Source organism: Streptomyces sp. NPDC014861, from assembly GCF_043081625.1.
GTDB lineage: Bacteria > Actinomycetota > Actinomycetes > Streptomycetales > Streptomycetaceae > Streptomyces.
The window spans coordinates 1-55,594 of the sequence record NZ_JBIBWV010000006.1 but is presented as its reverse complement, the minus strand read 5'-3'; the positions used below and the strand labels follow the sequence as shown (position 1 = coordinate 55,594).

At 72.5% G+C, this 55,594-nt stretch carries 52 protein-coding genes (1 of these 52 cut by a window edge); 21 read left to right on the top strand and 31 right to left on the bottom strand.

The annotated features are described in order from the left end of the window. The 5 genes from ACF1BN_RS14615 to ACF1BN_RS14595 all read left to right on the top strand — a co-directional run. Positions 1–457 carry the 3' portion of an isopenicillin N synthase family dioxygenase gene (locus tag ACF1BN_RS14615; protein ID WP_392331972.1) on the top strand. The gene continues 452 nt to the left of window position 1, outside the view, so 457 of the gene's 909 nt are visible here — the last part of the coding sequence; the start codon falls outside the window, past its left edge; its stop codon occupies positions 455–457. Between the two features lie 125 nt (positions 458–582). Then, the gene (locus ACF1BN_RS14610) at positions 583–2,634 is read left to right on the top strand and encodes a hypothetical protein (RefSeq protein WP_392331971.1); all 2,052 of its coding nucleotides are present in this window, start codon (positions 583–585) and stop codon (positions 2,632–2,634) included. A 4-nt stretch (positions 2,635–2,638) separates the two neighbouring features. Beyond that, positions 2,639–4,171: an ABC transporter substrate-binding protein gene (locus ACF1BN_RS14605; protein WP_392331970.1), complete on the top strand. Its 1,533-nt coding sequence runs from the start codon at positions 2,639–2,641 to the stop codon at positions 4,169–4,171. Positions 4,172–4,423: 252 nt separating this feature from the next. Beyond that, the gene (locus tag ACF1BN_RS14600; RefSeq protein WP_392331969.1) at positions 4,424–5,578 is read left to right on the top strand and encodes an aromatic acid exporter family protein; all 1,155 of its coding nucleotides are present in this window, start codon (positions 4,424–4,426) and stop codon (positions 5,576–5,578) included. An 85-nt stretch (positions 5,579–5,663) separates the two neighbouring features. Further along, positions 5,664–7,142 (top strand): MFS transporter, encoded by a 1,479-nt coding sequence (locus tag ACF1BN_RS14595; RefSeq protein WP_392331968.1) that lies wholly within the window; start codon positions 5,664–5,666, stop codon positions 7,140–7,142. A gap of 4 nt (positions 7,143–7,146) precedes the next feature. Here ACF1BN_RS14595 and ACF1BN_RS14590 read toward each other — a convergent pair whose 3' ends face one another. The 8 genes from ACF1BN_RS14590 to hemL form a co-directional block, all read right to left on the bottom strand. After that, complete coding sequence (locus ACF1BN_RS14590; protein ID WP_392331967.1) at positions 7,147–7,674, bottom strand: SRPBCC domain-containing protein; 528 nt, start codon at positions 7,672–7,674, stop codon at positions 7,147–7,149. A 37-nt stretch (positions 7,675–7,711) separates the two neighbouring features. After that, positions 7,712–8,791 (bottom strand): c-type cytochrome biogenesis protein CcsB, encoded by a 1,080-nt coding sequence (gene ccsB / locus ACF1BN_RS14585; RefSeq protein WP_392331966.1) that lies wholly within the window; start codon positions 8,789–8,791, stop codon positions 7,712–7,714. Further along, positions 8,788–10,482, bottom strand: coding sequence for a cytochrome c biogenesis protein ResB (locus ACF1BN_RS14580; RefSeq protein ID WP_392331965.1), 1,695 nt, complete (start codon positions 10,480–10,482; stop codon positions 8,788–8,790). The genes ccsB and ACF1BN_RS14580 overlap by 4 nt, the downstream gene beginning before the upstream one ends. Before the next feature lie 3 nt (positions 10,483–10,485). Then, a complete protein-coding gene (locus ACF1BN_RS14575; RefSeq protein ID WP_392331964.1) occupies positions 10,486–11,223 on the bottom strand; it encodes a cytochrome c biogenesis CcdA family protein in 738 nt (245 codons plus the stop codon). Positions 11,224–11,229: 6 nt separating this feature from the next. Then, a complete protein-coding gene (locus ACF1BN_RS14570; protein ID WP_392331963.1) occupies positions 11,230–11,844 on the bottom strand; it encodes a TlpA family protein disulfide reductase in 615 nt (204 codons plus the stop codon). Between the two features lie 77 nt (positions 11,845–11,921). Beyond that, on the bottom strand, positions 11,922–13,178 hold the full coding sequence (locus tag ACF1BN_RS14565; RefSeq protein WP_392331962.1) for a hypothetical protein: 1,257 nt from the start codon (positions 13,176–13,178) through the stop codon (positions 11,922–11,924). Between the two features lie 544 nt (positions 13,179–13,722). Then, positions 13,723–14,433: a histidine phosphatase family protein gene (locus ACF1BN_RS14560; protein ID WP_392331961.1), complete on the bottom strand. Its 711-nt coding sequence runs from the start codon at positions 14,431–14,433 to the stop codon at positions 13,723–13,725. Continuing rightward, positions 14,430–15,737, bottom strand: a complete 1,308-nt coding sequence (gene hemL, locus ACF1BN_RS14555; protein WP_392331960.1) for a glutamate-1-semialdehyde 2,1-aminomutase — start codon at positions 15,735–15,737, stop codon at positions 14,430–14,432. The genes ACF1BN_RS14560 and hemL overlap by 4 nt, the downstream gene beginning before the upstream one ends. 267 nt (positions 15,738–16,004) lie before the next feature. Between hemL and ACF1BN_RS14550 the strand changes: the two genes are divergently transcribed. Beyond that, a complete protein-coding gene (locus tag ACF1BN_RS14550) occupies positions 16,005–16,604 on the top strand; it encodes a hypothetical protein (protein ID WP_392331959.1) in 600 nt (199 codons plus the stop codon). 187 nt (positions 16,605–16,791) lie between these two features. Further along, complete coding sequence (locus ACF1BN_RS14545) at positions 16,792–17,217, top strand: MerR family transcriptional regulator (protein ID WP_392332294.1); 426 nt, start codon at positions 16,792–16,794, stop codon at positions 17,215–17,217. Between the two features lie 198 nt (positions 17,218–17,415). On the opposite strand, the gene ACF1BN_RS14540 is transcribed toward ACF1BN_RS14545, so the two are convergent. Beyond that, positions 17,416–18,270 carry an ABC transporter substrate-binding protein gene (locus ACF1BN_RS14540; RefSeq protein ID WP_392331958.1) on the bottom strand — a complete coding sequence of 285 codons (855 nt, stop codon included), beginning with the start codon at positions 18,268–18,270 and terminating at the stop codon, positions 17,416–17,418. 268 nt (positions 18,271–18,538) lie between these two features. Here ACF1BN_RS14540 and ACF1BN_RS14535 point away from each other — a divergent pair, with 268 nt between their 5' ends. Further along, on the top strand, positions 18,539–18,781 hold the full coding sequence (locus ACF1BN_RS14535; protein WP_392331957.1) for a hypothetical protein: 243 nt from the start codon (positions 18,539–18,541) through the stop codon (positions 18,779–18,781). A gap of 88 nt (positions 18,782–18,869) precedes the next feature. On the opposite strand, the gene ACF1BN_RS14530 is transcribed toward ACF1BN_RS14535, so the two are convergent. After that, on the bottom strand, positions 18,870–19,523 hold the full coding sequence (locus tag ACF1BN_RS14530; protein ID WP_392331956.1) for a TIGR03086 family metal-binding protein: 654 nt from the start codon (positions 19,521–19,523) through the stop codon (positions 18,870–18,872). Between the two features lie 159 nt (positions 19,524–19,682). Here ACF1BN_RS14530 and ACF1BN_RS14525 point away from each other — a divergent pair, with 159 nt between their 5' ends. Beyond that, positions 19,683–20,567 carry a DUF6597 domain-containing transcriptional factor gene (locus tag ACF1BN_RS14525; RefSeq protein ID WP_392331955.1) on the top strand — a complete coding sequence of 295 codons (885 nt, stop codon included), beginning with the start codon at positions 19,683–19,685 and terminating at the stop codon, positions 20,565–20,567. 14 nt (positions 20,568–20,581) lie between these two features. Continuing rightward, the gene (locus ACF1BN_RS14520; protein ID WP_392331954.1) at positions 20,582–21,133 is read left to right on the top strand and encodes a GNAT family N-acetyltransferase; all 552 of its coding nucleotides are present in this window, start codon (positions 20,582–20,584) and stop codon (positions 21,131–21,133) included. Here the strand turns inward: ACF1BN_RS14520 and ACF1BN_RS14515 are convergent. Continuing rightward, entirely contained in the window at positions 21,117–21,557 is a 441-nt protein-coding gene (locus tag ACF1BN_RS14515) for a GNAT family N-acetyltransferase (protein WP_392331953.1), read from the bottom strand. The genes ACF1BN_RS14520 and ACF1BN_RS14515 overlap by 17 nt on opposite strands. A gap of 144 nt (positions 21,558–21,701) precedes the next feature. Between ACF1BN_RS14515 and ACF1BN_RS14510 the strand changes: the two genes are divergently transcribed. Continuing rightward, positions 21,702–22,436 carry a Mut7-C RNAse domain-containing protein gene (locus ACF1BN_RS14510; RefSeq protein WP_392331952.1) on the top strand — a complete coding sequence of 245 codons (735 nt, stop codon included), beginning with the start codon at positions 21,702–21,704 and terminating at the stop codon, positions 22,434–22,436. 15 nt (positions 22,437–22,451) lie between these two features. Here ACF1BN_RS14510 and ACF1BN_RS14505 read toward each other — a convergent pair whose 3' ends face one another. Beyond that, positions 22,452–23,012, bottom strand: coding sequence for a TetR family transcriptional regulator (locus tag ACF1BN_RS14505; protein ID WP_392331951.1), 561 nt, complete (start codon positions 23,010–23,012; stop codon positions 22,452–22,454). 102 nt (positions 23,013–23,114) lie between these two features. Between ACF1BN_RS14505 and ACF1BN_RS14500 the strand changes: the two genes are divergently transcribed. Continuing rightward, on the top strand, positions 23,115–24,563 hold the full coding sequence (locus ACF1BN_RS14500; RefSeq protein WP_392331950.1) for an FAD-dependent oxidoreductase: 1,449 nt from the start codon (positions 23,115–23,117) through the stop codon (positions 24,561–24,563). Positions 24,564–24,583: 20 nt separating this feature from the next. On the opposite strand, the gene ACF1BN_RS14495 is transcribed toward ACF1BN_RS14500, so the two are convergent. After that, a complete protein-coding gene (locus ACF1BN_RS14495; protein ID WP_392331949.1) occupies positions 24,584–25,153 on the bottom strand; it encodes a hypothetical protein in 570 nt (189 codons plus the stop codon). 121 nt (positions 25,154–25,274) lie between these two features. On the opposite strand from ACF1BN_RS14495, the gene ACF1BN_RS14490 reads away from it, so the two are divergent. After that, positions 25,275–26,030, top strand: a complete 756-nt coding sequence (locus ACF1BN_RS14490; RefSeq protein WP_392331948.1) for an SDR family NAD(P)-dependent oxidoreductase — start codon at positions 25,275–25,277, stop codon at positions 26,028–26,030. A 368-nt stretch (positions 26,031–26,398) separates the two neighbouring features. On the opposite strand, the gene ACF1BN_RS14485 is transcribed toward ACF1BN_RS14490, so the two are convergent. Further along, on the bottom strand, positions 26,399–27,592 hold the full coding sequence (locus tag ACF1BN_RS14485) for an RtcB family protein (protein WP_392331947.1): 1,194 nt from the start codon (positions 27,590–27,592) through the stop codon (positions 26,399–26,401). 174 nt (positions 27,593–27,766) lie between these two features. Here ACF1BN_RS14485 and ACF1BN_RS14480 point away from each other — a divergent pair, with 174 nt between their 5' ends. The 3 genes from ACF1BN_RS14480 to ACF1BN_RS14470 all read left to right on the top strand — a co-directional run bounded on the left by ACF1BN_RS14480 (position 27,767) and on the right by ACF1BN_RS14470 (position 31,256). Further along, positions 27,767–28,711, top strand: coding sequence for a DUF3558 domain-containing protein (locus tag ACF1BN_RS14480; protein ID WP_392331946.1), 945 nt, complete (start codon positions 27,767–27,769; stop codon positions 28,709–28,711). A 143-nt stretch (positions 28,712–28,854) separates the two neighbouring features. Beyond that, complete coding sequence (locus tag ACF1BN_RS14475; protein ID WP_392331945.1) at positions 28,855–29,595, top strand: DUF3558 domain-containing protein; 741 nt, start codon at positions 28,855–28,857, stop codon at positions 29,593–29,595. Positions 29,596–29,765: 170 nt separating this feature from the next. Then, positions 29,766–31,256 (top strand): DUF2637 domain-containing protein, encoded by a 1,491-nt coding sequence (locus ACF1BN_RS14470; protein WP_392331944.1) that lies wholly within the window; start codon positions 29,766–29,768, stop codon positions 31,254–31,256. 109 nt (positions 31,257–31,365) lie between these two features. On the opposite strand, the gene lysS is transcribed toward ACF1BN_RS14470, so the two are convergent. Beyond that, positions 31,366–33,087 carry a lysine--tRNA ligase gene (gene lysS, locus ACF1BN_RS14465; RefSeq protein ID WP_392331943.1) on the bottom strand — a complete coding sequence of 574 codons (1,722 nt, stop codon included), beginning with the start codon at positions 33,085–33,087 and terminating at the stop codon, positions 31,366–31,368. Between the two features lie 264 nt (positions 33,088–33,351). Here lysS and argS point away from each other — a divergent pair, with 264 nt between their 5' ends. Further along, complete coding sequence (argS, locus tag ACF1BN_RS14460) at positions 33,352–35,115, top strand: arginine--tRNA ligase (RefSeq protein ID WP_392331942.1); 1,764 nt, start codon at positions 33,352–33,354, stop codon at positions 35,113–35,115. Between the two features lie 19 nt (positions 35,116–35,134). On the opposite strand, the gene ACF1BN_RS14455 is transcribed toward argS, so the two are convergent. Next, positions 35,135–36,361: a helix-turn-helix domain-containing protein gene (locus ACF1BN_RS14455; RefSeq protein ID WP_392331941.1), complete on the bottom strand. Its 1,227-nt coding sequence runs from the start codon at positions 36,359–36,361 to the stop codon at positions 35,135–35,137. Between the two features lie 366 nt (positions 36,362–36,727). Between ACF1BN_RS14455 and ACF1BN_RS14450 the strand changes: the two genes are divergently transcribed. Continuing rightward, on the top strand, positions 36,728–37,468 hold the full coding sequence (locus ACF1BN_RS14450; protein ID WP_392331940.1) for a DUF4232 domain-containing protein: 741 nt from the start codon (positions 36,728–36,730) through the stop codon (positions 37,466–37,468). 56 nt (positions 37,469–37,524) lie between these two features. On the opposite strand, the gene ACF1BN_RS14445 is transcribed toward ACF1BN_RS14450, so the two are convergent. From ACF1BN_RS14445 to ACF1BN_RS14415, 7 genes are all read right to left on the bottom strand, one after another. Continuing rightward, on the bottom strand, positions 37,525–37,797 hold the full coding sequence (locus ACF1BN_RS14445; RefSeq protein ID WP_392332293.1) for a DUF1876 domain-containing protein: 273 nt from the start codon (positions 37,795–37,797) through the stop codon (positions 37,525–37,527). Between the two features lie 61 nt (positions 37,798–37,858). Then, positions 37,859–38,863, bottom strand: a complete 1,005-nt coding sequence (hemB, locus tag ACF1BN_RS14440; RefSeq protein WP_392331939.1) for a porphobilinogen synthase — start codon at positions 38,861–38,863, stop codon at positions 37,859–37,861. 322 nt (positions 38,864–39,185) lie between these two features. Further along, positions 39,186–40,856, bottom strand: coding sequence for a uroporphyrinogen-III synthase (locus ACF1BN_RS14435; protein WP_392331938.1), 1,671 nt, complete (start codon positions 40,854–40,856; stop codon positions 39,186–39,188). Beyond that, complete coding sequence (hemC, locus tag ACF1BN_RS14430; RefSeq protein ID WP_392331937.1) at positions 40,853–41,839, bottom strand: hydroxymethylbilane synthase; 987 nt, start codon at positions 41,837–41,839, stop codon at positions 40,853–40,855. The genes ACF1BN_RS14435 and hemC overlap by 4 nt, the downstream gene beginning before the upstream one ends. Beyond that, complete coding sequence (locus ACF1BN_RS14425; protein WP_392331936.1) at positions 41,836–43,191, bottom strand: glutamyl-tRNA reductase; 1,356 nt, start codon at positions 43,189–43,191, stop codon at positions 41,836–41,838. Before ACF1BN_RS14425 ends, hemC begins: the two co-directional genes overlap by 4 nt. Continuing rightward, the gene (locus tag ACF1BN_RS14420; protein ID WP_392331935.1) at positions 43,188–43,979 is read right to left on the bottom strand and encodes a redox-sensing transcriptional repressor Rex; all 792 of its coding nucleotides are present in this window, start codon (positions 43,977–43,979) and stop codon (positions 43,188–43,190) included. The genes ACF1BN_RS14425 and ACF1BN_RS14420 overlap by 4 nt, the downstream gene beginning before the upstream one ends. 271 nt (positions 43,980–44,250) lie before the next feature. Then, a complete protein-coding gene (locus ACF1BN_RS14415) occupies positions 44,251–44,541 on the bottom strand; it encodes a glutaredoxin family protein (protein ID WP_392331934.1) in 291 nt (96 codons plus the stop codon). Positions 44,542–44,634: 93 nt separating this feature from the next. Here ACF1BN_RS14415 and ACF1BN_RS14410 point away from each other — a divergent pair, with 93 nt between their 5' ends. The 3 genes from ACF1BN_RS14410 to ACF1BN_RS14400 all read left to right on the top strand — a co-directional run bounded on the left by ACF1BN_RS14410 (position 44,635) and on the right by ACF1BN_RS14400 (position 48,491). Then, a complete protein-coding gene (locus ACF1BN_RS14410) occupies positions 44,635–45,597 on the top strand; it encodes an HAD family hydrolase (RefSeq protein ID WP_392331933.1) in 963 nt (320 codons plus the stop codon). Between the two features lie 490 nt (positions 45,598–46,087). After that, complete coding sequence (locus ACF1BN_RS14405) at positions 46,088–46,873, top strand: ECF subfamily RNA polymerase sigma factor, BldN family (RefSeq protein ID WP_392331932.1); 786 nt, start codon at positions 46,088–46,090, stop codon at positions 46,871–46,873. A 343-nt stretch (positions 46,874–47,216) separates the two neighbouring features. Next, positions 47,217–48,491: a DUF5667 domain-containing protein gene (locus ACF1BN_RS14400; protein ID WP_392331931.1), complete on the top strand. Its 1,275-nt coding sequence runs from the start codon at positions 47,217–47,219 to the stop codon at positions 48,489–48,491. Between the two features lie 142 nt (positions 48,492–48,633). Here the strand turns inward: ACF1BN_RS14400 and ACF1BN_RS14395 are convergent, their stop codons facing one another. From ACF1BN_RS14395 to ACF1BN_RS14360, 8 genes are all read right to left on the bottom strand, one after another. After that, positions 48,634–49,722 carry a lysophospholipid acyltransferase family protein gene (locus tag ACF1BN_RS14395; RefSeq protein ID WP_392331930.1) on the bottom strand — a complete coding sequence of 363 codons (1,089 nt, stop codon included), beginning with the start codon at positions 49,720–49,722 and terminating at the stop codon, positions 48,634–48,636. Positions 49,723–49,737: 15 nt separating this feature from the next. After that, a complete protein-coding gene (locus ACF1BN_RS14390) occupies positions 49,738–50,799 on the bottom strand; it encodes an NAD-dependent epimerase/dehydratase family protein (RefSeq protein ID WP_392331929.1) in 1,062 nt (353 codons plus the stop codon). Positions 50,800–50,954: 155 nt separating this feature from the next. Further along, entirely contained in the window at positions 50,955–51,053 is a 99-nt protein-coding gene (locus tag ACF1BN_RS14385) for a 30S ribosomal protein bS22 (protein WP_003948845.1), read from the bottom strand. A 153-nt stretch (positions 51,054–51,206) separates the two neighbouring features. After that, a complete protein-coding gene (locus tag ACF1BN_RS14380; RefSeq protein ID WP_030495139.1) occupies positions 51,207–51,416 on the bottom strand; it encodes a helix-turn-helix domain-containing protein in 210 nt (69 codons plus the stop codon). 127 nt (positions 51,417–51,543) lie between these two features. Beyond that, positions 51,544–52,359 (bottom strand): phosphatase, encoded by an 816-nt coding sequence (locus ACF1BN_RS14375; protein ID WP_392331928.1) that lies wholly within the window; start codon positions 52,357–52,359, stop codon positions 51,544–51,546. A gap of 78 nt (positions 52,360–52,437) precedes the next feature. Further along, on the bottom strand, positions 52,438–53,613 hold the full coding sequence (locus tag ACF1BN_RS14370) for an acetoin utilization protein AcuC (RefSeq protein WP_392331927.1): 1,176 nt from the start codon (positions 53,611–53,613) through the stop codon (positions 52,438–52,440). After that, positions 53,582–54,778, bottom strand: a complete 1,197-nt coding sequence (locus ACF1BN_RS14365) for an MFS transporter (protein ID WP_392331926.1) — start codon at positions 54,776–54,778, stop codon at positions 53,582–53,584. The genes ACF1BN_RS14370 and ACF1BN_RS14365 overlap by 32 nt, the downstream gene beginning before the upstream one ends. A 43-nt stretch (positions 54,779–54,821) precedes the next feature. Continuing rightward, positions 54,822–55,469, bottom strand: a complete 648-nt coding sequence (locus ACF1BN_RS14360) for an HAD family hydrolase (protein WP_392331925.1) — start codon at positions 55,467–55,469, stop codon at positions 54,822–54,824. Positions 55,470–55,594 lie beyond the last annotated feature (125 nt).

Genomic DNA, 55,594 nt, shown 5'->3' with positions numbered 1-55,594 from the left:
GACGGCGCTCGGCGAGGAGCGCGACTTCTTCACCCGGCACACCGGGCACCCCACGTACGGCTTCAACATCAACTGGTACCCGGGGCGGGAGCGGACGGGGGTCCCGGAGCCGGGCCAGTTCCGGATCGGGCCGCACACGGACTTCGGGACGGTGACCGTCCTGGACCGGCAGGCGGGCAAGGGCGGCCTCCAGGTCTTCTCGGAGGCCGGAGGCTGGCAGGACGCGCCGTACGACCCCGACGCCTTCACGGTCAACATCGGTGATCTGATGGCGGGTTGGACCGGCGGGCGGTGGCGCTCGGGGCGGCACCGGGTGCTGCCGCCGCCGGCCGACGCCCCGACCGAGGAGCTGATGTCGCTCGTGTACTTCTACGAGTGCGCGCCCGGGACGACGATCAACGGCATCGAGTCCCACGCCTACCTGCGGGAACGGCTCGACGCCATCGCCGCGGACTGACGACCCCTCACCCTGTCCCACCACTCTCCGCAACAGCTCGACAACAGACTCGAAATCCCTCTCCAGATCCCAACACACCGTCGATATCCTTGAGTTGACTGCGACGGGGGTGGCGGGTGCGGAGAATGCTGTACGGCCGCGAGGCGGTCCTCGATCCACGCGGACTCGCCGCGCGGCTCATCGGGCTCGGACCGAACGGCCAGGGGCGGGTGCCCTTCGAGCACGGCGAGGACCCGCCCGTCACCGTCTTCACCGGCGGCCGCGGCATGGGCAAGACCGTGCTGCTCAAGGAAGTGCGCAACCGCTACCTCGGCTTCACCCCGCTCGCCCTCCTCGACTGCGCGGCCGTCGAGGAGCCGGCCGACCACGGGGCCGGCTGGTCCCCGGTCACCGGCGCCCTCGCCGAACTGGCCGTCCAGCTCTCCAAGCGAGGCGACACCGTCAAGCCGGTGCCCTTCCCCCGGCTCTCGCTCGGACTCGTCGCCGTCACCTCCGTCGGCTGGACCCGCGAGGACGACGAACGGGCCCGCCGCGACCTCCTGCGGCTCGGCCCGCTGCTCGCCACCGTGGACGCCGGCCGGGCGGCCGCGGCCGCCTGGGTCGGCAGGGTCCTCGCCAAGCTCGCCGGCACCGCCGCCGAGACCGGCGCCCCCTTCGCCGGGCTGGTCGCCGAGGCGACCGTCGAGACCGTCGTCGAGGAGTTCTTCAACCGCTTCCGGCAGGCCCCCGACGACTGGTTCGGCGGCTACCGCAACGCCGGCGGGCGCGGGCGCGCCGGACTCCAGCAGCTCGCCGTCGACTTCGCCCAGGGCGGGCCGCGTCGCGAGGAGGCCGAGGCCTTCCTCGCCGTCACCCTCACCGAGGACCTGCACCACGCCTACACCGGGCTGCGCCGCGGCAGCCGCGTGGGCAGACCCCTGCTGCTCCTCGACAACGCGCACGAGCCGGTCGGCCGCGCCCTCGTCGAACCGATTCTGCGCGCCCGCGCCGACGGCCGCCGCGACCACACCGTCGTCCTCGCCGCCTCCCGGCTCCACGACCACCAGGCCCTCCGCCACGCGGGCCGCGTCCGGCTCCCCGAGACCGCCCACCAGGCGCCCTGCCCGCGCACCAGCCGGGTCGGCTCCGGGCTCCTCGCCGTGGAGCTCACCCCGCTCACCCCCACCCAGACCCGCGCCGCCTTCGACCACCACGACCCGGCCGGCCGCGCCCCCGCCGACCTCTCCCGCGGCGTCCACCGGCTCACCGGCGGCCGGCCCCTCGGCGTCGACCTGCTCGCCCGCGCCGCCGGCGAGGCCCCGCCCGCCGTCCGCGCCGCCCTCACCCCCGGCGGCCTGTTCGACCTCACCGTGGAACTCCGCGAGGACAGCGCCCCGGTGCCGGTCGCCCCCGCCCTGCTCGCCGCCCTCCTCCCGGTCCCCCGGCCCGGCCCGTACGCGGTCCTGTCCGCCGCCCACGACGAGGAGTCCGCCCGCCGCCTCGCCCAGGCCCGGCTGCCCGCCGAGTCCTTCGACGGCGACGTCGCCCTCCGGGTCCGCGACCGGCTCCGCGCCGAGCACTGGGCCGAGCACCCCGGCCGCTTCGTCGGCGACCCGCTGCTGCGCGCCCTGCTGCTGCACCGGCTCCGCTTCGAGGACGACGACCACCCCGCGTACTCCTCCTGGCGGGCCGTCCACGAGACGCTGCGGCGTCACTACGGGCCGCAGCCCGGGCCGTACCGGCTCCACCACGACCTCGCGCTCGGCGAGACCGCCGAGGCCGTCGCCCACCTCCGGCTCACCTTCCCCGGCCCCGACGTCCTCGGCTGGCTCGGCGTGCTGCGGTTCGTCGCCTCCGCCCCGTACCCGCGCGAGCGGAACCGCACCGGACCCGACCCGCGCCGGGCCGTCGCCCTCGGTCAGGACCCCGACCGGGCGTTCCCCGACGGACTCGACCCCGACTCCGCCGAACTGCACCTCTCCCTGCGGCGGCTGCTGCACGCCGTATGGCTGCTCAGCGATCCGCTCGCGCTGCCCGACGAGGAGGTCGCCGACCGGCTGGCGCACGAACTGCGCCGGCTCTCCGGCCGCCACCTCACCGGCAGCGGTCCACTGTGGGACGCCGCCGGCCACTGGCCGCGGGACATCCGCGCCTGGCGGGAGCTGTCGCTGCCGCCGGGACGCGAGGACGGAGTCTGACGACATGCTCGACCGCCTGCGCCGCCGCTTCTTCTGGACACCCCGGCAGAAGCTCCTCAGCGCCTTCGTCGCCGCCCTGCTCGTCCTCGGCCTCGGCGGCTGGGGCGCCTATCTGATCGTCAAGCCGGAGGACCGTTCCTGCGCGCCCGGGGTCGCCCGGCCCGCGGACAGCGCGGAGTGCGTCGGCGTCAACGGCACCGGGCACGACTTCCGCGTCCCCGCCCTCACCGCGATCACCACCGCCATCGGCCGCGAGAACGCCGGGCTCAAGACCGACGAGTACGCCACCGTCGCCCTCCTCCTCCCGATCACCGCCACCGACCCCGGCACCGCCGAGAAGATCCTCCGCGAGCTCCAGGGCGCGTACGCCCAGCAGTACCGGGCCAACCACGAGTCCAACAGCGAGACCCCCAAGATCCGGCTGGTCCTCGCCAACACCGGCAACAAGAACGCCCACTGGCGGACCGTCGTCGACCGGCTCACCGCCATGACCGGCGCCCCCGACCGGCTCCGCGCCGTCTCCGGCGTCGCCACCTCCTCCGCCGAGGTGCGGGAGGCGGTCACCGCCCTCACCGGCGCCGGGATCGCCGTCGTCGGCACCACCATCACCGCCGACGACCTCGCCAACGGCCCCGGCCGCGACCGCTTCCCCGGCCTCGCCCGGGTCTCCCCCACCAACAGCGACGAAGCGAAGGCCCTCGCCCACTTCGGGAAGGTCGACGCCGCCCGCGCGATCCTCGTGCAGGACTCCCGCACCGGCGACCACTACATCGACACCCTGCGGTCCGCCTTCGCCGCCTCCCTCAAGGGCGCTCCCTACGAGCCGCAGCTCTACACCTCGCCGGAGGACAACACCGAGGAGGGCAACACCGCCAACACCTTCCGCCAGATCACCCACCTGATCTGCGACACCCGCGCCGAGACCGTCTTCTTCGCCGGCCGCCACACCCAGCTGCGCCAGTTCATCAACGCGCTCGGCTCCCGCGGCTGCGCCGACCGCGCCTTCACCGTCCTGACCGGCGACGAGGGCTCGTACCTCGGCGCCGACGAGAAGCTGAACCGCGCGGCCCTCGGCAAGAAGCTGACCGTCCGCTACGCGGCGCTCGCCCACCCCGACGCCTGGCGGTCCGCGCAAGGCCGGCCGGTGCCGGCCACCGGCGGCTCGACCGCCGACTTCGAGACCTTCCTGCACGACATCACCCGCGCCGACCAGAAGCCGGTGCCGCTCCGCGACGGGCAGGCGATCGTCGCCTACGACGCGATGGCCACGGCCGTCCACGCGATCCGCCAGGCCACCCCGGCCGACGCCCCCTACCCGGAGCTCGCCGACGTCGGCACCCAGTGGCCGCAGGTCAAGGGCTCGCTGCGGGTGAAGGGCGCGAGCGGCTGGATCTGCCTGGACAACCACGGCAACCCGTACAACAAGGCGGTCCCCATCGTGGAACTCGCCGCCGACGGAACCCAGCGCTTCGTCCAGATGGCCTGGCCCGAGGGCAAGCCCCCGGCCGAGACCTGCCTCCCCCCGAAGCGGGGGTGATCCCGGGGCCGCCCGGACGTATCCGCGCATGAGTCCGCGGCCGTCCGGGCAGGCGGTCGTCCTGACAGCCCCTGCGGGGCGGGCGAGGCGACGGGACGAGGTGGGGGCGTGGCGCGCGGCGGGACAGAGCGGGACGGACGCCCGGTACGAGGCGGGGCGCGGGGTGGACCGGGGCCGGACGGGGCCCGTGGCCGGGCCGGACGGGACCGGAGGGACGGGCGCCTCGCGCGCCTGCGCCGCGACCCCTTCGCCGTGCAGACCGTGCGGTCCACGGCGGCGGCCACCCTCAGCTACGTCGTCGCCCTCCGCCTCAGCAGCGAACCGGTCCCCCTCACCGCGCCCCTCACCGCCCTCCTGGTCGTCCAGGTCACCCTCTACTCCACCCTCACCACCAGCCTCCGGCGGGTGAACGCCGTCGTCGTCGGCGTCCTCATCGCCATCGCGTTCAGCGCCGTCGTCGGCCTGTCCTGGTGGAGCCTCGCCCTGGTGATCCTGGCCTCGCTGCTCGTCGGGCGGGTCGTCCGGGTCGAGGAGTTCGTCCCCGAGGTCGCGATCAGCGCCATGCTCGTCCTCGGCGTCACCCAGGTCTCCGACACCGCCTGGGACCGCGTCCTGGAAACCCTCATCGGCGCGGTCGTCGGCATGCTCTTCAACCTGTTCCTCGCCCCGCCCGTCTGGGTCGACACCGCCGGCGACTCCATCGAGGACCTCGCCCGGCGGATGCGGCTGCTCCTCCTGGACGTGGCGGACGAGTTCACCGGCGCGCCGCCCGTCGAGCAGGCCGCCGCCCGGCTCCACGAGGCCCGCCGCCTCGACAACGACGTCGCCGACGTCGACGGGGCCCTGCGCACCGCCGAGGACAGCCTGCGGCTCAACCCTCGCGTCAAGGAGGGCCTCCTCCACCGGGTGGTGCTCCGCACCGGCCTGGACACCCTGGAGATCTGCGCCGTGGTCCTCCGGGTCCTCGCCCGCACCCTCACCGACCTGGCGAAGCACCGGGACGGGGACGCGCTCCTGCCGGACCGGGCCGCCCTCGCCGTCCGGGAGACCGCCCAGTACACCGCCGACGCCCTCGTCAGCTTCGCCGTCCTCGTCACCTCCCGGGGCAGCGAGGACGCGGAGGCGGCGGAGACCCGCCTCGCGGGCGAGCTGCGGGCGGCCCGCGCCTGCCGGGACGACGCCGCCGACCGGCTCCTCGCCCTCGCCCTCGCCGACCCCGGCCGCTGGCAGCTGTACGGCGCGCTGCTCGCCGAGGTCGACCGGATCCTCGACGAACTCGACCCCGAGCACCGGGGCCGCCGGCTGATGGAGGAGCTGGACCGGCAGGTCCGCGAGCGCCGCGACCGCCGCGACCGGCTCACCCTCCGCGACCGCTGGAGGCCCCGCCGGACCCGCGCCGCGGGATGAACGGCACACCACGGCCCGGGGGAACCACCCCGGACGGATGACCGGGAGCGCAGGGGGTACCCGCGCCACCGACGAGAGGAGAACCATGAGCGCGGCGTCGTCTTCCGCGAGCCGCGGGACGGGAACGGTGACCACCGCCGTACCGGCCCGGCTCGACCGCCTTCCCTGGTCCCGATGGCACTGGATGATCGTCATCGGCCTGGGCACCGTCTGGATCCTCGACGGGCTCGAAGTCACCATCGTCGGCAACGTCGCCGGCCGGCTGGCCGAGGAGGGCAGCGGCCTCGACATCACCGCCGCCCAGGTCACCGGCGTGGCCGCCGCGCTCTACGTGGCGGGCGCCTGTTCGGGCGCGCTGTTCTTCGGATGGCTGACCGACAGATACGGCCGCAAGAAGCTCTTCATGATCACCCTGGCCGTCTACCTCGGCGCCACGGCGATGACGGCGCTGTCCTTCGAGTCCTGGTGGTTCTTCCTCTTCCGCTTCCTGACCGGCTTCGGCATCGGCGGTGAGTACGCGGCCATCAACTCCGCGATCGACGAGCTGATCCCGTCCCTCTACCGGGGACGGGTCGACCTCATCATCAACGGCAGCTACTGGCTGGGCGCCATCGGCGGCGCGCTGCTGTCCGTCGTCATGCTGGACACCGACATCTTCCCGCAGAACCTCGGCTGGCGGCTCAGCTTCGCCCTCGGCGTCGTCCTGGGCCTGGTCATCCTGCTGGTGCGCCGGCACGTCCCGGAGAGCCCACGCTGGCAGTTCATCCACGGCCACGGCGAGGAGGCCGAGGAGCTGGTCTCCTCGGTCGAGCGGGAGATCGAGGCGGAGAAGGGTTCGGAGCTGCCGCCGCCGGCCGGCGAGATCACCATTCACCAGCGCCTGAGCATCGGCTTCGGCACGATCGCCAAGACCGTCTTCGGCCACTACCCGCGCCGCGCCGCCCTCGGCCTGTCGCTCTTCATCGGCCAGGCGTTCCTCTACAACGCGATCACCTTCGGCTTCGGCTCCATCCTGATCACCTTCTACGACGTGCCGACCGGCAGCACCGGCTACTACTTCGCGGTGATCGCGGCGGGCAACTTCCTGGGGCCGCTGCTGCTCGGCAAGCTCTTCGACACCGTCGGCCGCCGGATCATGATCTCGGGCACGTACCTGCTCTCCGGTCTGCTGCTCTTCGGGACGGCGTGGCTCTTCGACCGGGGCTCGCTGTCGGCGACGACGCTGACCGCCTGCTGGTGCGTGGTGCTGTTCTTCGCCTCGGCCGGGGCGTCCAGCGCCTATCTGACCGTGTCCGAGATCTTCCCGATGGAGACCCGCGCCATGGCCATCGCCTTCTTCTACGCGCTGGGCACGGCGGCCGGCGGCATCAGCGGCCCGCTGATCTTCGCCGAGCTGACCGAGTCGGGCGTGGTCGGCGACACGGTGCTCGCCTTCCAGATCGGCGCCGGACTGATGTGCGCCGCGGGCCTGGTGGCGGCCTTCCTCGCGGTGAACGCGGAGCGCCGCTCCCTGGAGGACATCGCCGAACCTCTGTCGGTGGTCCGGGCGGACAAGAAGCCCTGAGCCCTCAGGGGACCCATCTCGGCCAGGGCGCCGCGTCCCGCTCGTACAGCTCCCGCAGCTCGTTCCAGCGCCCGGTCGTCCACTGCCGCCAGTCCGTCGGGCGGCCGTCCAGCGCGTCCCGCAGCCGTTCGAAGTGGTCGTGCCAGCCGGCCAGGCAGTCGAGCAGCAGCTCCCGGTCGCCGCGCATCTCGTTGGTGAAACGCAGCACGGTCGACGCCCCGTCCCCGGCCGGGTCCAGATGGAAGCGGATCCGTCCGTGCGGGGCGCCGACCGTGTACTCGGCCACGTGGTCCGGGTCCCAGGCGGTGACCCGTCCGGAGAGCTCGGTCTCGCCGTTCAGCCAGCGGAGCGTGACCTCTCCGCCGAGCCGCGGCTCCAGCGGGTCCGCCGCGCACAGCCAGGACGGCAGCCCCTCGGGGGAGGCGACCATCGCCCACACCACGGCCTGCGGGTGCGGCAGCTCGACCTCGTACCGCAGCAGGTGCGTGTCGCCGTCGTGGGTCTCGCTCCTGCCCCGGGGTATCTCGCTCATACCTCCAGCGTGGCCCCCCGAGGGGGGCCGTGCCAGCTCAGACGCCGGCGTAGGAGTGCTTGCTGGTGACGAAGATGTTCACGCCGTAGTAGTTGAAGAGGAAGCAGCCGAAGGCGACGAGCGCGATGTACGCGGCCTTGCGGCCCTTCCAGCCGGCCGTGGCCCGGGCGTGCAGGTAGGCGGCGTAGCCGACCCACGTGATGAAGGACCAGACCTCCTTGGCGTCCCAGCCCCAGTAGCGGCCCCAGGCGTCGCCGGCCCAGATGGCGCCCGCGATGATCGTGAAGGTCCACAGCGGGAAGATCGCCGCGTTGACCCGGTAGGCGAACTTGTCGAGGGTCGCGGCGGCGGGCAGCCGCTCCAGCACGGAGCGGGCGAAGCCGCTCGGCGTGCCGCCGTTCGCGAGCTTGTTCTCGTACGAGTCGCGGAAGAGGTACAGCAGGGTGGCCACGGCGCCCAGGTAGAGCACGGCGCCGCAGAAGATCGCGGTGGAGACGTGGATCCACAGCCAGTACGAGTCGAGCGCCGGCACCAGCTGGTCGCTCTCGGTGTACAGCAGGGTGGTGGCGACGCCGAGGTCGAGCAGGACCGTCGTCACCAGCGGCAGGCCGATCCAGCGGACGTTCTTCTTGGCGAGCAGGAACGCCAGGTACACGCCGACCGCCACCGTGGAGAAGGTGGTGGAGAACTCGTACATGTTGCCCCAGGGGGCGCGCTGCACGGAGATCGCGCGGGTGACCACGCCGGCCGCCTCCAGGGCGAAGGCGAGGACGGTCAGCGAGACGGCGATCCGGCCGTACAGGTCGCCCTTGACCGTGCCGCCGGCGGCGCCGGGGCCGTCGGGGACGTCGCGGGCGCCGGAGGCGGAACGGGTGACGACCTTGGGCCGGTCCAGGACGGTGGTGCCACCGGCCCGCTGGACCTGGACGGTCACCTTCGCGGGCTCGGCGGCGGTCCCGGTCAGCGCGGCGGCCGTGCGGCCGACCTTGCTGCGGCTGCCGAAGACCCACTCGGCGATGTGGGCCAGGAAGGCCAGGGTGTACACGGCCATCGAGGCGTAGACGAGCTCGTTGCTGAGCGTCGCCAGGCCTTCGTTGGTCTCGGCGGCGAGGATCACTTCTCGACCCCTTCTGATGCTTCTGCTTCGGCAGGTTCGGGCGCCGGGGGCGCCGTGGCGGTGAGCGCGACCGCGAGATCGGCGAGCTCCTCGGGCAGCTTGGCGGACTCGCTGCGGCCGAGGCCCGCCATCTCGACGACGGTCACGCCGTCCTCACCGCGGACGGCGCGGACCCAGATCCGGCGCCGCTGGATGAAGAGCGAGCCGGTGAGTCCGGCGATGGCGGCGAGCGCTCCGGCGAGGGCGAGGCCGTTGCCCGGCTGCTGCGAGACCTGGAAGCTCGCCCATTCCTTGATCTCCTTCTCGAAGGTGATCGAGCCGGCGCCGTCGGGCAGCGTCATGGTCATGCCGGGCGCCAGCCGCTTGGCGACTCCGGTGCCCTCGTCGAGCTTGAACTGCTTCATCTTGGTGGTGTCGAGCTGGTACACGTTCTGCGGCAGGCCGGCGTCGACGCCCAGGCTCCCGTAGTAGCCGGTGAGGGCCATCACGGGGTCGGCGAGGGCGGGGAACTGGGAGAACATGGTGCCTTCGCCGGCACCGGCGAAGGTGGGCACGAAGAACGCCTTGAAACCGAGCTGCTCCTTCTTCCCCTCCTTGTTCCGGTAGCCGTCCATCACCTTGATCGCGCCGGTCGAGGTGATGTTGTTGTCGATGGGCAGCAGCGGGACGGCGCCGTTGAAGACGACCTTGCCGCCGCGGTCCCTGACGGTGACGACGGGCGCGTAGCCGTGGGCGATCAGGTAGACCTTGGAGTCGCCGATCTTGAGCGGCTCGTTGACCCGGACGATCGCCTTCCTGTCCTCGCCGTCGGACCGGACGTAGGTGACGGCGGCCTCGAAGGTGCGGGGGGTGCCCAGCTGCGGGCCGCTCGTCTCGTACGTGCCGGTGAAGCTGTCCAGGGTGAAGTTGAACGGTTCCAGCTCGTCGATGCCGAACTGGGAGCCGGACCTGAAGTCGTCGTACTGGGTCAGCGTGTTGGAGAAGCCGTCGCCCTCGACGATCAGCTTGCCGCCCTCGGACTTGAAGAGCTGGCCCCAGGCGAAGGCGATCAGCATCACGATGAGCGCGATGTGGAAGAGCAGGTTGCCGGCCTCGCGGAGGTAGCCCTTCTCGGCGGCGACGGCGTCGTCCGCGGCGCGGACGCGGAAGCGGCGGCCCTTGAGGACGGTGAGGGCGGCCTCGCGGACCTCCTCGGGTCCGGCCTCGGTGCGCCAGGTCGTGTACGCGGGGAGGCGGGTGAGCCGCTTGGGGGCGCCGGGCGGCAGGCCGCGGAGCTGGCCGACGAACTGCCAGGTGCGCGGGACGATGCAGCCGATGAGGGAGACGAAGAGCAGGATGTAGATCGCGGAGAACCACACCGAGCTGTAGACGTCGAAGAGCTGGAGCTTCTCGTAGATCGGGGTGAGGGTCTCGTGCGCCGCCTTGAAGTCGGCGACCTTCATCTCGTCCACGCCGGACTGCGGGATGAGGGAGCCGGGGACCGCGCCGACGGAGAGCAGGAAGAGCAGGATCAGCGCCACCCTCATGGAGGTGAGCTGGCGCCAGAACCAGCGGATCCAGCCGATGATCCCGAGGGTGGGGCCGCCGGTGATCCCGGTGCCGGACTCCTCCTTGGGCGCGGTGGACAGGTCCGCGCCGGCGGCCTCGTCGGCGGTCGCGCGCTCGGTGTCGGTCGTTTCCGTCTTGCTCATCGATCAGATTCCCACCGTGAAGTCGCCGGACCAGCTCTGCATCGTGGAGACCATGCTGTCCCAGACGCCTGTGAGGAGGAGGACACCGGTGACGATCATCATGGCGCCACCGATCCGCATGACCCACACGTAGTGCTTCTTGACCCAGCCGAACGCGCCGAGGGCCTTGCGGAAGGCGATGGCGGCGAGGACGAAGGGGACGCCGAGGCCGAGGCAGTACGCGAGGGCGAGGAGGGCTCCGCGTCCGGCGCTGGCCTGGTCGAGGGCGAGCGCGTTGACCGAGCCGAGCGTCGGGCCGATGCACGGGGTCCAGCCGATGCCGAAGAGCGCGCCGAGGACGGGCGCGCCGAGGAGGCCGGTGACGGGCTTCCGGTGGAAGCGGAACTCGCGCTGGGTGAACCAGGGCATCAGACCGGCGAAGAAGAGCCCCATGAGGATCATGAAGACGCCGAGGACGGTGCTCAGCGTGGAGCTGTACTCCTGGAGCGTGGAGCCGAAGTAGCCGAAGAGGGCGCCGCCGGAGACGAAGACGGCGGTGAAGCCGGCGACGAAGAGGAGCGATCCCGCGGCCATCCGGCCGCGGCGCTGGTCGGCGAGGTCGGTGCCGGAGACGCCGGTGACGTAGCTGAGGTAGCCGGGGACGAGCGGCAGCACGCAGGGCGAGAAGAAGGAGACCAGGCCGGCCAGGAGGGCGATGGGGACGGCGAGCAGGAGGGCTCCGCTGGTGACGGTCTCGTTCACCGGCCCTCACTTCTCCTTGAGCAGCGGGTCGATCATGGACCGCAGCTTGGTGTCGTCGATGGCCATGACCGCGCGGGCGGCGATCTTGCCCTGCTTGTCGAGGATGACGGTGGAGGGGATGCCCTGGGGGCTGAGGGTGCCCTTGGGGAAGCCGAAGAGGATCAGCTTGCCGTCCCGGTCGTAGATGCTCGGGTAGGGCACCTTGTAGTCGGCCTCGAAGGTGAGCGCCTGCTGCTTGTTGGCGTCGCGGGTGTTGAGGCCGACGAAGGCCACGTCCTCGCCCTTGAGCTCGTTCGCCACCTTGGTGAAGTGGGGGGCCTCGGCACGGCAGGGGCCGCACCAGGAGCCCCAGACGTTGAGGACGACGACCTTGCCCTTGAGGTCGGCGACGTCGAGCTTCTCGCCCTCCAGCGTCTCGCCGGCGATCTGCTTGATGTCGGCGCGTTCGCCCTTGGGGACGGTGGAGATGCCGCCCTTGCTGGTGACGAAGTTGGTGTCGTTGCCGCCGGTGGTGCCGTTGTCCTCGCCGCCGCAGGCGGAGAGCGCGAGGGCGGCGGACAGCACGCCGACGGCGGCGAGGGCGCGTCGGGGGGCACGGCGGAGGCCACGGCTAAGGCTCATGTGAAAAGTTTCGCATGGGCGTTTGGGGGATCTTGGGCACCCCCCTACGTGCCCAAAACGCCCCTTGTCAAGATCGCCTAAGCGGCCGTGAGATAGGTGCGCCAGCCGCCGGCCGGCTTCTGGCCGACGTCGAGGCCGCGCAGACGGTCGAGGATACGGGGGTCCTGGACGTCCATCCAGTCGGTGAACTGGCGGAACGACACGAGCCGGACGTCCTTCTTCCCGGCCATCGCCTTGAGCGCCTCCTCGACGGCGTCCATGTAGATGCCGCCGTTCCACTGCTCGAAGTGGTTGCCGACGAAGAAGGGCGCGCGGTTCGACTCGTACGCGCGCGTGAAGCCGCCGACCAGCGCGTCGGTGGCCTGCTTGCGCCAGCCGGGATAGCGGGACGGCATGCCCTTGGTCGAGTTCTTCGACTGGTTGGCGAGCATGTTGTAGTCCATGGAGAGGACTTCGAAGGAGTGCCCGGGGAAGGGCACGGCCTGGAGCGGGAAGTCCCAGATCCCCTTGCGCTTGACGGGCCAGGTCTGGCGGCCGCCGGGCGAGCTGGCGTCGTAGCGCCAGCCGAGGCGCTTGGCGGTGGGCAGCAGGTTGTCCTGGCCGAGGAGGCAGGGGGTGCGGCCGCCGACGAGCTCCTTGGAGTAGTCGAAGGGCAGCGGGTCGAGGTCGGTCCAGCCGCTGTTCGTCTTCCACTCGGTGACGAACTTCACCGCCTGGTCGATCTCGCTCTGCCACTGCGCCGGAGTCCAGTTGCCGACGGATCCGGAGCCGCCGCAGAAGTGGCCGTTGAAGTGGGTGCCGATCTCGTGCCCGTCGAGCCAGGCCTGGCGGACGTACTTGAGGGTGTCCTTGATGTGGTCGTCGGTGAGGTAGCCGATGTCGGAGGCGCCGACGCGGTTGTTCGGCGGGCGGTAGAGGTTCTTCTTCGACTCGGGCAGCAGGTAGATGCCGGACAGGAAGAAGGTCATGGCCGCGTCGTGGTTGCGGGCCAGTTCGAGGAAGCGGGGGAAGAGGCCGTTGCCGACCTCGCCGGCGCCGTCCCAGGAGAAGACCACGAACTGCGGCGGGGTCTGGCCCGGTTCGAGCGGGACGGGGGCGTCGGGCTGGTGCGGCTGCTTGCCGGTGTCCGCGGTGGAGCCGTCCCCGATGAGGCGGACGTCGTCCTTGGTGGGGGCCGGAGTGCTGGACGGTCCGCCGGTGGACGGAGCGCCGCCCTTGTCCGGGCCGGAACTGCCCGTACCGCCCTGACCCTTGTCGCTGCACCCGGCGATCCCCAGGGCCGCCGCGGCCCCGACTCCCGCCCCGATCAGGCTCCTTCGACTGAACCCGCGCATGGCATCCCCATTCACGCTGTGACGCACGAAACATCATCCAAACCGACAATGAGTGAGATGCGGGGAGGAACACGGAGGTTCCGGCAAATCGCACAAAAATTTCAACGTGACTGAAGAGTGACCATTCTCCAGCCGTGTTGACGATGTCGCTCTGACAATGCCCCGTCAAGCCTGGCAGACCGTGGGAAGGGGGTCCGGGCGGGGGTCCGGGCGGGGAACTCGGGACCCTGGGGGGGGGGACAGCCCGTGAGGGGTCCGGGGGTGAGGAGGAACTCGCCCGCGCGGGATCCGGGGGTGAGGAGGAACTCGCTCGCGCGGTATCCGGGATTGCGGAGGAACAGGCCCGCGCGGGTCCGGGAGCGAGGGGGAAGTCCCCCGCGCGGGATCCGGGGGAACGGCCGCGGAAGGGCGGAGGGGGCTCTCAGGGGTGACCTGGCGGGGCCCGGAGGGGCGGCCCTGGCGGGGGCCTGGAGGGGCGGCCCCTCGGGGGCCCGGAGGGCGGCCCGCGCGGGGCCGGGCGAACGGCCCCGCGCGGGATCCGGGGCTACGCCCCGAAGGCCTTCTGCTTGCCCTTCACCGGCTTGGCGCCGGCCCGCAGGTGCACCGGCACGAGGTCGATCGCCGGCTCGCTGTACCCGACCGAGACGATCTTGTCGCCCTTGTACGTGAACGAGGTGAGCGAGGCGAGCGTGCACTGCCGGCGCCGCGGGTCGTGCCACAGCCGGCGCCGCTCGACGAACGACCGCACGATCCAGATCGGCAGCTGGTGGCTGACCAGCACCGCCTCGTGCCCGCGCGCCGCGTCCTTGGCCGCGTCCAGCGCGCCCATCATCCGCACGACCTGCTCGATGTACGGCTCGCCCCAGGACGGCTGGAACGGGTTGGTGAGGTGCCTCCAGTTCGCCGGCCGGCGCAGCGCCCCGTCGCCGACCCCGAAGGTCTTGCCCTCGAAGACGTTCGCCGCCTCGATCAGCCGCGCGTCGGTGGCCAGGTCCAGGCCGTGCGACTTGGCGACCGGCGTGGCCGTCTCCTGCGCCCGCTCCAGCGGGGAGGCGACGACGTACGTGACGTCCCGCTCGGCCAGCGACTCCGCCACCCGGTCCGCCATCTTCCGGCCCAGCTCGGAGAGGTGGTAGCCGGCCCGGCGCCCGTACAGCACGCCGTCCGGGTTGTGCACCTCGCCGTGGCGCATCAGGTGGACGACGGTGATGTCCTGGTCGCTCTTCACCTGCTCGCTCTTCACCTGCTCGCTCATGCGCCGGCCTCCGCGGCGGCACGCGCGGCGGCCGGCAGGGCCGCGGCGACCCGCTCGATCGCGCGCTCGTCGTGCGCGGCCGAGACGAACCACGACTCGAAGGCCGACGGCGGCAGGTAGACGCCGTCCGCGAGCATCGAGTGGAAGAAGGCGTTGAAGCGGAAGGCCTCCTGCTTCTTCGCGTCGTCGTAGTTCCGCACCTCGTCGGCGGTGAAGAAGACCGAGAACATGTTGGACGCGGTCTGCAGCCGGTGCGCCACGCCCTCCTTGCCGAGCGCGTCGGCGACGAGGCCCTGGATCTCCTTCGAGACCGCGTTCACCTTCTCGTACGCGGCGTCGTCGAGCAGCCGCAGCTGCGCGAGCCCGGCGGCGGTGGCGATCGGGTTACCGGAGAGCGTGCCGGCCTGGTAGACCGGGCCGGCCGGGGCGAGGTGGCCCATGACGTCGGCCCGGCCGCCGAAGGCCGCGGCCGGGAAGCCGCCGCCCATGACCTTGCCGAAGGTCATCAGGTCGGGCTTCACGCCGTCCACGCCGTACCAGCCGGCGCGGCTCGTCCGGAAGCCGGTCATGACCTCGTCGGAGATGTACAGCGCGCCGTTCTCCCGGCACAGGTCCGCGAGCCCCTGGTTGAAGCCGGGCAGCGGCGGGACGACGCCCATGTTGCCGGGCGAGGCCTCGGTGATCACACAGGCGATCTCGCCGGGGTGCGCGGCGAACGCGGCCCGCACGGCCTCCAGGTCGTTGTACGGCAGCACGATCGTGTCGCCGGCCTGCGCGCCGGTCACGCCGGGCGTGTCGGGCAGGCCGAGGGTGGCGACACCGGAGCCGGCGGCGGCGAGCAGCGCGTCCACGTGCCCGTGGTAGCAGCCGGCGAACTTGACGACCTTCGCGCGCCCGGTGAATCCGCGGGCGAGCCGGATGGCCGACATCGTCGCCTCGGTGCCGGAGGAGACGAGCCGGACCTGCTCGACGGGCTCGATCCGGGCCACGATCTCCTCGGCGAGCGCCACCTCGCCCTCACCGGGCGTGCCGAAGGAGGTACCGCGGGCCACCGCGGCCTGCACGGCGGCGGTCACCTCGGGGTGGGCGTGGCCGAGAATCATCGGCCCCCAGGAGCAGACGAGGTCGACATACTCGCGACCGTCCGCATCCGTGAGGTACGGACCGGTGCCGGACACCATGAACCGGGGCGTACCGCCCACAGCCCGGAAGGCCCGCACCGGTGAGTTCACGCCGCCGGGCGTCACAAGGGACGCGCGGTCGAAAAGCGTCTGTGAGACTGGGGCTTCGTATGAATACGACACAGTGATCCTGACCTGCGAGTACGACGTCTGGTACGGAGGGACGGTGTGGGCACCCTGTGCATCACGCCGGGGCGGCCTGCCTCCGCGTCTGCGAAACTGTGGCGGCAGGGACCTCATGGGGTTGGCTCACGCGTTCCATGGTGTCAGAGGCCGCGGCGATTCTTGCGGACAGGTGTTTCACCGCAGGAACGCGGGGGAGGTCACTGACACGATGATCGGGTTGCGCGGCGGGGTCGTGTTGCCGAGAAACAGCAGTCGGGTGGAGATATGCATCGCGGTGGCGGGCCGGGCGAGGGGACGGACGACCTGGGTCCGGAGCCTGTCCGGCGGGGGAGGCACCGGCGGCGACGGGCCGAGGACCCGTCCGCGCCGGACAATCGCGCATCCCCCGAGCAGACGCCGGCGGATCCGCCCCTCGGAGGCCGCAGATTGGCCGTGACGTACAAGTACTTCGGCGCGCCCGACGGCGCCACGGCGGCCCGGGTCCCGATCTCGATGCGCCCGGAGGAGCTCGGCGGCGACGAGCTGGGCATGGGCGGCATGTTCTCCAAGATCAAGCCCGAGACGATAGCGGCGATGGTCCTCACCGGCATCCAGGGCCTGCCGCTGAACAAGGTCCCCCCGCTGGAACTGGTCGTCCTGCACCCCGACTACGCCGTGGTGAAGCTCCCCACGACCGTCGTCGACCCGCTGCGCGCGATCGGCGAGGAGTCGGTCGGCGCCGCCGCCTTCATCTGGTCCACCGTCCCCGACCGAGGCGGCCCGCGCGACGCCTTCGACGTCTACCAGCTGCTCCACGAGTGGCAGGACTTCTCCGTCCGCCTCCACGAGGCCGGCCACCATCCGTACTGCCTGGTCTGGCCCTGACGGCTGCCTCTCTCCGCGTTTCCGACCGTCATAGCGCCTGAAATTCTGATGAATCGGATCTAATGCATGGATGTTGGTTCACAGAGGCACCGTGCGAGGAGGACCTGTCGTGACCGGAGTGACCACAGCGGCCGGAGTGACCGGAGGCGTCGGCCCGACCGGAGGAGCGCGGGCGTCCGCGCCCCGCATGCCCGGCGTTCGCGCCGCGAGCGGCGGACCCATGCAGATCGCCGAGGTCGCCGCCCGCACCGAACTCCCCCTGCGCACCATCCGCCAGTACGAGGACTGCGGACTCGTCGTCCCCTCGGCGGCCTCGGAGGGCGGCTTCCCGCTCTACACGGAGGCCGACGTGGCCCGCCTGATGGTGATCCGCCGCATGCAGCCGCTCGGTTTCGGCCTCGACGAGACCCGCGAACTCCTCACGTCGGTCGACCGCCTCGCCGCCGACCTCCCCGGCACCGACGGCGAACTCGAACCGGCCGAACGCGACGCCCTCGTCACCCGCGTCCGCCGCTACGAGGACGCCGCCGCCGCCCATGTCGCCGACCTCCGCGCCCAACTGGCCCGTGCCGAGGAGTTCGCCGCCTCCCTCCGCTCCCGCCTCACCACCTGACCCGCGCCCCCGGCACCAGCGTCGGAACCGACGGCGGCAGCGGCAGCAGCGTCGGCATCGGGCGATCGATGGGCAGCCCCGGGGCGGAGGGCACCCGTGCGGTCGGCGGAGGACACCCGTGCGGCCGGGCCTACCCCAGGCCCCAGCCACAGGCCGCAGGCCCCAGCCGCGCGCCGCAGGCCCGGCCCCGCGGGGCCGTCAGGCGGCAAGGGCCTCTGCCAGGGCCCGGAAGAAGCGGGCGTACGCGGCGGGGCTGGGCGGGATCTCCGGGTTCCACGGCACCAGCCGCGCGCCCGTCGGCAGCCGCTCCGGACCCTCGGGCCTGTTCGCATGGGCCCGACTGTCGTAGAGGACCAGCGCGGGGGCGAGGTCGAGGGCCCGCTCCCACCCCGTGGTCAGCCAGTTCGCGCCGGGTCCCGGCCCCGGGTCGACCAGCCGGACTCCGAGCCCGGCGAGCCGCGCCAGCTCCGGCCAGGCCCCCGGGCGCGCCAGGTAGACCTGCTCCGGACCGCCCCCGGAGAGCGCCAGCACCCCGAACCCGGTCCCCGCCGCCCCGGCGGCCGCCCGCACCGCCGCCTCCGCCTCCACCAGCCCACCGCCGCCCGGCCGGGTGTCCGGGGCGCCGAGCGCCGCCCCGAGCTCCCCGAAGCGGCCGATGATCGCCGACAGGCTCAGATCGTTGCCGACGGAGAGCGCCGCCAGCGGCACCCCCACCCGATCGGCGAGCTCCTCGTCCAGGGCGTACGGGCTCTTCCCGTCGTACGTGACGTCCACCACCAGCTCCGGGCGAAGCTCCCGCAGCCGCTGCTCGTCCAGCGCCCGCCCCGGCCCGAGGTACGGCACCCCGGCCGCCGCCAGCCCGCCGTCCTTCGCCGGGTCCGCCTCGACCCCGTCGTGCCCGGAGCCGTACACCGCGACCGGTGTCACCCCCATGTCGAGCAGGGCGGCTCCGGCCCGCACGTAGGCCACCACCCGCGCGGGCCTCTCCGGCGCCCCCAGCTCCGCCCCCCTGTCGTCCGTGAAACCCCATCCGTGCGCACCCGTTCCGGACATGTGGCTGCTCCCTCCCCGGCCGGACATATGCCTCCGCCGCCACCTTCGAACGGTTCCCCGCCCGGCACAAGAGGGCCTGCCCGACCCGCTCGCCCGCTCCCCGCTGTCCGGGACTTTGGTCCCGTACCCCCCTGCCGAAAGTCCCCCAGGGTGGTGTTAACTGAGCAGGTCGGGAGGAAGCCGTAGGAATCGCCTGTTCCGCCGTGCCCGCACGCCGCCTGCCGGTGCGTGCGCCGCGCGCCGGCCCTTTCGCTCTGGAGTGAACGCCATGTCCGTGCCCGGCCAGTTCTCCGACCCCCGTGTCCTCACCCTTTTCGCCGTGCTCGCGGTCGCGACGGGCGTGTGGCTGGCGGCGGGCCTGCGCGCCCGCGCCCGCCGGAACCGCGCGCTGACGCCGATGGACCGCGTCTGGCACCCCCAGGAGTCGGTGCCGTTGACCCCGGCGGAGGAGCTCGCCTTCGGCCAGGTCGTCTCCCGCCTCTCCCTGACCTCCACGGGTCGCCTGCGCTGACGCCCGGCCGGTCCCACCGCTTCCCCGCCCGCCCTCCCGCGGAGGGGCTCGGGCAGGGAGGCGTCGGCCCGCCCCGCGGCCCGGGGCGTCAGCCCGTCGGGCCGACGCGAGGGTCACGGCCCGTCGTCGCGAGGAGCCGCTCGAAGGTGCTCGCGCCGGGCGGGAGCTCGACGGCGTCACCGAACACGTCCATCTTCCGGGCCATCGGCGCCATCCCCTCCACCTCGTCCACCAGCCCGGCCACCACCTCCGGATCGGGCTCGAACTCCCGCCCGGTCGCCCTCGCCAGGTCCCACGCGTGCACGGTGAGGTCGAGCAGCACCATCGCCCCGACCGTCCTGGCCGGCAGCCCCATCGCCCCCGAGGTCCCCTCCTCGGCCCCCGGCGCCGCCCACGCCTCCACCAGCTTCGCGGTCTCCGCCGCGAAGCGCTCGCGCCACTCGGGCTCCGCGAGCCGGTCGGGGGTCGCGGAGAAGTCGGCCGCCTCCTTGGCCGCGAGCGCCTGGAAGTTGACCACCACCGAGAACAGGTGGTTCAGCAGGGCGCGGACGTCGTACTCGGCGCAGGGCGTGGGCGCGCCGAGCGAGGCGTCGTCCGTGCCCGCGATCAGGGGGACGGCCCGGTCGGAGGCGGCGCGGAGCAGGACGCCGAGGGAGGCATCACTCTTCTCGAAGGCAAGGTGCGACTCGTCGGTGCGAGCGGTCGTGTCGTCGGATCCCGGGTGCTTGTCGTCGTACGTCATGGCCCCGACGCTATGAGAACTCCCCGACCCGGTCTTGAAGAAACGCGCCACGAACCCCGGCCCGCCCCCGATCTCCGCCCCCTAGGGACAGCAGGGGCCAAAGCTCGCCCGGCGACTCGGCCCGGCGTCCGACGGCCGCGCGCCTCTAGGATCGGAGGCATGCCCGACCCTGCACCGCGCCGGGACGCCCGGGGCATCGTCGCCCCCGCCGAGCTGTTCTCCCGGGTCCGCTTCCGCCGTCACCTCCCGGCGCCGGAGCTGCGTCCGTACCTGGAGCACTACTGGCTGATCGACTGGTCGCTGCCGGAGCCGTACACCACCCATGTCGTCCCGCACCCGTCGGTGAACGTCGTCTTCCAGCGGTACGGCCCGCCGGGCGCGGGGCCCCGGGCCGCCCGCCGGTCGGCGGAGGTCTCGGGAATCGGGCTGGGGCTGTTCACGCAGCGGCTCGAAGGGGAGGGGCGGGTCTGCGGGGTGCAGTTCCGGCCCGGCGGCTTCCGCCCCTTCGCCCCGGCACGGCCCGTCTCGTTCTGGACGAGCCGCCGGGTCGCCCTGCACGAGGCTTTCCCGGACACCCGCGGCCCCGCGGGCGACGGCACCGCGGACGGCGCCGCGCTCGACGCCGTGCTCTCTTCCGTCCTCTCCCCGGACGACGACCACGCGCGCGTGGCGGCGCTCGACGCCTTCCTCCTCGCCCGCGGGCCCGCCCCGGACCCCGCCGCCGACCAGGCGATGGAGCTGGTGGAGCTGGTCCGCACCGATCGCACGGTCCTGCGGGTGGGCCGGCTGGCCCGGCTCTCGGGCCTCTCGCCCCGCTCCCTCCAGCGGCTCTTCGCCTCCCACGTCGGCGTCGGTCCGAAGTGGGTGATCCTGCGCTACCGCCTCCACGAGGCCCTGGAGCGGGCCGAGGAGGGCGCGGCGCCGGACTGGGCGGACCTCGCGGCCGAACTCGGCTACAGCGACCAGGCCCATCTCGTCCGGGACTTCACCTCCACCGTGGGCCTCTCCCCGACCGCGTACGCCCGGGGGCTGTCGGTGCCGTGACGTACCGTGCGCGCATGAGCGAGCTGCCCGGGAAGACCGCCTCCACCGCGTCCGTACGTCTCGAGGCCTGGTCCGAGGCGGACGCCGGACTGCTGCGCGCACTGAACGCGCCCGAGCTGATGGAGCACCTGGGCGGTCCGGAGACCGAGGAGCAGCTGGAGCGGCGCCACCGGCGGTATGTGGACCTGAGCGCCGACACCTCGAGCAGGGGCCGGATGTTCCGGGTCGTGCTGCTGCCCGAGGAGCGCGTCGCGGGCAGCATCGGCTTCTGGGCGACCACCTGGAACGGCGAGCCGGTGTACGAGACGGGCTGGGCGGTCCTGCCGGGCTTCCAGGGGCGTGGCGTCGCGACCCTGGCCACGCGCGCGGTGGCGGAGCAGGCCCGGGCCGCGGGCCTCCACCGCCATCTGCACGCCTTCCCGTCGGTGGGGAACGCCGCGTCGAACGCGGTGTGCCGCAAGGCGGGCTTCGACCTGCTCGGGGAGCAGGACTTCGAGTACCCGCCGGGCCGCCCGATGCGCTGCAACGACTGGCGGCTCGACCTGGGTGCTACCGCGGATCGGTGAGCGGCCGCACGAAGTGGAAGGCCGCGATGTCGAAGCGCTCGCGCAGGTAGAAGCGGTGGGCGCCGGTGCGGTGGGTGCCGGAGTCGAGGTTCAGCGTGTGGCAGCCGGCCGCGCGGGCGTGGCCCTCCAGATGGGCGATGAGCGCGTGGCCGACGCCGGTGGAGCGGGCGTCGGAGGCGGTCACCAGATCGTCGACGTACAGATTGCTGAGCGAGCTGGTGTTGAAGACGAGCCGCCAGCCGGCCGCTCCGACGCACCGTCCGTCGTCGCCGTAGGCGGCGGAGAAGCGCAGGCCCTGCGCGTGGCCGCGCGCGTACACCTCCTGGAAGAGGGCGGGGGTGAGGTGCGGTCGCAGTTCGACGAGGACCGGCAGGAGGTCGCTCTCCAGCCGGGGGTCGCCGGGTTCGAGGTCGATGATCTTCATGCGGGGACGGTAGCCCAGCCGTGCCCGGGCGTCTCCCCCGATCGGCTCCGAGCGGCTCGGACCTTCGGCCGGTGCCGGGCGCACCGTCGCGCCGGGCCGGGAATTGCCTGGCCCGCCGCCGGGACCCGGTGCGATCCTGTCCCCGTGAACGGACCGGAGATCCAGATCAGCTTCGCCCCCGGCCTGGCCGTCTTCGTCGCCGCCGAGCGGCGCTCGGGGCGTACGGCCGTGGCCACCGACGGCGTCTCCTCGCTGGGCCATGTCGTCGAGTCGCTCGGCGTCCCGCTCACCGAGGCCGGCAGGCTCCTGGTCGACGGCCACCCCGTGGCGCACGCGCACGTGCCGTCGGCCGGCGAGCGCGTCGAGGTCGAGGACGTCGCCCGCCCGCAGCCGGTGCCCGGCGCGCCTCTCCGGTTCCTGCTCGACGTGCACCTGGGCACCCTGGCCCGGCGGCTGCGGCTGCTCGGTGTGGACGCCGCCTACGAGAACGAGGACATCGGCGACCCCGCACTCGCCGCGCTCTCCGCCCAGGAGCGGCGGGTCATGCTCACCCGCGACCGGGGCCTCCTGCGCCGCCGCGAGCTGTGGGCGGGGGCGTACGTGTACAGCGACCGGCCGGACGACCAGCTCCGTGACGTCCTGGAGCGCTTCGCTCCGCGGCTGGCGCCCTGGACCCGCTGCACCGCCTGCAACGGCCTCCTGACGGACACCGGCAAGGACGAGGTGCGCGAGCGCCTGGAGCAGGGCACCGAGAAGACGTACGACGTGTTCGCGCGGTGCGAGGAGTGCGAGCGGGTCTACTGGCGGGGCGCGCACCACGCCCGTCTGGAAGCGATCGTCGACGAGGCGGTACGCGAGTTCGGCGCCGCCGCCTCCTGAGGTCCGCCCCCGGGCTCAGGGGGTCTCGGCGGTGAGGTACCGCTGGACGGTCGGCGCGAGCCAGGCCACCAGCTCGTCCCGGCTCATCCCGGCGGCCGGAGGCAGGCGGAGCACGTAGCGGGCGAGCGCCATGCCGAGGATCTGCGAGGCGACGAGCGCGGCCCGCTCCGGGGCCTCCTCGGGCCTGGGGCAGACGCCGAGGGTGACGGGGCCGAGCTGCGCCTCGAAGATCGCCCGCATGCGGTCGGCGCCCGCGTCGTTGGTGACACCGACCCTGAGCAGCCCGGTGAGCACGTCGTCGCGCTCCCAGCGGTCGAGGAAGTGGTTCACGAGCACCGCGCCGATGTGCTTGGAGGGCAGCGCACCCAGGGCGGGCAGGTCGAGGTCGAACTCGGACGCGGCGGCGAACAGCCCCTCCTTGTTGCCGTAGTAGCGCATGACCATCGAGGGGTCGATCCCGGCGTCGCGGGCGATGGCCCGGATCGTGGCGCGCTCGTACCCGTCGGCGGCGAAGCGCTCGCGGGCGGCCTCCAGGATCGCGGCCCGGGTGGCGTCGGATCGGCGTGCGGTCGTCATGCCCACAATTGTAGGCCAACAAGTGTTGACACGTCGCGGCGAGGCGCTCTACCGTTGCCAACAAGCGTAGGCAAACAAGCGTTGACCGATCGGAGGCCAGCCATGAGCACCACCGACCACCGCACCGCCGAAGGCACCACCCCCACCGACACCGACGTCATCGTCGTCGGCGCCGGCCCCACCGGACTCCTCCTCGCCGGCGACCTCGCCGCGGCCGGCCTCCACGTCACCCTCGTCGAGCGCCGCCCCGCCGGCCGCTCCAACCTCACCCGCGCCTTCGGCGTCCACGCCCGCACCCTCGAACTCCTCGACACCCGCGGCCTCGCCGACGCCCTCGAGACCACCGGCACCCCCCTCACCCGGATGCGCCTCTTCGGCAGCCTCTCCCTCGACCTCCGCCGCCTCCCCTCCCGCTTCGACCACCTCCTCATCACGCCCCAGTACGAGGTCGAGCGCCTCCTGGAACAGCGCGCGATCGACTCCGGCGTCACCTTCCGCCACGACACCGCCCTGCACTCCCTCCACCAGGACGCCGACGGCGTCACCGCCGCACTCACCGGCCCCGACGACACCCCCCTCACCCTCCGCGCCCGCCACCTCGTCGGCACCGACGGCCACCGCAGCACCGTCCGCACCGCCCTCGGCCTCCCCTTCCCCGGCGACAGCGTCATCCGCTCGATCGTCCTCGCCGACGTCAGACTCACCGACGAACCCGCCGAATCCCTCACCGTCAACGGCTCAGGCGGCGCCTTCGCCTTCATCGCCCCCTTCGGCGACGGCTGGTACCGCGTGATGGGCTGGGACCGCACCCGCCAGGTCCCCGACAGCGAGCCCGTCGACCTCGACGAGGTCCGCGCCCTCGCCCGGCGCGCCCTCGGCACCGACCACGGCATGCACGACGCCCGCTGGATCTCCCGCTTCCACAGCGACGAGCGGCAGGTCCCCGCCTACCGCGTCGGCCGCGTCCTCCTCGCCGGCGACGCCGCCCACATCCACTCCCCCGCCGGCGGCCAGGGCATGAACACCGGCCTCCAGGACGCCGCCAACCTCTCCTGGAAGCTCATCGCCGTCCACCGCGGCGACGCCCCCGACCCCGAAGCCCTCCTCGACAGCTACCAGGCCGAGCGCCACCCCGTCGGCGCCATGGTCCTGCGCAGCAGCGGCGCCCTCATCCGCCTCGCCATGGCACACACCCCCGCCACCCGCGCCCTGCGGGCCCTGGCCACCACCGCCCTCAACACCTTCCGCCCCGCGTCCGCCAAGGCCCTCGGCATGATCAGCGGCCTCGGCATCGCCTACGCCCCCGTACCCGGTGGCGGTCGCACCTCCGGACGCCGCGCCCCCGACGTACCGCTCCGCGAGGGCCGCCTGCACGCGCTTCTGCGCACGGGCGAGTTCGTCCTCATCGCCCCCGAGGGCGTCACCCCGGCCCTCCCGCCGCTCGCGCCGACCACCGCCGACCGCGCCGTCCGGGCCACCTGGACGGACCCCGCGCGCCGCACCACGACCCTCGTCCGCCCCGACGGCTACGTCCTGTGGAGCAGCCGGTGACCACCCCACCGCCCCCAGGGTCAGAAGACGTACGGATCCCCGGTCGCGAGCACCAGCACCCGGTGCCGATCGTTGACGGGGTTCCCGTCCGGCCCGCCGGCCCGCCAGGCCGTGCTCACCTCCACCGTCAGCTCCTGCGGCAGCCCCGCCGCCCGGAGATCCAGCGCCAGCTCACCGGCGGCACCCCCGTCCGGGAGCGCACCCGTCCGGCAGGACACCACCCGGGCGCTGCTCCACAGACAGCCCGGGGGCAGCACCTGACCACCCGCCATCGGCGCGGAGAAGGCCAGCCGGACGGTGGCATCGGCGACATCGGACGGCCCGTGGTTCTCCGTCACCAGCCACACTCCGACCCGCCCGCCCCACAGGGACACATGGCCGTGATGGGCAAGATCCGCCTCACCCCCGACCGCCTCGACCCCGACCGCCCCACGCCCGACCGCCCCACGCCCGACCGCCTCGGCCACGACGGTCTCGACCCCGACCGCCTCGCCACCGCGGCCGTCGGCCGCTCCGGCGGCCGTCCCGGTCCCCAGCACCACCAGCGCCGCGAGCACGGCGCCGAGCACACCCTCAGAAATCGCACGCATAGGCAGAAAATACCCACAGACCATCCCATTTACTGACAATCTGTCAGCCCGCGTGTCCGCCCGCGCCGCCGCCTATCCTGGCCACCACACCGCCCGACCACCTGTGCGAGGAGCCTCCGCCATGTCCGCCCCCATCGCCGTCATCACCGGAGCGAGCAGCGGCATCGGCGCCGCCACGGCCCGGCAGCTGGCCGCCGCCGGCTACCGCGTGGTCCTCACCGCCCGACGCAAGGACCGCATCGAGGCCCTCGCCGCCGAGATCACCGAGGCCGGCCACCAGGCCACCGCCTATGCCCTCGACGTCACCGACCGCGCCGCCGTCGACGAGTTCGCCACCGCGTTCCGCACCCTCGCCGTCCTCGTGAACAACGCCGGAGGCGCCCTCGGCCTCGACCCCGTCGCCACCGGCGACCCCGAGGACTGGCGCCGCATGTACGACGTCAACGTCCTCGGCACCCTCCACATGACCCAGGCCCTCCTGCCCGCTCTCACCGCGAGCGGCGACGGCACCGTCGTCGTCCTCTCCTCCACCGCGGGCCACGCCACCTACGAGGGCGGCGCCGGCTACGTCGCCGCCAAGAACGGCGCCCGCGTCATCGCGGAGACCCTCCGCCTGGAGATCGTCGGCACCCCCGTGCGCGTCATCGAGATCGCCCCCGGTCTGGTCAAGACCGAGGAGTTCGCCACCACCCGCTTCCGCGGCGACACCGACCGCGCCGCCAAGGTCTACGACGGCGTCGCCGATCCCCTCACCGCCGACGACGTCGCCGACACCATCACCTGGGCCTGCACCCGCCCCCCGCACGTCAACATCGACCTCCTGGTCGTCCGCCCCCGAGCCCAGGCCTCCAACACCAAGCTCCACCGCGAGCCGTAGACAGGAACGGGTGACCCCACCCGATCGCCCACCCGATCACCCCGTGGATCGTCCGCACGGCACCCGCACAGCACCCGCACGGCGCACGCAGCCGGCCCGCCGTCGAGGACAACTCCACGACGGGCGACGCCCCTCGGTCGGGATTCCCGTCCCGTTCGAGGGGCGGGTCGCCATGCCCGCCGACTGCACACGAGGGTGCGGGGCGCCACCACGTCCGCGCCCCGCACCCTTCAGCCCTTCAGCCCTTCAGCCCTTCAAGCCCATCAGCCCCTCAAGCCATCAGCCCTCCAAGCCCATCAGCCCCTCAAGTCCATCAGCCCTCCAAGCCCATCAGCCCTCCAAGCCCATCAGCCTTCGGCCTTCGGCCTTCAGCCCTTCACGCAGATGACCTGCTTGAGCTTGGCGACGACCTCGACGAGGTCCGTCTGCCGCTCGATGACCTTCTCGATCGGCTTGTACGCGCCCGGAATCTCGTCCACGACGCCGGAGTCCTTGCGGCACTCCACGCCCTGCGTCTGCTCCTCCAGGTCACGCGTGGAGAAGCGCCGCTTCGCCGCGCTCCGGCTCATCTTCCGGCCGGCGCCGTGCGAGGCCGAGTTGAACGAGGCCGGGTTCCCGAGGCCCTTCACGATGTACGAGCCGGTGCCCATCGAACCGGGGATGATGCCGAACTCCCCGGATCCGGCCCGGATCGCGCCCTTACGGGTCACGAGCAGGTCCATCCCCTCGTACCGCTCCTCCGCCACGTAGTTGTGGTGGCAGGAGATCACCGGCTCGAAGGACACCCTCGCCTTCCGGAACTCCCTGCGGACGACTTCCTGGAAGAGCGCCATCATGATCGCGCGGTTGTACTTCGCGTACTCCTGCGCCCAGAAGAGGTCGTGCCGGTAGGCAGCCATCTGCGGCGTCTCGGACACGAAGACGGCCAGGTCGCGGTCGATGAGCCCCTGGTTGTGCGGCAGTTTCTGCGCCACACCGATGTGGTGCTCCGCGAGTTCCTTGCCGATGTTGCGGGAGCCCGAGTGCAGCATCAGCCACACCGAATCGGACGTGTCGACACAGAGCTCCACGAAGTGGTTGCCGGCTCCGAGGGTTCCCATCTGCAGTGCCGCCCGCTCGCGACGGAACTTCACCGCGTCCGCCACCCCGTCGAAGCGCGACCAGAAGTCGTCCCAGCCGGAGGTCGGGAACTGGTAGAGGCGCTTCGGTTCGACCTCTTCACGGTGCATGCCGCGACCGACCGGGATGGCCTGCTCGATCTTCGAGCGGAGGCGGGAGAGGTCGCCCGGGAGGTCGTTCGCCGTCAGTGAGGTCTTGACGGCCGACATCCCGCAGCCGATGTCCACACCCACCGCCGCGGGACAGACCGCGTCCTTCATGGCGATGACCGAGCCCACCGTCGCGCCCTTGCCGTAGTGCACGTCCGGCATGACGGCGAGGCCCTTGATCCACGGCAGCGTAGCCACGTTCCGCAGCTGCTGCATCGCGCCGCCCTCCACCGTGGAAGGATCGGCCCACATCCGGATGGGCACCTGCGCACCCGGTACCTCTACATACGACATACTTCCTCGATTCCCCCGAAAAGTCTGATAACGCAAAAACCGGAGCCAAAGCCCGTACAGGTGACGGCGGACCGGCATCAACGGCTGCGCGTGCGATAGACATTGTGTCCATCCGCCTCCAGGGGGCGGCAAAGGGTTTTCGGGAATGACTTCGGGAGAAGGGAGCCTGGGACGGTGCAGCGAAAGAGGTACTCACCCGGCAGCGCTCCCGGCACCCTCCTCGGTCTGGGCGCCGGTCTCGCCGTCACACTCGGCGCCCTGACCGGCTGCTCCGCCGCCGACCCCGCCGAGGACGTCGCCCTCGACGCGAAGGCGGGCGTCGCCGCCGCGCCCGTCGCGCCGCCCGGCCGCTACCGCACGCTCTTCGAGCCCTGCCGCGCCGTCCCGCACGCCACGCTGCGCGAGCTGCTGCCCGGCACCGCCGCGATGACCGACGCCGAGCGCGCCAAGGCCCTCCGCGGCACGCCCGCCGTCACGTACGACACTGACCGGCGCGTCGGCTGCACCTGGAACGCGGACGCCGAGAACGGCGCGCACCGACTGGTGCTCGACGTGGAGCGGGTGGTCTCGTACGACCCGACGGTCAGCGACGCGGCCCGGGCGCAGGAGGTCTACACCCGCAAGCAGCTCGCGGCCGGGATCGTCGTACCGGAGACCCCGACCGCCACTCCCACCTCGCCGTCCTCCTCGGCATCCACCTCCACGTCGGCTCCCGCATCGCCCTCCGCCTCCGCCGATCCCGCCACCCCTGCCACGCCCACGACCGGCGCGGCGGCGACCGGCGCGGGGACGGGGACCGCCCCGGCGTCTCCCACCGGGGCCCCCGCCACCGGCCCCACCAGCCCCACGGGCACCCCCTCCGCCCCGGCGACGACCGGTCTGGAACCGCGGACGCTCGGCGGGCTCGGCGAGATCGCGTTCGTCGACGACAAGCTCGGCAAGCCCGGCGGGAACGGTCAGCAGCGGGTCGTGAGCGTGGTGTTCCGCACATCGAACGTGGTCGTGACGGTCGAGTACCGGCAGCGCACGACCGGGGTGGCGCCCGCCCCGGACAGCAAGGAACTGCAGGACAGGGCGCAGAATCTGGCCCGGCTGCTGGCCGACCGGCTGGAGGAGTAGCCCGCTGCCCCGGCGTCCCGCGCCCGACCCCGGACGACGGGGACCACGTAACGTGTCGGCGTACCCAGGGCCGCCAGGGCCGCCGGCCGGCACCGGCCGTACGACAAGCGGCACCGGCCGTACGACAAGCGACTGAAGGAACCATGCAGCGATCAGCTCCGCGACTCACCCGCATTCTCGCCGCCGCAGCCGTCCCGGTGATGCTCGTCGTCGCCGGCTGCTCCTCGGACTCGGGAAGCGGCGACGGTAACGGGGCCGGTGACGCCGGCGCGGGGCAGGGGAAGGCGACCGCGACCGCGTCGGCGACCCCCTCGCCGACCCCGACGGTCGAGCCGGCGAAGTTCTCGAAGCTGCCGTCCGCGTGCAAGGCGCTCGCGGCGAAGACGACGGCCTCGCTGGTGCCGAAGGCCAAGGCCGCGAAGGGGACGGCGGCCGCCTCCTCCGACCTGTCGCAGCGCGGCGGCTGCTCCTGGAACGGCCTGGAGGACAAGGGCGTCAAGGGCTCGCAGTACCGCTGGCTGGACGTGTCCTTCTACCGGTACGACTCCGAGGTGTCGCTGGGCAGCGGCCAGGCCCGCGCGCAGGAGAACTTCGCCAAGGAGCTCGGCAAGGTCCAGGCCACCACGGGTGCGAAGAAGCTGAGCACCGTGGCGGCGAAGGGCATCGGCGACGAGGCGAAGACGGTCACGTACACCGTGAAGAAGACCGACGAGGACTTCGTGTACGCCTCGGTCGTGGCCCGGACCGGCAACGTGCTGGTGCTGCTGTCGTACAACGGCGCCGGGTACGCGGGCGCGCCGACCCCGGAGACGAAGAAGATCGTCGAGGGTGCGACGAAGGCGGCGAAGGAAGCGGTCGCCGCGGTGGCCGCGGCCAACAAGTAGGCGTACCCGTCGGAGGCGGCCACCAACCCCGGTCGGCCGCGCGGGTAGTGCCACAAATCAGCACAGACAGGCGTGTCCGAGCGGAGCCCGTCCCTCCCCAGGGGGTCGGGCTTCGCTCACGTGTGCCACTCTGGGGCCCGCGAACGTCGAATCACGGGAGGGGATCGCGGGTGGCCGCGATGGAGCTGACACGCACACACCGCATACTCATCGGGCTCGTCATCGGCGGCGCGGTGATCATCGCGGGGATCGGTTTCGCGGGTTCGTACGCGGCCGTGCGCGAGCTTGCCGTGCACAAGGGCTTCGGTACGTTCTCGTACTTCTTCCCGATCGGCATCGACGCGGGCATCTGTGTGCTGCTCGCCCTGGACCTGCTGCTGACGTGGCTGCGGATCCCGTTCCCGCTGCTGCGGCAGACGGCGTGGATCCTGACGGCGGCGACGATCGCGTTCAACGGCGCGGCGGCGTGGCCCGACCCGCTGGGCGTGGGCATGCACGCGGTCATCCCGATGCTGTTCGTGGTCGCGGTCGAGGCGGCACGGCACGCGGTGGGCCGGATCGCGGACATCACCGCCGACAAGCACATGGAGGGCGTGCGCCTGACCCGCTGGCTGCTGTCGCCGGTGCCGACGTTCCGGCTGTGGCGGCGGATGAAGCTGTGGGAGCTGCGCTCGTACGACCAGGTGATCAAGCTGGAGCAGGAGCGGCTGATCTACCAGGCCCGGCTGCAGGCACGTTTCGGCCGCGGCTGGCGGCGCAAGGCGCCGGTGGAGGCGCTGATGCCGCTGCGGCTCGCCCGGTACGGCGTACCGCTCGCGGAGACGGCTCCGGCGGGTCTGGCGGCGGCGGGCGTGGAGCCGGTCCTGATCCCGCCGCACCCGAACCAGCCGCAGCTCCCGGCGCACCCGAACCACGCGCAGATCCCGGCGCAGGCCACGCAGCCGCAGCCGCAGCCGCTGGCCATGGTCAAGGGGGTCCAGGCTCCTGCGCAGGGCCTCCAAGAGCTCCCGGCGGCTCAGCCCGCTCAGGGACCGCAGCCTCAGCCCCACCCGCAGCAGGCCCCCGCCCCACAGCAGCAACCGCAGGCGCAGCCGCAGGCCCAGCGGGCGCAGGAGCCGCCGCACCCGAACCACGAGAGCCCGTGGTTCGACGCCCCGCAGGTCACTCCGGAGGGTTACGGGGGCTCGTACACCGCGCAGACGGCGGAACAGGCCCAGGATCAGGTCCGGAATCAGGTTCAGGAACAGGCCCAGGCCCAGGACCAGGTCCGGATCCAGGCACAGGACCAGGACCAGGAGCAGGACCGGGTGCCGGCGCAGGAGCAGCTCCCGGACGACGCTCGCGAGGACGTCCCCGGAGCCGAAGTGCCGCCGGAGCCCGAGTCGGCGCGTCCGGAGCTGTACGGGGTGCTTCAGCAGCCCGACCCGCTCCAGCCGCCCGACCCGCAGATGGAGGAGTTCCGGGAGATCGCCTACAAGGTGACGTACGGCTTCGTGCAGGAGTACGAGCGCTTCCCGACACCGTTCGAGCTGGATCAGATGGTGGCGGAGGCGTACGGCTTCCAGCAGCTCCCTGAGCCCCAGTCCGACCTGCTCCAGCTGGTCACCCCGGAGGTGCAGGAGCGCGTCCGCGAGGAGATGCAGGCGTACGACCCCTCCTGACCCACCCGCAACACCCTCACCACCCCCACGCACTACGCACCACGACCCACGCACACGAAGCCGAAGGGCCGCCCCCGATCACGGGGGGCGGCCCTTCGGCTTCGTCAGGTCAGGCGCCGAGCAGCTTCCGCACCCGGTCCGCGCCGACGGCGAGGAGGAGGGTGGGGAGGCGGGGGCCCGTCTCGCGGCTCACGAGGAGCTTGTAGAGGAGGGCGAAGAAGGAGCGCTGCGCGACCTTCAGCTCCGGGGTGGGCTTGGCCTCGGGGGTGAGGCCGGCCATGACCTTCGGAACGCCGTAGACGAGCGTGGTCAGGCCGTCGAGGGACCAGTGGCTGTCCAGGCCCTCCAGGAGGAGGCGCAGGGACTCGCGGCCCTCGTCGTCCAGGGAGCCGAGGAGCTCGGTGTCGGGCTCCTCGCGGACGACGGTGCGCTGGTCGGCCGGGACCTGGGTGGTGATCCAGTTCTCGGCGCGGTCGAGGCGCGGCCGGACCTCGTCGAGCGAGGTGACCGGGGACTCCGGGTCGAGCTCGGTGAGGATCCGGAGGGTCTGCTCGTCGTGGCCGGCGGTGATGTCGGCGACCGAGGCGAGCGTGCGGTACGGGAGCGGGCGCGGGGTGCGCGGCAGCTCGCCGGCCGCGGTGCGGGCGGCACGCGTGTGGGCGGCGGCGTCGGCGGGCAGCACGGTGCCGTCGGCGACCTTGGCCTCCAGCTTGTCCCACTCGTCGTAGAGCCGCTGGATCTCCTGGTCGAAGGCGATCTTGAAGGACTGGTTGGGCCGGCGGCGGGCGTAGAGCCAGCGGAGCAGCTGCGGCTCCATGATCTCCAGGGCGTCGGCGGCGGTGGGCACGCCGCCCTTCGAGGAGGACATCTTGGCCATGCCGCTGATGCCGACGAAGGCGTACATGGGGCCGATGGGCTGGACGCCGTCGAAGAGCGTGACGATCTGGCCGCCGACCTGGAAGGAGGAGCCGGGCGAGGAGTGGTCGACGCCGGAGGGCTCGAAGATGACGCCCTCGTAGGCCCAGCGCATGGGCCAGTCGACCTTCCACACGAGCTTGCCGCGGTTGAACTCGCTGAGCTTGACGGTCTCGGCGAAGCCGCAGGTGGTGCAGGTGTAGCTCAGCTCGGTGGTGTCGTCGTCGTAGGCGGTGACGGTGGTGAAGTCCTTGCCGCACTGCCCGCAGTAGGGCTTGTACGGGAAGTAGCCCGCGCCGCCGCCGGAGCCGTCGTCCTCGGCGGCCGCGCCGGAGCCCTCGGCGGCCTCCAGCTCGGCCTCGTCGACCGGCTTCTGGGACTGCTTCTTGGGGGCCTTCTTCGTCCGGTACTGGTCGAGGATGGCGTCGATGTCGCCTCGGCGGCGCATGGCGTGCAGGATCTGCTCGCGGTAGACGCCGGAGGTGTACTGCTCGGTCTGGCTGATCGGGTCGTACTCGACGCCGAGTTCGGCCAGCGCCTCGACCATGGCGGCCTTGAAGTGCTCGGCCCAGTTGGCGTGGGGCGAGCCGGCGGGGGCGGGGACGGAGGTCAGGGGCTTGCCGATGTGGTCGGCCCAGGACTCGTCGATGCCCTCGATGCCGTTGGGCACCTTGCGGTAGCGGTCGTAGTCGTCCCACGAGATGAGGTGGCGGACGGTGTACCCGCGGCGGCGGATCTCGTCGGCGACCAGGTGCGGGGTCATGACCTCGCGGAGGTTGCCGAGGTGGATCGGGCCGGAGGGGGAGAGGCCGGAGGCGACGACGACCGGTTTGCCAGGCGCACGTCGCTCCGACTCGGTGATGACCTCGTCCGCGAAACGGGAGACCCAGTCGGTCTCGGTGCTGCTCTGAGCCACGGTCGGTACGTCCTTCTTTCCAGATCCTGCGGGGAATCCCTCGAAGCCTTACGCCTGCCATTGTCCCAGACGGAACGGAGCGTCCCGAGGTTGTCCACAGGCGGGTTCTCCTCGGGAGCCGGCTCGGGCCGTCTGTCCACAGATTGGGCACGGGCCAGCAAAAGCCCTTGCCCGCCCATGGGACACTTGACAAGCGAATCAGACCACCGGACCCGGACCCGACACACCGGACACCCGGACCCGACACAACAGGAACGGAAGCTCATGGCCTCGGTCCCTTCCCTCGCTTCGACCGTGCAGCAGCGCCTCGCGGAAGGCCTCTCGGCAGCCCTGCCGGAGGCCGGTTCCGCCGACCCGCTGCTGCGACGAAGCGACCGGGCCGACTTCCAGGCCAACGGCATCCTGGCGCTGGCCAAGCGGCTCAAGGGCAATCCGCGTGAGCTGGCGACCAAGGTCGTCGAGTCGATCCCGGCGAACGACGTGCTGAAGGAGATCGAGGTCTCGGGCCCCGGTTTCCTCAACATCACCGTGTCGGACGCGGCGATCGTCGAGACCCTGGCGGCCCGCGCCGCCGACGCGCGTCTGGGCGTGCCGCTGAACGAGGCGGCGGGCACGACGGTCATCGACTACGCGCAGCCGAACGTGGCGAAGGAGATGCACGTCGGCCACCTCCGTTCGGCGGTGATCGGCGCGGCGATGGTGGAGATCATGGAGTTCACGGGTGAGACCGTGATCCGCCGCCACCACATCGGCGACTGGGGCACCCAGTTCGGCATGCTCATCCAGTACCTGATCGAGCACCCGCACGAGCTGGACCACAGGAGCGAGGACGCGGAGGTCTCCGGCGAGGAGGCCATGTCGAACCTGAACCGGCTGTACAAGGCGTCCCGCGCGCTGTTCGACGCCGACGAGGAGTTCAAGACCCGGGCACGCGCCCGCGTGGTGGACCTCCAGGCCGGTGACGAGGAGACGCTCGCCCTGTGGCAGCGGTTCGTCGACGAGTCGAAGATCTACTTCTACTCGGTCTTCGACAAGCTCGACATGGACATCCGCGACCCCGACATCGTCGGCGAGTCCGGCTACAACGACATGCTGCAGGAGACCTGCCGGCTGCTGGAGGAGTCGGGCGTCGCGGTCCGCTCCGAGGGCGCGCTGTGCGTGTTCTTCGACGACATCAAGGGCCCGGACGGCAACCTGGTCCCGCTGATCGTCCAGAAGTCCGACGGCGGTTTCGGCTACGCGGCGACGGACCTGTCCGCGATCCGCGACCGGGTGCAGGGCCTGAAGGCGTCGACGCTGCTGTACGTGGTGGACGCCCGCCAGTCGCTGCACTTCAAGATGATCTTCGAGACGGCCCGCCGGGCCGGCTGGCTGAACGACGACGTGAAGGCCGTCCAGCTGGCCTTCGGCACGGTCCTGGGCAAGGACGGCAAGCCGTTCAAGACCCGTGAGGGCGAGACGGTCCGGCTGGTGGACCTGCTGGACGAGGCGATCGACCGCGCCTCTGCCGTGGTCCGCGAGAAGGCCCAGGACCTCACCGAGGACGAGATCACCGAGCGGGGTGCCCAGGTGGGCATCGGCGCGGTGAAGTACGCGGACCTGTCGACCTCGGCGGCCCGCGACTACAAGTTCGACCTGGACCAGATGGTGTCGCTCAACGGCGACACGTCGGTGTACCTCCAGTACGCGTACGCGCGTATCCAGTCGATCCTGCGGAAGGCCGGGGACGCGAAGCCGGTCGCCCACCCGGAGCTGGAGCTGGCGCCGTCGGAGCGGGCCCTCGGTCTGCATGCCGACGGCTTCGGCGAGGCGATCGAGGAGACCGCCGCCGAGTACGCCCCGCACAAGCTGGCCGCCTACCTGTACCAGCTGGCCTCGCTGTACACGACGTTCTACTCGGAGTGCCCCGTGCTCAAGGCGGACACCCCGGCGCAGGTGGAGAACCGTCTCTTCCTCTGCGACCTGACGGCCCGCACGCTCCACCAGGGCATGGCGCTGCTCGGCATCCGGACGCCCGAGCGCCTCTGACGCCGTCGGGGCGGGTGGGTCACTGCGCGACCCACTCGCCCTTGTCGGGCCAGTAGCCGTAGACCGTACGGCCCTCGATCGCGCTGGTGCGGAACGGCTGTCCGCCGTCGTCCACGCGTACCGTCCCCTTCCTGTCGCCGGTGCTCCAGTCCAGCTCCAGGTACCAGGCGACGGCGTGCTCCTCGGTGTGCACGTCCAGGTTGAGGACCTGCGCGTTCCCGGTGGCGACCTGGTACGGGAAGTTCTTGGCGGGCACGACCCGGTCCCCGTCCTGCCCGGCGACCGGCTTCACGTACGGCCGGGGAGCGTCGAGGTCGACGGCGAAGGTCTGCGGGGTGATCCCGCTGCCGCAGCCGTCGCCCATGGAGTACACGGCGTGCTCCGGCGGCTCGTCGCGGTCGACGACCCGGACGTGGAGCCGTGACAGGACGACCGGCTCCTGGGTACGTCCGGTGACGGTGACCTGGAGCTGCATGTGCCCGCCGTCGATCCCGCCGAGCGCGCGGCCCCATCCGCGGGTGTCCTGAGGCGGGGGCGGCGGCGGCACGTGTTCCGGCCGCTGGTCGAGGACGAAGTACTGGCCGCAGGGCTCGGCCCAGTTGTACGAGCTGACGCCGGCGTTCAGCGGAGCGGGCGCGGCGGGCACGGCGGAGCCCGCGGGCGGCTCCTTCTCCCCGCCCCGAGCCACGAGGAAGGCCCCCGGTACCGCGAGCGCGACGACGGCCACGGCCGCGAGGGCGCTCTTGAACCGCACCCGGGAACTCGGCACGACGCCCTCCGGAGCCTGTGCCGTCACCACGACGACGGGCTCGGCGGGTGCGGAACCCTCGGTGGCCTCGGGAGCCGCACCGACCTCGGTGGCCGCAGCAACCTCGCCGACCCCGACGGCACCGGTGACGCCACCGGCCCCAGTGGCACCACTGGCCCCACCGGCCCCACCGGGCTCACCCGTCTCGGCGGAGACGTCCTCTCCCCCGCCCCGCTCCCCCGGCTCGCCGCTCCGACCCCGGGTCTCGTCCGCGACGATCCAGGCGCGGTGGAGGGCGACGAGTTCCTCCCGTGAGGCCCCGCAGATCCGGCCGAGCCGTTCCACGGGGGCGAAGTCGGTCGGGACGGCGTCGCCGTTGCAGTACCGGTGGAGGGTGGAGGTGCTGACGTGGAGGCGTTTGGCGAGGGCGCCGTAACTCAGCCCCGACCGCTCCTTGAGCCCCTTGAGCAGTCCCGCGAGCCGGTCCCCGGTGTCCATCCGTCGCTCCCCCGTCACTGTCGGCGTCCCAGGAACGCGTTCCGGGCGAGGTACGTCTCCCCAGGTCACCGGGGGTGGAAGCGTTCCAGCGTTCCTCATTGTCCCGCGTCGATCGACACCGGGTCACACCGGCTCGCAGCATGGAGCCATGCCGAACAGCCGCGTCACCGACGCTCTGGCGCTGATGGTGCTGGTCATCTGCACCGCGATCGTGATCACCCTGCTCGACGGCCGCTGAAGGCCGCCCGCGGCAGAGAACCACAGCTCAAACCCCGCACCACCCGCACCACCGAACCGACCGAACCGACCGACCCGACCGACCCGACCGACCTGACCGACCGACCGACCACCCACGGGGGAACCACCATGCGCACGTCCGTCCGCCGCCGCCTCGCCCTGCCCACCGCCGCACTCGCCGCGGCGCTCGCCCTCACGGCCTGCCAGTCCACCGACCAGGAGCCGACGGCCGAGTCCCCGGAGAAGCCGCGGCACACCACCACCGCGCCGGCGGCGACGCCGACGACCGCCGAGCCGACCCGGACCGCGACCCCGACCGGGACTCCGGCCCGGACCCCCGCCTCGTCCCCGACCGGGACCCCTGAGCCGGCCCCCGAGCCGACCCGGACCACGCCCCCCGGCAAGCCCGCACCCACCCCCACCACGGCCAAGCCCCGTCCGTCGGCCGACGGCGACGACGTCCCGGCCAGCCGCCCCTGCACCGCCGCGGACGTGAAGGTCGTGGCGAGCAAGGTCACCCGGCCGATCAACCACCTGGCGCTGACGATCACGAACACCGGCGGCCGGCGCTGCGACGCCATGGGCGCGCCCCTGGTCGGTTTCGACGAGAGCCAGGCGCCGATCAGGATCGTGGAGGAGAGCAAGCCGCAGGCCGTGGTGACCCTGCTGCCCGGGGAGTCGGCCTACGCGTCCCTGATCCTCACCGGGGAGCCGGGCGGGGACACACACGGCACGACCGTCCGCACGATCAAGGTGAACCTGACCACGGACAGCATGGAGACGGTGGCGGCGCCGAAGGGCACGTACGTGGACGACGGCGCCGCCGTCTCGTACTGGCAGCGGGAGCTGGAGGACGCCCTCCAGTACTGACGCCCGCTGACGCCTGCCGACGCCCGCTGACGCCTGCTGACGCCCGGGATCCGGCGTCAGCGGTTGATCGGGTACGAGGTCCGCCCGGACGCCTCGTCGATCTCCGCGTGCGCCTTCTGGAGCAGCTGCGAGGCCAGGTCCATCAGGGCGCGGGCCCCGGCGATCTCCTCGCCGACCTTCAGCTGTTCCGGATCGGAGGGGTGGCGGTGGGCGGTGCCGTGAGCCCGGAACTCGGAGCCGTCCGAGAGCCGGACCATGGCCGCCGCCCGCGTCCGGTCCCCCTCCTCCTTGAACTCCATGTCGACATGCCAGCCGACGAGCGTGTTCATCATGAGGACCACCTCCGGGAGGTACCTGTCGGGTACCTCTCCAGGGTGCGCCGCCCGGCGGTCAGCGGCGAGCCGACCCGAGCTTCCGCGCCACCTCGGTGGCCCAGTAGGTGAGGATCATCTGGGCACCGGCCCGGCGGATGCCGGTGAGGGTCTCCAGGATCGCCTTGTCGCGGTCGATCCAGCCCTTCTCGGCGGCGGCCTCGACCATCGCGTACTCGCCGCTGATCTGGTAAGCGGCGACGGGCACGTCCACGGACTCCGCGACCTTCGCGAGCACGTCCAGGTAGGGCCCGGCGGGCTTCACCATCACCATGTCCGCGCCCTCCTCCAGGTCCAGCGCCAGCTCGCGCATCGACTCGCGGAGGTTGGCGGGGTCCTGCTGGTAGGTCTTGCGGTCGCCGGTGAGGGACGAGCCTACGGCCTCGCGGAAGGGGCCGTAGAAGGCGGAGGAGTACTTCGCGGTGTACGCGAGGATCGACACGTCCTCCTTGCCGATGGTGTCCAGCGCGTCGCGGATCACCCCGACCTGGCCGTCCATCATCCCGGAGGGTCCGACGACGTGGACGCCGGCGTCGGCCTGGACCTGCGCCATCTCGGCGTAGCGCTCCAGGGTGGCGTCGTTGTCGACCCGGCCGTCCTCGGCGAGGACGCCGCAGTGGCCGTGGTCGGTGTACTCGTCGAGGCAGAGGTCCGACATGATCACGAGCTCGTCGCCGACCTCGGCGCGGACGTCCCTGATGGCGACCTGGAGGATCCCGTCCGGATCCGTGCCCGCCGTGCCGAGCGCGTCCTTCTTGGCGTCCTCCGGCACGCCGAAGAGCATGATCCCGGAGACGCCCGCCTCCAGGGCCTCCACCGCGGCCTTCCGCAGGCTGTCCCGCGTGTGCTGGACGACGCCGGGCATCGCGCCGATCGGCACGGGCTCGGTGACGCCCTCGCGCACGAACGCGGGCAGGATCAGGTCGGCCGGGTCGAGGCGGGTCTCGGCCACCATCCGCCGCATGGCGGGCGTCGTCCGCAGCCGACGCGGCCGGGCCCCGGGAAAGCTTCCATACGAGTTCATCCCCCGAATCTACGCCCGCCCCCGCACCCCACTTACCGACACCCTGTTGCCGCCGCCCGCCCCCGCGCCGCCCCACCCACCGACTCCCTGCTCCCGCCGCCCCGCCCTCGCGCCGTCCCATCCATCGACACCCTGCTCCCGCCGCCCCGCCCCCGCGCCGCACGGCCCAGCTGCACGCGTACGCCCGCCGCCCCGCCCCCGCGCCGCACCCACCGGCACCCTCCGCCGCCCTCCGCCGCCCTCCGCCGTCCTCCGCCCGCAACGCGAAGGCGCGGGCCCTCCGAAGAGGACCCGCGCCACGACCGTCCCGCGACGGCGACGCCTACGTGGTCCGCCGCCTCCGTGCCCCCGGCCGCCGCTCGCTCGGCCGGGTGACCGGGTCGCCCGCCTCCAAGGCCGCCTCCCGCCGCCGCAGGCCGAACTCCGCCAGCGCCTCGGCCAGCTTGTGCACGGACGGCTCGGGCGACAGCACGTCGACGCGCAGACCGTGCTCCTCCGCCGTCTTGGCGGTGGCGGGGCCGATACAGGCGATGACGGTCACGTTGTGCGGCTTGCCGGCGATCCCGACCAGATTCCGCACGGTCGAGGACGACGTGAACAGCACGGCGTCGAAGCCGCCGCCCTTGATCGCCTCGCGCGTGTCCGCCGGCGGCGGCGACGCGCGCACGGTCCGGTAGGCCGTGACGTCGTCGACCTCCCAGCCGAGCTCGATCAGCCCGGCGACGAGCGTCTCGGTCGCGATGTCGGCGCGCGGCAGGAAGACGCGGTCGATCGGGTCGAAGACCGGGTCGTACGGCGGCCAGTCCTCCAGGAGGCCCGCCGCGGACTGCTCGCCGCTCGGCACGAGGTCCGGCTTCACACCGAAGTCGACGAGCGCGGCGGCCGTCTGCTCGCCCACCGCCGCGACCTTGATGCCGGCGAAGGCGCGGGCGTCGAGCCCGTACTCCTCGAACTTCTCCCGCACGGCCTTCACCGCGTTGACCGAGGTGAAGGCGATCCACTCGTACCGTCCGGTGACGAGCCCCTTCACGGCCCGCTCCATCTGCTGCGGGGTGCGCGGCGGCTCGACCGCGATGGTCGGCACCTCGTGCGGCACGGCGCCGTACGAGCGCAGCTGGTCGGAGAGCGACGCGGCCTGCTCCTTGGTGCGCGGGACGAGCACCCGCCAGCCGAAGAGCGGCTTGGACTCGAACCACGAGAGCTGGTCGCGCTGCGCCGGGGCGCTGCGCTCGCCGACCACGGCTATCACCGGCCGGTGGCCCTCGGGCGAGGGGAGCACCTTGCCCTGCTTGAAGACCTGGGCGATCGTCCCGAGGGTCGCGGTCCAGGTCCGCTGGCGGGTCGTCGTGCCGCCGATGGTGACGGTGAGCGGGGTGTCCGGCTTGCGGCCCGCGGCCACCAGCTCGCCGGCGGCCGCGGCGACGGCGTCGAGCGAGGTGGAGACGACGACGGTGCCGTCGGAGGCGCCGACCTCGGCCCAGCAGCGGTCGTCGGCGGTCCGGGCGTCGACGAAGCGGACGTCGGTGCCGTGGGCGTCACGGAGCGGCACACCGGCGTACGCGGGGACGCCGACGGCGGTCGCGACGCCGGGGACGACCTCGAAGGGGATGCCCTCGGCGGCGCAGGCGAGCATCTCGGTGCCGGCGTTCCCGTCGAGACCGGGGTCGCCGGTCACCGCACGGACGACCCGCCTGCCGCCGCGCGCGGCCTCCATGACAAGATTGGCCGCATCCCTCAACACGGGGACACCGGCGGTTGTTGACGCCTCGTCAACAACCGTCAGCTCAGGCGTGCTCACGCCCGCGCGCGCATGGCCGCGGACGACTTCGAGGACCTCCGGCTCGGCGATCAGGACGTCCGCTCCGGCCAGGGCCTCGACGGCCCGGAGGGTCAGGAGTCCGGGGTCGCCTGGGCCTGCGCCGAGGAAGGTGACGTGGCCGTGGCCCGCGAAGACGGGGGACACGGGGCTGGTGGTCGGGCTGGCGGGGTTCAAAGTGCTCGCTCCCCCATAAGACCGGCCGCACCCTTGGCGAGCATCTCGGCCGCGAGTTCGCGTCCGAGCGCCGCCGCCTCGTCGTGCGAGGTGGGGACGGGACCGGTGGTGGACAGCTGCACCAGCGTCGAGCCGTCGGTGGTGCCGACGACGCCGCGCAGGCGCATTTCGGTGACAACCTGCCCGTGACCGGGGCCGTCGGCCAGGATGTCGGCGAGCGCTCCCACGGGTGCGCTGCAGCCGGCCTCCAGGGCGGCGAGCAGGGATCGCTCTGCGGTCACGGCGGCCCGCGTGCGCGGGTCGTCGAGGGCGGAGAGCGCGGCGACGAGGTCGGAGTTCGACGCCGGGCATTCGACGGCCAGGGCTCCCTGGCCGGGGGCGGGCAGCACGGCGTCGACCGACAGGTGCTGGGCCGACAGGCCGCCGAGGAGTTCCTCGGTGCCGCCGATGCGGTTGAGTCCGGCCGCGGCGAGGACGACGGCGTCCAGCTCGCCCTTGCGGACGTAGCCGACGCGGGTGTCGACGTTGCCGCGGATCGGGACGCAGGTGAGGTCGAGGCCGTGGCTGCGGGCGTACGCGTGCAGCTGGGCCGTGCGGCGCGGCGAGCCGGTCCCGACGCGGGCGCCCGCGGGCAGCCGGTCGAGGGAGAGGCCGTCGCCGGCGATGAGGACGTCGCGCGGGTCCTCGCGCCGCGGGATCGCGGCCAGCACCAGCTCGGGGTGCTGGGCGGTCGGCAGGTCCTTCAGGGAGTGGACGGCGAAGTCGACCTCGCCGTCGAGCAGCGCGTCACGCAGGGCGGCGACGAAGACGCCGGTGCCGCCGATCTGCGCGAGGTGCTCACGGGAGGTGTCCCCGTACGTGGTGATCTCCACGAGCTCGACGGGTCGGCCGGTCAGCTGCCGGACCGCGTCGGCCACGTGCCCGGACTGGGCCATGGCGAGCTTGCTGCGCCTGGTCCCGAGCCTCAGTGCCCTCTCGGTCATACTCGCCCTCGGTTCTTGACGTCGGCGTCATTCAGGTCGGCCCGGGAGACGGAAGCGACCGTCTCCGGGTCGAGGTCGAAGAGTGTCCGCAGCGCGTCCGCGTACCCGGCGCCGCCGGGCTCGCTGGCGAGCTGCTTGACCCGCACGGTCGGCGCGTGCAGGAGCTTGTCGACGACGCGGCGCACGGTCTGGGTGATCTCGGCGCGCTGCTTGTCGTCGAGGCCGGGGAGGCGGCCTTCCAGGCGGGCGACCTCGCTGGCCACCACGTCGGCGGCCATGGTGCGCAGGGCGACCACGGTCGGGGTGATGTGGGCGGCGCGCTGGGCGGCGCCGAAGGCGGCGACCTCGTCGGCGACGATGGAGCGGACCTGGTCGACGTCGGAGGCCATGGGGGCGTCGGCGGAGGCGTCGGCCAGGGACTCGATGTCGACGAGCCGGACACCGGGCGTCCGGTGGGCGGCGGCGTCGATGTCGCGGGGCATGGCGAGGTCGAGCAGGTACAGGGTCCCCTCGCGGCCGCCGGCGGCGGCTTCGACCGCCTCGCCGGAGAGGACGAGGCCGGTGGCGCCGGTGCAGGAGACGACGACGTCCGCCCGGTCCAGTTCGTCGCCGACGGCAACCATCTCGGCCGCGCGCGCGGCCACGCCCGTACCTCCGGGCTCGGCGAGGATCTCGGCGAGCCGCTCGGCGCGGGCGAGGGTGCGGTTGGCGATGGCGATCTCGGCGACGCCCGAGCGGGCGAGGGTCGCGGCGGCCAGCGAGGACATGGAGCCGGCGCCGATGACGAGGGCGCGCTTGCCGCGTGCCCAGCTCTCGACCTCGGCGCCCTGGGCCAGCTGCTCCAGGCCGAAGGTGACGAGCGACTGCCCGGCCCGGTCGATGCCGGTCTCGCTGTGGGCGCGCTTGCCGACCCGCAGGGCCTGCTGGAAGAGGTCGTTGAGGAGCCGTCCCGCGGTGTGCAGCTCCTGGCCGAGGGCGAGGGCGTCCTTGATCTGGCCGAGGATCTGGCCCTCGCCGACGACCATGGAGTCGAGGCCGCAGGCCACCGAGAAGAGGTGGTGGACGGCCCGGTCCTCGTAGTGGACGTAGAGGTAGGGGGTGAGTTCCTCCAGGCCGACGCCGCTGTGCTGGGCGAGGAGCGTGGAGAGCTCGGCGACGCCCGCGTGGAACTTGTCCACGTCGGCGTAGAGCTCGATGCGGTTGCAGGTGGCGAGGACGGTGGCCTCGGCGGCCGGTTCGGCGGCGAGGGTGTCCTGGAGGAGCTTGGCCTGGGTGTCCGGGGGCAGCGAGGCCCGCTCCAGGATGGAGACGGGAGCGCTGCGGTGGCTCAGGCCGACGACGAGGAGGCTCATGCCGGCATCACCGCGGGGGCGTCCCCGTCGGGTCCCTTGCGACCGCTCGCGGCGGTGGTACGGGTCGCGGCCGGCGGTGCCGCGGGGGCGGCGGCCTGCGGCGGGGCGGGCTCGTCGCCCAGCTCCTCGCCGGCCTTCCGCTGCTCGTGGAAGGCGAGGATCTGCAGCTCGATGGAGAGGTCCACCTTGCGCACGTCGACGCCGTCGGGCACGGAGAGCACGGTCGGGGCGAAGTTGAGGATCGAGGTGACGCCGGCGGCGACGAGGCGGTCGCAGACCGCCTGGGCGACGCCGGCCGGGGTCGCGATGACGCCGATGGAGACGCCGTCCTCGACGATGATCTTCTCGAGGTCGTCGCTGTGCTGGACCGGGATCCCGGCGACCGGCTTGCCGGTCATCGCGGGGTCGGCGTCGATCAACGCGGCGACGCGGAAGCCACGGGAGGCGAAGCCGCCGTAACCGGCGAGCGCGGCGCCGAGGTTACCGATGCCGACGATCACGACGGGCCAGTCCTGGGTCAGACCGAGCTCGCGGGAGATCTGGTAGACGAGGTACTCGACGTCGTAGCCGACACCGCGGGTGCCGTACGAGCCGAGGTAGCTGAAGTCCTTCCGCAGCTTCGCGGAGTTGACGCCGGCCGCCGCCGCGAGCTCCTCCGAGGAGACCGTGGGTACGGAGCGCTCCGACAGCGCGGTCAGGGCGCGCAGATACAGCGGAAGGCGGGCGACGGTGGCCTCGGGAATTCCTCGGCTACGGGTCGCCGGTCGGTGAGTTCGGCCAGTTGCCACGGTGCTCCTGCGGGATGAGCGGGGCTGCAGGCGGCCATACGTCCCAAGACCGCCCCGTCGAATGCAGGCTATGTCTTTGTGAACGCGTGCACAAAGATGGTGTCCGTTTTGTCCGGCCAAAGTGACCGGGGTCACGCGACCGGTTCTCGCCGCCGTGGAACCGTCGCACGGCGCGACGCGTTGGGATCCCGAAGGGGGCAAAGCCGCACACACTCCTCACGACGTGGCCCCCTAATGCCAACAAAACGTCCTGATGGTAACCGGCTTTCGGTCACACACCCAGTTCGCGCCGGAGTCGCTCCGCGTCCACCCGCCAGAAGGTGTGCTGCTCCCCGTCCACCAGGACGACGGGAATCTGCTCCCAGTACTCCTTGTACAGCGCCTCGTCCTGGAGGATGTCCCGCTCCTCCCAGCGCGCCCCGGTCTCGGCGCACACGGCCTCGACCACCGCCCGGGCGTCGTCGCAGAGATGACACCCCGGCTTTCCGATCAGCGTCACGGTCCGCGCGGCCGGGTCCTTCGCCGCGTCCTTCTTCCTGCCACGTCCGAACATGCCGTCCATTGTCCCGCCCCGCCACGGCGGCGACCCGCACTGTTCACACGACGGCATCCCCACAAGTCGGGAAGTACCGAACAGACTGGCTATGCTCCAGACATGGCCGCTCTGGGATGGCTCACCCCCCGTAGGCGCTCCGCCACCGCGCGCAGCGTCCTGGCAGGCGAGGCCGCCGCGGAGGCGGCCCGCAAGACCTCGCTCCAGCTGGAACGGGAGCGGGAGGAGGAGGCCGCCGCCATCGAGGCGGCCTCGGAAACGGCTCCGCAGGAGCCCGAGTTCCCGGTCGTCGGCGACGTCCGGGCCGCCGCCTTCTTCGACCTCGACAACACCGTGATGCAGGGCGCCGCGATCTTCCACTTCGGCCGCGGCCTGTACAAGCGGAAGTTCTTCCAGCGCCGCGAACTCGCCCGCTTCGCATGGGCGCAGGTCTGGTTCCGGCTGGCCGGCGTCGAGGACCCCGAGCACATGCAGGAGGCCCGCGACAGCGCGCTCTCCATCGTCAAGGGCCACCGCGTCTCCGAACTGATGTCGATCGGCGAGGAGATCTACGACGAGTACATGGCCGACCGGATCTGGCCGGGCACCCGCGCCCTCGCCCAGGCCCACCTCGACGCGGGCCAGAAGGTCTGGCTGGTCACGGCCGCCCCGGTCGAGACGGCCACGATCATCGCCCGCCGCCTCGGCCTCACCGGCGCGCTCGGCACGGTCGCCGAGTCGGTGGACGGCGTCTACACCGGCCGGCTCGTCGGCGAGCTCCTGCACGGCCCCGCGAAGGCGGAGGCGGTACGCGCGCTGGCCGCCGCCGAGAGCCTGGACCTCGCCCGCTGCGCCGCGTACAGCGACTCGCACAACGACATCCCGATGCTCTCGCTCGTCGGGCACCCGTACGCGGTCAACCCGGACACCAAGCTGCGCAAGCACGCCAGGGACCGCGAGTGGCGGCTGCGCGACTACCGGACCGGCCGCAAGGCGGCGAAGATCGGCATCCCGGCCGCCGCAGGCCTCGGCGCCGTCGCCGGCGGCACCGCCGCCGCGGTCGCCCTCCACCGCCGCCGCCACTGACCCCGGGCCGAGCCGCCACGCCTCGGCCACCGGCACGGCGACACCCCGCCCCGGCCCACCGAACTCCCTTGCGCCTCCGGCCCGCCGGGCCGGTGCCGATACGTTTCGGCTGCGATCATCTGCGACAACCACGGACCAGCGGGGCTCACCCGTCCGTGGTCGAACAGCCGCGCACCCCTCGACTCCCGGGCATTCCCGCGCCCTTACCCACGAGCGGCCCGGCCCATTCCCCTCTACCTCACATGAGCACAACGCAACGCCGACGCAGTCACACTCGGAAGTCAATCGATCAATAACCGATCACCAAGTGCTACTTGATGCGGCGGCAATCTATAACTGAAGCGACGTAATCGATGATTTAGGCAACTGGGTGTAGCGCTGCCTGTACGAAGCGTTATTCTCCTCAGACGCACAGCGGAACCCTCCCGTCGCCACGACGAGTGAACGGCTCCGCACTGCACGTGATGGAAGCTCTGCCTCTGGGAGTCCCGTGTACCCACACGTCGGGGTTGACGCCTCGGGCCTGGCTACGCTGCGCGCAACGGTCCTCGACCACTTGCGTGGCTTCGTCCCCACCGCGTACGTCGGTCCTGCGCCCGCCTTCGCCGCACCGGCACCGGCCGGTCCTTGCTATGCCCTCGCCGACGGCGGTGCCGCCGTCGGCAGACGGAGCGCGCGCGGCGGCGCCGGAAGCCCGGCCACCGCCCGACGCCCCACCGCCGACAGCGACAGCGCCCGCATGATGGATCTGGTCGAACGCGCCCAGGCCGGCGAGGCGGACGCGTTCGGCAGGCTGTACGACCAGTACAGCGACACCGTCTACCGCTACATCTACTACCGCGTCGGCGGGAAGGCGACGGCGGAGGACCTCACCAGCGAGACGTTCCTGCGCGCCCTGCGCCGGATCTCCACCTTCACCTGGCAGGGCCGCGACTTCGGCGCCTGGCTCGTCACCATCGCCCGCAACCTGGTCGCCGACCACTTCAAGTCCAGCCGCTTCCGGCTGGAGGTCACCACCGGCGAGATGCTCGACGCCAACGAGGTCGAGCGCAGCCCGGAGGACTCCGTCCTCGAGTCCCTCTCCAACGCCGCGCTGCTCGACGCCGTCCGCCGCCTCAACCCCCAGCAGCAGGAGTGCGTGACCCTCCGCTTCCTCCAGGGCCTCTCGGTCGCCGAGACCGCGCGGGTCATGGGGAAGAACGAGGGCGCCATCAAGACCCTCCAGTACCGGGCCGTCCGCACCCTGGCCCGGCTCCTGCCCGAGGACGCCCGCTGACCCGGGCCGCCGACCGCCGCCACCCTCCCGTCCCCACCCGCCCCACCCCCGACCGCCCCCGTCCCCACCCCCCGTGAAGTCTCTTGACCCCCTCACCCATACACATCCCCCCACGCCACCACTGCCCGTCCCACATCACAGTCGGTGACGCTTCGATGACGCACTGGTCCGATCATCCTTCGCGCGTAACCCAAGTGCCGCGCCGCTCGTTGTGCGAAATGCAGGCTCCCTGTGGTCACGCCCTGCCAGCAGACACTCACTCGATCGTGTGGATCTGCTCAAGGAGGGCAACCTTCCGGACCCTTTGGGGAGTCGATCGTCATGACGAGAGGAGGTGCCGCCAGTGATCGCGAACGTGCACCGGCGGGCGAACGCCTTCGCCCAGGCCCTGGAGGACCGGGCGCCCGAGGGCGAGGCGGCCGACCGGCCCGACGCCCCGGCCGACACGGGCGACCAGGGACGGCTGTTGGCCTTGGCGAGCGGTCTCGGCGAACTGCCGAAGCCAGAGCTCGACCCCGAGGTCAAAGTGGTGCAGCGAGCCCAGCTCGTCGCCGCCATGGAGGCGATGTTCGCCCAGGGAACGGCCGCCGGGGGCCCCACCGTCCCGGAGCAGCGGACCACCAGGGGCGCCCACCGGGCCTCCCCGCTGCGGAAACTCCGCCCCCGATCCCGCTGGACCAAGGGGCTCGCGGCGGGCGGCCTCACCGTCGGTGTGGCGGCCGGAGCCTTCGGCGGCGTCGCCGCCGCCAGCTCCGACGCCCTCCCCGGTGACTCGCTCTACGGACTCAAGCGGGGCATGGAGGACCTCAAGCTCGGCATGGCCGACGACGACGCCGACCGCGGGGGCATCTACCTCGACCAGGCGTCCACCCGGCTGAGCGAGGCCCGCCGGCTCATGGAGCGCACCCGCTCCGGCGACCTCGACCACGAGTCCCTCAGCGAGATCCGGCGCGCCCTCGGCGGCATGAAGCACGACGCCGAGGAAGGACACCGGCTGCTCCGCCAGGCCTACGACCGGGACGGCGAGATCGCCCCGATGGCCCGGCTGAACTCCTTCGCCCAGGCCCACCGGGACACCTGGAACGGCCTGCGCGACCGTCTCCCCGTCCAGCTCACCGACGTCGGCCAAGAGGTCAGCGGCGTCTTCGAAGCCATAGACCAAGAGGTCGAGCCGCTCCAGTCGATGCTGCCCCGCACCCCCCAGAAGGGCGCGGTCGACCCCGGCGGCTCCAGCAGCAGCCCCACCGCCCGGCAGAACCAGCAGGGCACCGACACCCAGCAGCCCCCGGCCGCCCAGGACGCCCCCACCCAGGGCAGCCACCCGGCCACCACCACCCCCCGGCCCTCCGGCACCACCCAGGGCACCGGACAGGGAGGCGACCCCACCACCGGCACCGGCACCACCCCGAGCCCGGGCGCCGAGACGGGCACCACCTCCCCCGAGGACGACGGACTCCTCGGCGGCAACACCGGCGGCCTCCTCCCGACCGCCCCCACGGGCACAGCACCCACCCCGGAGGAGAGCCACCCCACGCCGACACCCCCCGACGTCACCATCCCGCCACTCCTGCCGGGCCTCCTTCCAGGCCTCGGCATCGACAGCGAGGACGCTCGCTGACAAGGAGAAGGGGCGCCCCCACGGACGGGGGGCGCCCCTTCTTCCATGCCCGGCGAACGACAGCGGCGCGCGGGCTCACGTACCCCGGAGGAGCGGCCCCGGCTCCCAAGAGCCACGCACCCCCGGCAGAGAGACCCCGGTCCTAGAAGAAGACCGACCTCCGCTGCACCAACAGCTTGTACAGCGTGTGCTGGATCTGCTCCCTGACCTGGTCCGTCAGGTTGAACATGAGCATCGGGTCCTCCGCCGCCTCCGGCGGATACGAGTCCGTCGGGATCGGCTCCCCGAACTGGATCGTCCACTTCGTCGGCAGCGGCAGCATCCCCAGCGGCCCCAGCCACGGGAAGGTCGGCGTCACCGGTACGTACGGCAGCCCGAGCAGCCGCGCCAGCGTCTTCGCGTTCCCGATCATCGGGTAGATCTCCTCGGCGCCCACGATCGAGCACGGCACGATCGGCACCCCCGCCCGCAGCGCCGTCGAGACGAACCCGCCCCGCCCGAACCGCTGGAGCTTGTACCGCTCCGAGAACGGCTTCCCGATCCCCTTGAAGCCCTCGGGCATCACCCCGACGACCTCACCGGCCCTCAGCAGCCGCTCCGCGTCCTCCGCGCACGCCAGCGTGTGCCCCGCCTTCCGCGCCAGCTCGTTGACGACCGGCAGCACGAAGACCAGGTCGGCGGCGAGCAGCCGCAGATGCCGACCCGCCGGATGCCGGTCGTGCACCGCGACCTGCATCATCAGCCCGTCCAGCGGCAGCGTCCCGGAGTGGTTGGCGACGATCAGCGCCCCGCCCTTGTCCGGGATGTTCTCGACGCCCTTCACCTCCACCCGGAAGTACTTCTCGTACAGCGGGCGCAGCAGCGACATCAGCACCTGATCGGTCAGCTCGGCGTCGTAGCCGAACTCGTCGACCTCGTACTCGCCCGTCACCCGGCGCCGCAGGAACGCCAGCCCGCCCGCGAGCCGCCGCTCCCAGTCGGCCCGCCCCGACGCGACGCCCCCGCCCTCCCGGCCCGCGGCGGCCTCAGGGGCGCCGGACGCCTCAGGCGCCCCGTGGGCGCCGGCGGTGCCGTCCGGCACCTCCCGGGCGCCGGGCACCTCCCGCGCGCCCGGCAGCGCCCGTACCGCCGCCGTGCCCGTGCCGGCGTCGGACGGCTCCTCGGTCCGGGCCGGCCGGCGCCGGGCCCGCGACCGGTCGTCGTCGAAGGGAATCACCTTGGCGTCCGCCATCGCTGTCGCCGCTCCTCAGGATCCGTCGTGGGAAGGAATCGGATACGTCTCCGGGGCGACCCGGCCGGCCAGCCGGTCCACCGCCCCCGCGAGCGCCGCGGGCGGCAGCAGCCCCGGCCCCCGGCTGTCCGCGAAGTCCGCGAACGCCTCCGCCGTCGTGTACCGCGGCAGGAAGCCCAGCACCTCCCGCAGCTGCGTGGTCGACACGACCCGGCCGTGGGTGAGGAGCCGGATCTGCTCGGGCGCGAAGTCGGTCAGACCGACCGTCCGCAGCGCCGAGCCCACCCAGGTCACCGCGGGCAGCAGCAGCGGCACCGTGGGCCGCCCGAGCCGCCGCGCGCACTGCGACAGCAGCAGCACCCCGTCGCCCGCCACGTTGAAGGTCCCGCTGTTCAGCGACGCCCGGCGCGGTTCGTGCGCCACCAGCCGCAGCACGTCGACCACGTCGTCCTCGTGGACGAACTGGAGCCGCGGGTCGTACCCCAGGACCGTCGGCATCACCGGCAGCGACAGGTACTCGGTCAGCGGGGACTGCACCCGGGGTCCCAGGATGTTGGCGAACCGCAGCACGCACACCGCCACGTCCGGCCGCCGCCGGGCGAAGCCCCGTACGTACCCCTCGACCTCGACCGCGTCCTTCGCGAACCCGCCGCTCGGCAGCGACTTCGCCGGGGTCGTCTCGGTGAAGACCGCGGGATCGCGCGGTGCGGAGCCGTAGACGTTGGTGCTCGACTTCACCACCAGCCGGCCGACCCGGGGCGACTTCTGGCAGGCGCCGAGCAGCTGCATGGTGCCGATGACGTTGGTCTCCTTGACCGCCGTCCGGCCGCCCGCGCCCAGCGCCGTCCCCGTCACGTCGAGGTGCACCACCGTGTCCACCTCGTGCTCCGCGAGCACCCTGGCGATGGCCGGTCTGCGGATGTCCGCCCGGACGAATTCGGCGGCCCCCAGCGGATGCCCGGGCTCGACCGCGTCCACGGCCACCACCCGCTCCACCTCAGGGTCCCGCTGGATCCGCCGCACGAAACGGCCCCCCAGATGCCGGGCGGCACCGGTGACGAGCACGACCTTGCCCAAGATCAGCGCCTTCCGTCCGAACTTCCGTCCGTCTTCCCGTAGCCGCCACCGTAGCGCCTGCGTATTGCGGCGCAATGACGACGTGGCCCCTCACCGATGCCGGTGAGGGGCCACGCCAGGTCACGCACGGAGTACCGCTCGCGCGGTCGCCGCTCCTACTTCTTGTTGCGACGCTGAACGCGCGTGCGCTTGAGCAGCTTGCGGTGCTTCTTCTTGGCCATCCGCTTGCGCCGCTTCTTGATAACAGAGCCCACGACTACCCTCGCTCACTTCATCTCACTGGTGCGGGGCGTCTGGGCCCACACGACCTACGAGGGGTCAGCCTACCGCCCCTGGCACCGCACGAGTAATCCGAGGGCGGGACCGGGCTTCACCGGCCGTTCGGCCGCAGGACGACCGCGCGCCCGCTACGCGGTCCCCACCCCCACGTACGACTCCCTCAGGTACGCGTGAACCGCCTGTTCCGGGACCCGGAAGGACCGGCCCACCCGGATCGCCGGCAGATGACCGCTGTGCACCAAGCGGTACACGGTCATCTTCGACACGCGCATCACCGCGGCGACTTCCGCCACGGTCAGGAACTTGACCTCGTTGAGAGGCCGATCGCCAGCAGCCATGACCCACCTGTACCTTCCGCCGCGACGCCCACCGGCTTCCCCTCCGGTGACTCTTCGTCGTCGAACGCTCACGAATCAGACTAGGGGCGGGTGGTACGAGTGGGGAAGAGGAGCCCCTATCGCCCGTTTACCGTGACAGACACGCTCGATTGAGTACATAGCGCGTGAGGGGACGGTAGTACGCCGAGGGCACCCCGTCATCGAGCGGGACGGCCACCGCCACCTGCCCCTCGGCCTCCCCCACGAACAGCGCCGGATCGTCCGTGTCGGCCACCCCGATCGTCTCGATACCCAGCTGACCAGCGCCGCAGACCCAGCCGTGGTCCCCGACGACCAGCTCGGGCAGCGGCCCGCCGGCCTCCGCCGCGCTCTCCAGCACGGCCCGCACGGGCAGCGCCGAGTGCGAGTGCGCCCCCGGCTCGCGCCCGCCCTCCGGCGGTCCCGCCTCCCGTACGAACGCGACGCCGTGTACGTAGTCGAGGAGATACGTGCGTAGACCGAACCGGGTCGTTATGTCGACACATCTCCCCTGCGCGGGGGTGAGTACGTCACATCCCGCCGCCGACAAGGCGTCTGCGAGAGCGGCGTAGAAACCGAGCAGTCGATGCGGATGGCCCGTTCCGAACAGCACCGGAGCCCGCCGCGCCGCCGCCGCGGCGAGCCGTCCGGCGAAGGCGTCGAGCCCCCTCAGCGTCCGCTCCGGATCGATCACGTCCGGCCCCGAGCGGTGCTCCGGGTCCCCCGACACCCCGCACTTCTCGGCCATCAGACACAGCAGCTCGGCCTCGTCCCAGCCCCCGGCCGGCACGAGCCCCAGCGTCACCCGCGGGTCCCGCGCCGCGAAGAGCCGGTAGCTGCGCAGGCTGTCCTCCCGCGACGTCGCCACCGTCCCCGCCAACCCCGCCGCCAACAGATGCGCCCGCAGCGCCCCGGTACTCAACACCCTCCCGATGCTGCCGGATCACCCCTGTCGGAACGTCAGAACCAGTGCTCTACCGCACAGTTGGCGTAACCCGACGCTCTAGGCGAGCAGCCCCCGCAGCGGGAAGGCCGCCTTCCGGGTGGCGAGCACCGCCTGGTCGAGCCGGTCGGCGGGATCGTAACCGGCGCTCCACTCACGGAAGTCCACCGGCCATCGCCCGTCGGTCATCCGCCCCGGCCCGAGCTGCCGCGTCCGCGCGTACACCTCGTCCCGCCACGAGGGCGGGATCACCGTCTCCGGGGCCACGGGCGCGTGCGCCGCGATCCCCACCAGATGCGTCCAGGACCGCGGTACGACGTCCACCACGGCGTATCCGCCGCCGCCCAGCGCCACCCAGCGCCCGTCCGCGTACGCGTGCGCCAGCTCGTGACACGCCTCCTGCACGGCCCGCTGGGCGTCCAGCGACACCGCCAGGTGGGCCAGCGGGTCGTCGAAGTGGGTGTCGGCCCCGTGCTGGGTCACCAGCACCTGTGGCCGGAAGTCGGCGAGGAGCTCCGGCACGACGGCGTGGAAGGCCCGCAGCCAGCCCTCGTCCCCGGTCCCGGCCGGCAGCGCCACGTTCACCGCGCCGCCCTCGCCGGGTCCGGGCGCCCCGGTCTCCTCCGGCCAGCCGGTCTGCGGGAACAGCGTCCGGGGGTGCTCGTGCAGGGAGACGGTCAGGACCCGCGGGTCCTCCCAGAACGCCGCCTGCACCCCGTCGCCGTGGTGCACGTCGACGTCCACGTACGCGACCCGCTCCACGCCCAGTTCGAGCAGCCGGGCGATCGCCAGCGAGGCGTCGTTGTAGATGCAGAACCCGGCGGCGCCGCCCGGCATCGCGTGGTGCAGCCCGCCGGAGAAGTTCACGGCGTGCTCGGCCTCGCCCCGCCACACGGCCTCCGCCGCCGCCACCGACTGCCCGGCGATCAGCGCGGACGCCTCGTGCATCCCCTCGAACGCCGGGTCGTCGACCGTCCCGAGCCCGTACGCCTGGTCGGCGTGGCGCGGGTCGGCCGAGGCCGCCCTCACCGCCGCCACGTAGTCCTCGCGGTGCACGAGCCGCAGCGTCGAGTCCCCGGCCGGCTTGGCGGCGACCACGTCCACCGCCCGGTCGAGCCCGAAGGCCCGGACCAGCCCCATGGTCAGCGCGAGCCGCACCGGGTCCATCGGGTGCTGGGGCCCGAAGTCGTACCCCGTGACAGCTTCATCCCACATCAACCGCGCGCGACCGCTCATGCCCGCCACCGTATCGGGCCTCCCGCGCCCCGAACGACGTGGCATACACCACCGTCACCAGCACGAGCACCATCGGCACGAGCATGGCCCCGCGGTAGCTCCACGCGTCCCCGAGCGCTCCCACGAGCGGCGAGCCGACGAGGAAACCGACGTAGTTGAAGACGTTGAGCCGTGCGACGGCGGCGTCGCTGTTCCCGGGGAAGAGCCGCCCGGCCGCCGCGAAGGTCTGCGGCACGATCACGCTCAGCCCGAGCCCCAGCACCGTGAAGGCCGCGATCCCCACCCACGCCGACTGCGCCACCGCCACCAGCGCGAACCCGCAGGCCCCGAGCACCGCCCCGGCCCGCACGACCACCGTGGCCCCGAAGTGACGCACCCCGAGGTCGCCGACGGCCCGCCCGAGCAGCGTCGTCACCATGTACGCGTTGTACGGCACGGTCGCCGCCGCCTCCGACCCGCCGAGCACGTCCTGGAGGTACTTCGCCGACCAGTTGGAGACGGTCGAGTCCCCGATGTACGCGAAGGTCATCACCAGGCACAGCGGCAGCAGCAGCCGGAACGACAGCGCGCCGCCCTTCGTCTCCGCCCCGCCGCCCTGTGCCGCCGCCCCGTCCACGTACCACCGGCTGCCGAGGAACGCCGCCGGCGCCAGCACCACGACCACCGGCAGGTACGACCAGAGCAGCGACAGGTGCCAGTGGGCCCCCGCCCAGGCCAGCGAGGCCCCGGCGATCCCGCCGAGGCTGTACGCGGCGTGGAAGCCGAGCATGATGCTCCGCCCGTACGCCCGCTGGAGGCTCACCCCCAGCATGTTCATGGACGCGTCGAGCGCGCCGACCGCGAGCCCGAACACGCCGAGCGCGACGGCCGCCGTCCACAGGGCGTCTCCCGCGCCCACGGACAGCAGCGCCAGCAGGACGACGGGCTGCGACCACCGCAGCACCACCGAGGGCGACACCCTGGTGACGAGCTTCTCGGTCGCGACGCTGGCCGCGCCGGCGAGGACCGGCACGGCCGCCAGGAAGAGCGGCAGCAGCCCGTCGGAGATCCCGTACCGGTCCTGGATCCCTGGGATCCGGGTCACGAGCAGGGCGAAGGCCACACCCTGGACGAGGAAACTGAAGGCCAGGGAGGACCGCCCCCGCCGCAGCCGCGCATCGGTCATGGCGGCACAGCGTAGGCCCGTCACCTACCGATGGGTAGATGGATCACAGACCCAAAATGCCGGGGAGTTCGTCCATCCCGGAGAAGAACCCGCGGGCGCCGGCGAGCCGGTCCTCGGGCGTCATCGCCGTGAACCCGTAGACGTCCATACCGGCCGCGACGGCCGCCTGGACGCCGAGCCGGCTGTCCTCGACGACGACGCACCGCTCGGGCGGGACGCCCATCCGCGCGGCCGCGTGCAGGAAGAGGTCCGGCGCCGGCTTCCCCCGCCCCACGTCCTCCGCGCTGAAGACGACCTCCTCGGGGAACCAGGCGTCGAGCCCGGTCTTCCGGTGCCCGACCCGGATCCGCTCGTGGCTCCCGGAGGACGCCACACAGTAGGGGACTCCGGCGGCCACCAGCCGCTTGAGCACGTCCATCGCGCCTTCCACCGGCTCCAGTTCGGCCTTGAACGCCGCGAACACCCGCGCGTGGAAGGCGTCGTCGAAGTCCTCGGGCAGCCGCTGCCCGGTCCGTTCCCGCACGAGGTCGTGCACCCGGTGCAGGGCGGCCCCCATGTAGTCACGGAGGGAGTCCTCGTACGTGGTCGGGTGCCCGAGCTCGGTGAGGTAGCCGGCCAGCAGCCGATTGGAGAGGGGCTCGCTGTCGACGAGCACGCCGTCGTTGTCGAAGATCACGAGGTCGTAGCGCATGGCCCCAGCGTAGGGCCGCCGCATATTGCCCATGAACGCAAAAATGCCTCAACCCCCGGACAAGGTCCGGGGGTTGAGGCTAAAAATTGTTCGGCGGTGTCCTACTCTCCCACAGGGTCCCCCCT

Excerpts from the sequence above, each read along its gene's own strand:
- ACF1BN_RS14455 (WP_392331941.1), bottom strand. The coding sequence starts at position 36,361 with ATGGACACCGGGGACCGGCTCGCGGGACTGCTCAAGGGGCTCAAGGAG.
- ACF1BN_RS14515 (WP_392331953.1), bottom strand. The coding sequence starts at position 21,557 with ATGAAGATCATCGACCTCGAACCCGGCGACCCCCGGCTGGAGAGCGAC.
- ACF1BN_RS14500 (WP_392331950.1), top strand. The coding sequence starts at position 23,115 with ATGAGCACCACCGACCACCGCACCGCCGAAGGCACCACCCCCACCGAC.
- ACF1BN_RS14610 (WP_392331971.1), top strand. The coding sequence starts at position 583 with ATGCTGTACGGCCGCGAGGCGGTCCTCGATCCACGCGGACTCGCCGCG.
- ACF1BN_RS14425 (WP_392331936.1), bottom strand. The coding sequence starts at position 43,191 with ATGAGCCTCCTCGTCGTCGGCCTGAGCCACCGCAGCGCTCCCGTCTCC.
- ACF1BN_RS14370 (WP_392331927.1), bottom strand. The coding sequence starts at position 53,613 with ATGAGCGGTCGCGCGCGGTTGATGTGGGATGAAGCTGTCACGGGGTAC.
- ACF1BN_RS14550 (WP_392331959.1), top strand. The coding sequence starts at position 16,005 with ATGCATCGCGGTGGCGGGCCGGGCGAGGGGACGGACGACCTGGGTCCG.
- ACF1BN_RS14535 (WP_392331957.1), top strand. The coding sequence starts at position 18,539 with ATGTCCGTGCCCGGCCAGTTCTCCGACCCCCGTGTCCTCACCCTTTTC.
- ACF1BN_RS14565 (WP_392331962.1), bottom strand. The coding sequence starts at position 13,178 with ATGCGCGGGTTCAGTCGAAGGAGCCTGATCGGGGCGGGAGTCGGGGCC.
- ACF1BN_RS14490 (WP_392331948.1), top strand. The coding sequence starts at position 25,275 with ATGTCCGCCCCCATCGCCGTCATCACCGGAGCGAGCAGCGGCATCGGC.
- ACF1BN_RS14525 (WP_392331955.1), top strand. The coding sequence starts at position 19,683 with ATGCCCGACCCTGCACCGCGCCGGGACGCCCGGGGCATCGTCGCCCCC.
- ACF1BN_RS14605 (WP_392331970.1), top strand. The coding sequence starts at position 2,639 with ATGCTCGACCGCCTGCGCCGCCGCTTCTTCTGGACACCCCGGCAGAAG.
- hemC (WP_392331937.1), bottom strand. The coding sequence starts at position 41,839 with ATGACCGAGAGGGCACTGAGGCTCGGGACCAGGCGCAGCAAGCTCGCC.
- ACF1BN_RS14590 (WP_392331967.1), bottom strand. The coding sequence starts at position 7,674 with ATGAGCGAGATACCCCGGGGCAGGAGCGAGACCCACGACGGCGACACG.
- ACF1BN_RS14485 (WP_392331947.1), bottom strand. The coding sequence starts at position 27,592 with ATGTCGTATGTAGAGGTACCGGGTGCGCAGGTGCCCATCCGGATGTGG.
- ACF1BN_RS14495 (WP_392331949.1), bottom strand. The coding sequence starts at position 25,153 with ATGCGTGCGATTTCTGAGGGTGTGCTCGGCGCCGTGCTCGCGGCGCTG.
- ACF1BN_RS14450 (WP_392331940.1), top strand. The coding sequence starts at position 36,728 with ATGCGCACGTCCGTCCGCCGCCGCCTCGCCCTGCCCACCGCCGCACTC.
- ACF1BN_RS14530 (WP_392331956.1), bottom strand. The coding sequence starts at position 19,523 with ATGACGTACGACGACAAGCACCCGGGATCCGACGACACGACCGCTCGC.
- ACF1BN_RS14580 (WP_392331965.1), bottom strand. The coding sequence starts at position 10,482 with ATGAGCAAGACGGAAACGACCGACACCGAGCGCGCGACCGCCGACGAG.
- ACF1BN_RS14365 (WP_392331926.1), bottom strand. The coding sequence starts at position 54,778 with ATGACCGATGCGCGGCTGCGGCGGGGGCGGTCCTCCCTGGCCTTCAGT.
- ACF1BN_RS14570 (WP_392331963.1), bottom strand. The coding sequence starts at position 11,844 with ATGAGCCTTAGCCGTGGCCTCCGCCGTGCCCCCCGACGCGCCCTCGCC.
- argS (WP_392331942.1), top strand. The coding sequence starts at position 33,352 with ATGGCCTCGGTCCCTTCCCTCGCTTCGACCGTGCAGCAGCGCCTCGCG.
- ACF1BN_RS14545 (WP_392332294.1), top strand. The coding sequence starts at position 16,792 with ATGCCCGGCGTTCGCGCCGCGAGCGGCGGACCCATGCAGATCGCCGAG.
- ACF1BN_RS14380 (WP_030495139.1), bottom strand. The coding sequence starts at position 51,416 with ATGGCTGCTGGCGATCGGCCTCTCAACGAGGTCAAGTTCCTGACCGTG.
- ACF1BN_RS14520 (WP_392331954.1), top strand. The coding sequence starts at position 20,582 with ATGAGCGAGCTGCCCGGGAAGACCGCCTCCACCGCGTCCGTACGTCTC.
- ACF1BN_RS14415 (WP_392331934.1), bottom strand. The coding sequence starts at position 44,541 with ATGGACGGCATGTTCGGACGTGGCAGGAAGAAGGACGCGGCGAAGGAC.
- ACF1BN_RS14560 (WP_392331961.1), bottom strand. The coding sequence starts at position 14,433 with ATGAGCGAGCAGGTGAAGAGCGAGCAGGTGAAGAGCGACCAGGACATC.
- ACF1BN_RS14445 (WP_392332293.1), bottom strand. The coding sequence starts at position 37,797 with ATGAACACGCTCGTCGGCTGGCATGTCGACATGGAGTTCAAGGAGGAG.
- ACF1BN_RS14410 (WP_392331933.1), top strand. The coding sequence starts at position 44,635 with ATGGCCGCTCTGGGATGGCTCACCCCCCGTAGGCGCTCCGCCACCGCG.
- hemB (WP_392331939.1), bottom strand. The coding sequence starts at position 38,863 with ATGAACTCGTATGGAAGCTTTCCCGGGGCCCGGCCGCGTCGGCTGCGG.
- ACF1BN_RS14595 (WP_392331968.1), top strand. The coding sequence starts at position 5,664 with ATGAGCGCGGCGTCGTCTTCCGCGAGCCGCGGGACGGGAACGGTGACC.
- ACF1BN_RS14475 (WP_392331945.1), top strand. The coding sequence starts at position 28,855 with ATGCAGCGATCAGCTCCGCGACTCACCCGCATTCTCGCCGCCGCAGCC.
- ACF1BN_RS14395 (WP_392331930.1), bottom strand. The coding sequence starts at position 49,722 with ATGGCGGACGCCAAGGTGATTCCCTTCGACGACGACCGGTCGCGGGCC.
- ACF1BN_RS14505 (WP_392331951.1), bottom strand. The coding sequence starts at position 23,012 with ATGACGACCGCACGCCGATCCGACGCCACCCGGGCCGCGATCCTGGAG.
- ACF1BN_RS14540 (WP_392331958.1), bottom strand. The coding sequence starts at position 18,270 with ATGTCCGGAACGGGTGCGCACGGATGGGGTTTCACGGACGACAGGGGG.
- ACF1BN_RS14360 (WP_392331925.1), bottom strand. The coding sequence starts at position 55,469 with ATGCGCTACGACCTCGTGATCTTCGACAACGACGGCGTGCTCGTCGAC.